The sequence below is a fragment of the Actinokineospora terrae genome, assembly GCF_900111175.1.
GTDB lineage: Bacteria > Actinomycetota > Actinomycetes > Mycobacteriales > Pseudonocardiaceae > Actinokineospora > Actinokineospora terrae.
The window spans coordinates 1-57671 of the sequence record NZ_FOGI01000018.1; the positions used below are offsets into that span (position 1 = coordinate 1).

Genomic DNA, 57671 nt, shown 5'->3' on the forward strand with positions numbered 1-57671 from the left:
GGACTTGTTTTGTGTGGGGTGGCGGCGTCCGTAAGCTCTCCGCGCGGGGGAGGGCCGTCTCTTCAGGCCCCGCCTTTGTGCTCTTCCCAGGACGCCGCAGGGGCCCCGCGCAAAACAAGTTCGCCGCATCGAGCACAGCTCGAAACTCGCGCCCCGGCCAATGCCGAAGGCGAGCCGTCGACGCCGCAGGCGAGACCAAGAGCAGAACATCCAGGCCTACCCTGTCCCCATGAGGGGATGGGCAGTGGTCGTCGTAGCAGCACTCGCAGTGGGATGTTCCGCAGGCGCACCAGGCAGAGACGAGATCATCGGCAGGATCAAGGCCGATCCACGCACAGAGGGAGCACCAGACGCAGTCGCCGGCTGCATCGCCGACTGGTACCTGAAGTACGCGAGCCCCACCGACATCCGAGCATTCGTAGACGGATCGCCCGACGCGCGCTCCGTCGAGCAGATCGCACCTGATCAGGGGGCGTCGGCAGAGATGGTCGAGTGCCTCAAGGGAGCGGCGGGGACCCGGTAAGACCGGCAGGATGGCCTTCCGGGCCTATGGCGGCGCACGGTCAACGGCTTAGTGTGCTAGTCGGTGCGGGTTTAACAAAGACCTGACTCGTTGGGGGTACAGGCCGACCCGCCGTTGATCTTGTGGGGGGATCAGTGCGCGCGCCGTCGCGGTTTGCTGTGCTGTCCAGGTACCTGGTGTTGGCGTTGGTGCTCGCGGTCGTCGCCGTGGGGTTACCCGCGTCGCTGTCCGTCCTCGGCCGCGCGGGAGAACCGCGCGACCAGGCGAAACCAGCCGGTCCGCCGGTCCGGGTGCGGGAGCTGACCGATCTCAGGACGGCCACCTCACGCCGGTTCGAGATGTCCGACGGCATGGTCGAGGCCGAGGTCTCCGCGCAGCCCCAGCACTTCCGCGCCGGTGACGGCGCCTGGCAGCCCATCGACACCACTGTCCGCGAACGGGCCGGTGGCGGTTACGTCTACGCCAACGATACCAACGCGTTCGCCAGTTCGTTCGGCGACACGACCGATCGCCTGGCCCGGTTCGCCTGGAACGGCACCGAGGTCGACCTGGGCGTAGACGGACCGGCGAAACCGGTGCGGCCCGAGGTCGAGCGCGACTCGGTCACCTACCCCGGCGCCTTCGACGGCGCCGACGTCCGGTACCGCGTCACGCCGGACGCGCTGAAGGAAGAGATCGTCCTCACCGCCCCGGCGAAGGAGCCGGTGTACCGGTTCGCCGTGCGGCTCGACGGTGTCGTGCCCCAGCAGCGGCCGGACGGCTCCATCGCGTTCTTCCGCGGCGGTGAGGGCGCGCCGGTCTACACCATGCCCGCGCCGTTCATGGTCGACTCGGCCAAGGACGCCAAGAAGGCGCGCAGCGACAAGGTCTCGCAGACCGTCGAGCAGCGCGACGGCCGGATCACCGTGACCGTGCGGGCCGACGCGGCGTGGCTGGCCGCGCCCGAGCGGCAGTACCCGGTCGTGATCGACCCCACGATCACGATCGAGCCGACCTCGAACACCGGCCAGGACTCCCAGATCTGGTCCGACACCCCCGACCGCAACGACGGCGCGAACTACCAGCTCTCGGTCGGCACGGACAACACCGGCATCGCCCGCAGCCTCGTCAAGTTCGACACCTCGGTGATCCCCGCGGGCGCGAGCCTGGCGTCGGCCAAGCTGCGGATGTACTACGACAGCGAGCTGCACACCGGCGCCAACGCCGTCGCGATGCAGGCGCACCGCGTGACCGCCGGGTGGTCGGAGAACGCGGTGACGTGGAACAACTTCCAGGCCGCGTTCGCCGAGGCCGGTGTCGCGGGCGCGGTCAAGCAGGCCAACGTGACCCAGGTCTGGTCCGAGTGGGACGTCCGCAACATCGCCCAGACCTGGGTGTCGGGCTCCGCGCCGAACCACGGCCTGCTGGTCAAGGCCACCGACGAGGCGCTCAACCGCGGCGGCGCCGTCCACCACGGTGCCGAGTTCGTCTACAACGGCGACATCCCGACCTTCCCCAAGCTGGTCGTCACCTACGGCACCGCGGGCGCGACGCTGCAGCCGATCACCAAGGCCTACGCCACCGGCGCGGAGCTGACCTGGACCCCTTACGCGGGCAACGACATCGTCGACTACCAGGTCCACCGGTCGGTGTCGCAGGTCTACACCCCGTCAGCGTCCACTTTGGTCACCTCGGTCGGCCCGAGCGCGACGAGGTTCGTCGACACGACCGCGCCCGTCACCCCGGACAGCGCACCGGACCTCGGGTGGAACACCTACCACTACATGGTCGTGGTCAAGACCCGCGACGGGCAGCTGATCCCCAGCGGCACGCAGACGACCCGCACGCCCAAGGCCGGGCAGGTGCGGCAGACCTTCCGCGGCGGCAGCGACACCACGTTCTCCGCGACCCAGCCCAACACCAACCTCGACGTGCTGTCCGGGTCCCCGTGGACGCAGGTCGGCAACAACGGCGCCACCTTCGGCAAGACCCGCACGGTCGTGAAGTTCGACGGCCTGAACGCCATCCCACCCGGCACGACCGTCACCGACGCGGACCTCTCGCTGTGGTCGTTCTACTCCAACGGCTCCGGCGCGACCTTCGACGGCCACCCGCTGACCAGGGCATTCGTCGAGAACCAGGCCACCTGGAACCGCGCGTCGACCGCGACCGCGTGGACCACCCCCGGCGGTGACATCGGCGCGCGGGCGGACTTCGTCTCCGGCGTCACCGACAAGCCGAACTGGCTGATCTGGGAGAACGCGGCGATGGTGCAGGGCTGGGTGGACAACCCGGCCACGAACAACGGCTTCCAGGTCAAGCTCCGCGACGAGAACGGCGCCCAGCAACGGATCCTGCTGCTGTCCGACGAGGCGACCGAGCCGGGCCTGCGGCCGACCCTGGAGGTGTCCTACCAGGGCACGCCGCCCGCTCCTCCCGCGGCACCGATCGTCTCCTCCACCGACTACCCGGCCGATGGCCAGCCGCACGGCGGCGCGGGCCAGGCAGGCGTGTTCACGCTCAAGCCGGGCAACTCCGTCGGGATCATCAAGTTCGCCTACCAGCTCGACTCGGACACAAGGCCGACCGAGGTCCCCGCGACCGGCCAGATCACGGTCAACCTGACGCCCGCCGCGTCGGGGACCCGGACGCTGACCGTCCGCGCGCTCACCGCCACCGGCGTGTCGTCGACGCCGACCACTTACACGTTCGTCGTCGGCGAACCGCCACGGCACAAGAAGACCAAGGCCGACTTCAACGGCGACGGCCGCGACGACGTGGTCACGTTCACCCGCGGCACGGGCGCGGACGCCTACGTCGCGTTGTCCGATGGCACCAAGTTCACCGGCGACGGCGTGAAGTGGCACGACTCGATCGCCGCGCAAGACCAGATCCCGCTGACCGGTGACGTCAACGGCGATGGCAAGGCCGACCTGGTCTCCTTCACCCGAGGCGCCGACGCGGACGTGTTCGTCGCGTTGTCCGATGGGACCAAGTTCGCGCCGACACCGGTGAAGTGGCACGACGGCTTCGCGGGCGGCAACGACATCCCGCTGGTCGGTGACTTCAACGGCGACGGCCGAGACGACATCGCCACTGCCACCCGGGGCACCGACGCGTCGGTGTACGTCGCGCTGTCGGACGGCACCCAGTTCGGCCCGACGCAGACCAAGTGGCACGCGAGTTTCGCGGCGGGCACCGCCATGCCCGCCGTTGGCGATGTCAACGGCGACCACAAGGACGACATCGTCGCCTTCACCGGCGGCGAGGCGGCCGACGTGTTCGTGGCGTTGTCCGATGGGACCGCGTTCGGCCAGGCCGCCAAGTGGCACGACACCTTCGCCCCGGACGCCAACCGCGCCGGCGTCGGCGACATCGACGGCGACGACAAGGCCGACGTCCTGGCCTTCTCGGGCGGCCAGGTCACCGCCGCCACCTCGACCGGCACCGCGTTCGGCACGCCCCGGCAGTGGCACGCGGGCTTCGCGCCGGACGACCAGCTGCCGGGCATCGGCGACTTCACCGGCGACGGGAAGCTCGACATCGTCTCGTTCACCCGCGGCTCGACGGCACTGGCCTGGGTCGCGCCGTCCGATGGCGCGCGGTTCGGCACGAGCGCCCAGTGGCACAACCACTTCGCGGCGGGCACCGAGGTGCCGCGGCCGAGCTTGTTCGCCGCGGGCCCGGGCACGCAGGCGCCGGTTCCGCCTGCCGCTCCCCTGGTGTCCTCAGTGGACTACCCGGCCGATGGTCAGCCGCACGGGTCTGCGGGCAGGCCCGGCTCGTTCGTGCTCAAGCCCGGTGACGGTGTGCCGGTCGCGAAGTTCGTCTACCAGCTGGACTCCGACACGCAGCCGACCGAGGTCGTGGCGACGGGCGAGGTCAGCGTCACCGTCACGCCGACGTCTGCGGGCAACCGGACCCTGACGGTCCGCGCCTACACCGCAGGCGGCCTGGCGTCGCCGCCGAAGACGTACGCGTTCGTCGTCGCGGCGCCCGCTCAGCCGCCCGCGGCGCCGCAGGTCTCGTCGACCGACTACCCGGCGGACGGTCAGCCCCACGGCGTGCCGGGGCAGGCGGGCACGTTCACCCTCAAGCCGGGCAGCGCGGTCCTGGTGACCGGCTACCGCTGGCAGCTCGACGACGGCGGGTCCACCGACGTCGCGGGCGCCGGCGACGTGTCGATCACGGCGACCCCGTCCACCCCGGGCCAGCACACGCTGACCGTGCGGGCGCTCGGCACCGAGAACCTGATCTCCCCGCCGACGACCCACACCTTCGTCGTCGGCGACCCGCCCGGTGGGCCGGGTGCCCCGCAGGTGGTCTCGCTGGACTACCCGTCCGGTGGCGCACCGCACGGCGCCCCGGGCAAGGAGGGCTCGTTCACGTTCCGCCCGACCGGGTCGACCGCGGTAGCGGGTTACCGCTGGCAGCTCAACGGCGGACCGATGACGGACGTCCCGGGCACCGGCAAGGTCAACGTCAAGATCACCCCGACCACGGCGGGCACGCAGACGCTGTCCGTGCGGACCTACACCGGCACCGGCGCGTCCTCGGCACCGGCGAACTACGTCTTCGAGGTCGCCCAGCTCACCCCGCCGGACGCACCGGCGGTGTCCTCGTCGGACTACCCCGCCGACGGGCAGCCGCACGGCGACGCGGGCAGGGAGGGCACGTTTACCTTCCGCCCGACCGGCACCACGGCCATCTCCGGCTACCGCTGGAAGCTGGACGAGACCGCCACCGTGGACGTCCCCGGCACCGGTGACGTGCCGGTCCGGATCACCCCGCCGACCGGCGGCACGCACACCCTCGTGGTGTGGGCGATCGGCGTCACGGGCAGCGCGTCCGCGCCGACGACGTACTCGTTCCTGGTCGCGGGCGCCGCGCCGACCCCGGCCACGCCGCTGGTGTCGTCCACCGACTACCCGGCGGACGGCCAACTGCACGGCAGCCTCGGCCAGGCAGGCGCGTTCACCCTCCGGGCGCAGGGCTCCGTCGCGGCCGACGCGTTCCGCTACCAGCTCGACACCGACGCCGCGGCCACCGAGGTCCCGGCGGGGACCGGCTCGGCGACGGTCAGCCTCACCCCGGTCCGGTCCGGCCAGCGGACGCTGACCGTGTGGGCCAAGGTCACCGCCACCGGAGTGCTGTCCACCCCGGCGCGGTACGCCTTCGCGGTCGGTGCTCCGGCCGGGCCCCGTGACTACTTCCACGACGCCGCGGGCCAGCTCGTCGGCGTCACCAACAATTCCGGCGAGGCGGCGGCCTACCGCTACGACGCCGCGGGCAACCTGGAGGCGACCGACCGCTACCGCACCGACGCGGTGTCGATCTTCGCCATCGTCCCGGCGCGGGGCCCGGTCGGCAGCACGGTCGAGATCAGCGGCACCGGGTTCGCCACGGCCGCCTCGGGCAACGCCGTGACCTTCGACGGCGTCGCCGCCCAGGTCACCGCCGCGAGCGCGAACCGGCTCAGCGTCGTGGTGCCCGCGGGCACCGGCGCGGGCGCGGTGAAGGTCGCCGCGGGTGGCAAGTCGGCCGACAGCAGGACGCCGTTCGCGGTCACGCGGGGTGTCCCGGCACCGGCGATCACGGCCGTGTCCACCGACCGCGCCAACCCCGGCGACACGATCACCATCACCGGCAGCGGCTTCGACCCCGACCCGACCCGTGACGTCGTGCTGTTCCACCAGACCACCGCGCGCGTGAAGCAGGCCGGGCCGAACAGCCTGACCGTCGAGGTCCCCGCCGCCGCGTCCTCCGGCCGGATCAGCGTGCGCACACCGGGCGGAACCGCCACGGCCGGTGGCGACTTCCTGATCGCCCCGCGCGGGTTCGTGATGGCCAACCTGGTCAACGGCGGCCGCATCGAGCTGGGCAGGCCGCTCGACCTGCAGATCCCGGCTGGCAAGGCCGCGGTGGTGCTGGTGGACGGCGCCTTCGGCGAGCGCGTCCACCTGGACCTGGAGAACAACACCGTCCCGGTCCGCTCGGCGATGTGGATGTTCACCCCGCACGGCGGCGACTTCGCCCGCCGCACCATGGGCGACCCGCTCGACCTGTGGGCGGGCAGCACCCTGCGCCAGGACATCCCGATGTTCGCCGCGAACGGCACCTACACGATCGTCGTCGCGCCGGACGACAACGCCGCGGGCAGCGTCCGGATCACCGCGTCGCACACGCTGACCGGCGACAAGCTGACCCGCGACGGCACCGGTGTGCCGTTCACCGTGTCGGCGTCCGAGCAGAAGACCGAGATGCCGTTCACCGCGACCGAGGGCGAGTGGCTCAGCCTGGGTCTGACCGACCTGAGCATGCCGCAGCACACGTTCAACGTGACGATCACGCACCCCGACGGGTACTCCAACACCTGGAAGCACTCGCTGAAGATCTACACCCCGACCATGGTGTTCCGGGCGCGCAAGACCGGCACGTACAAGCTGACCGTCACGTTCGGGCCGCAGGAACTCGGCTTCGGCAAGGTGTGGCTCTCGGGCGTGGTCGACGCGGGCAGGCTGGCCATCGACGGGCCGGGCACGCTGATGCGGATCAACCGGCCCGGCCAGTCGGTGCGGATGCCGTTCACCGGCACCGCGAACCAGAACCTCCGCTTCGCCATCACCGAGAACACGCTGCGGGAGAACGGCAGGCCCGGCTACCCGGCGGGCATCCTGGTCGAGCCGGACGAGAACCAGGTCGAGCTGCGCACCGGGACGCAGGAGACCAAGCAGATCCCGGTCCGCAAGAACGGCGAGCACAACCTGTTCATGAGCGGGTGGGAGGCCGTCGGCACCGCGAGGGGCTGGCTGTCCACCGCGGTGGAGGGCGGCGCGTTCCCGGTCGACTCGACCAAGCGGATCACCTTCGACCGCCCCGGCCGCGAGGTCTGGCTGGACTACGACGGCGTGAAGGACCGGCCGCTGCGGCTGGTCGCGCGGGACAAGAGCCTGCCGGGCGCCCTGCGGATGCGGTTGTACCGGCCGAGCGACGGCCAGCAGATCGCGACCACTTACGAGAACAAGCTCGACGTGGAGGCGTTGCCGGAGACCGGCAGGTACCGGCTCTACCTCGCACCCGAGTACGCCACGACCGGCCAGGTCACCATGGCCGCCTCGGTGCCGATCGACCTCGGGCTGGTCTCCCCCGACAGCCCGCCGACCACCCAGCAGATCACCGTGCCGGGGCAGACCGTGACCGCGCGGTTCGCCGGGACGGCGGGGCAGCGGCTGAGCCTCGGCTTCACCTCGCCGACCATCGGCTACCTCAAGTACCGGGTCTCGAAGCCGGACGGCGGCGCGCTCGACCTGGTCGGCCTCGGCTACTCGTTGCCGTACGGCTTCGACCTGACAACGCTGCCGGTCACCGGCGAGTACAAGATCCTGCTCGAACCGATGGACGAGATCAGCAACCCGGCGACCGGCGAGCTGACCGTGGCGTTCTCCGGTGAGGCGGACGGCGGCAAGGCCGAGATCGGCGGCCCCGCCAGGACCATCACCATCGGCAAGATCGCGCAGAACGGCAAGCTGACCTTCGACGGCACCGCCAACGACGTCCTGCAACTGGACATCACGCGGGCGTTCCCGAACAACACCGGCGCGTACTACAGCCTGATCGCCCCGGACGGCACGATCTCGCCGCGGCACTCGTGGATGTCCTACGACCGGTTCAAGCTGTCCGCGCTCAAGGCCACCGGCACGTACACGCTGGTGTTCGACCCCGGCAACAACGTCACGGGATCGATGACCGTGGCCATCTCCAAGCCCGCGGCCGCGCTCGGGGCCGAGCCGGGACCGCGGATCGACCCGGTCGCGCCGAAGACGGCCAAGTGCGTCCCGGCCGACCCGGCACCGCCGGTCGCGAAGCTCTCACCGGGACCGGACGGGTCGCGGCAGGCACAGCCCGCGCCGGAACCCCCGGCCCAGGTGACGCCGCCGTGCGACGCGCCGCCGGGTGGCTGGCAGCCGGACACCGCCAACCTCAACGGCACCGACTGGACCACCCGCTACGACCCGGCCCCGACCCGCACCCGGCCGCTGGAGTTCCCCATCGGGTACACCGGCGTCGTCGGCGAGGTGAAGTCGACCAGCGGTCAGCCGCTGGCGGGTGTGCCGGTCAGCGTCGGCGGCAACCGCGCCACCACCGACGACAAGGGCAAGTTCGCGCTGACCGGGCTGGCGAGCGGGCACGTCTCGCTGCGCGTGGACGGCCGGACGAACGCGCACAACCGCGAGTTCGGCGCGTTCGACATCAGCGTCGACCTCAAGGCCAAGCAGGTGCTCGTCCTGCCCCACACCGTGTTCCTGCCCGAGGTCGACCAGGCGAGCAAGATCAAGGTGCCCAGCCCGACCACGGCCGAGACGGTCCTGACCACCAAGGCCATCCCCGGCCTCGAGGTCCGGCTGCCCGCGGGCACGGTCGTGCGCGACGCCCAGGGCGATGTGGCGACCGAGCTGAGCTTGACGCCGATCCCGATCGACCGGCCGCCGTTCCCGCTGCCGCCGACGAAGGTGCCGGTGTACTTCACCGTCCAACCGGGTGGTGGCTACCTGTTCCCCGAGGGCGCCACGATCGTCTACCCGAACTACACCAAGGAACCGCCCGGGACCCGCACCCAGTTCTGGAACTACGACCCGGACGGCCAGGGCTGGCACATCTACGGCTACGGCACGGTGTCACCGGACGGCAGGCAGATCGTGCCCGACCCCAGTGTCCGGTTCTACCGGCTGACCGGGGCGATGACCGCCGTGCCGGGCATGAACCCGCCGCGCATCGCCCCGCGCCCCAACGGCGCCCGCGTCGGTGACCCGGTGGACCCGTCGACCGGGCTGATGGTCGACGAGGTCGTGGACATGGTCGTCGACGACATCGCGCCGATCGAGATCAAGCGCACCTACCAGCAGGGCGACACCGACATCCGGGCGTTCGGCGTCGGCGCGAGCTTCAACTACGGGGTCTACCCGTGGTCGCCGGGGCAGATCGGCAGCTTCGACTTCCAGGAGTTCGACCTCGTCCAACCGGACGGCAGCAAGATCCACTACCGGCGGACCTCGCCGGGCAAGGACTTCGCGGGCGCGGTGTTCGCGGCCGACCCGACGCCGACCAGGTTCGACGGCTCCACCGTGCGCTGGATCGACAGCGGGTGGGACGTGTTCCTGCGTGACGGCAGCGTGCTGACCATCGGCGAGGAGGCGCCGATCCAGCAGGAGCGGGACAAGTTCGGCAACACCACGACGGTCACGCGGGCCACCGCGCCGCCGGGCACGGACGGCAAGGTCCGCGCCAACGGCCCGATCACCCAGATCACCTCGCCGAGCGGCCGGTGGGTCCGGTTCAGCTACGACGAGTCGAACCCGCCGCGGGTGAAGGCCATCGAGGACAACATCGGCAGGCGGGTGAGCTACACCTACGACGCGACCGGGCACCTGGAGACGGTCACCGACCTGCGCGGCGGGACCACCACCTACACCTGGGACGACAAGGGCCGCCTGAAGACCATCACCGACCCGCGTGGGACGCGGTACCTGCTCAACGAGTACGACGACAAGGGCCGCGTCAAGCAGCAGACCGCGGCCGATGGCGGGCTGACGAAGTTCGACTACGTCGAGTCCGGCGACGCGATCGTCGAGACGCGGATGACCGACGCCCGCGCCGCCGTGCGCCGCTTCACCTTCACCCCGGCGGGCTCGGTGCTGACCGACACCAAGGCGTTCGGCACTCCCCTCGCCCAGACCACGACCTTCGAGTACGAGGCCGATGGTGTGCGGCGCAAGTCGATGACCGACGCGTTGCAGCGCAGGACGACCTACCTCTACTACGCCAACGGCCAGCTCAAGGAGAAGACCGAGCTGGCGGGCACCGCCGAGGCGCGGACCGAGAAGTGGGAGCGCAACGGTCCGAACAGCGAACTGACCAAGCACACCGACGCCTACGGCAAGGACACCGTCTACGCCCTGGACTCGCGTGGTGCCGTCGAATCGGTCACCGACACGGTGAACCGCAAGACGACCTACGTGACCAACAGCAGGGGTCTGATCACCAAGGTCACCAAGCCGAACGGCAAGTTCACCACCACCGACTACGTGGGCACGGACGCTGTCCGCGGCACCGACGAGCTGGGCAGGGCCGAGACCACCGCGTTCGACTCGATCGGCAGGGTGACCCAGGCGACCGACGCGCGCGGCGCCACCACGTCGACGACGTACACGGCGGCCAACGACGTCGCCTCCATCACCGATCCGTTGGGTCGCACCACGTCGTACGACTACGACCCGAACGGCAACCAGAGCAGGGTGACCGATCCGCGCGGCGGCGAGACGGTCCTGGCCTACGACCGGATGGACCGCGTCGAGCGGATCACCGACCCGCTCGGCAACTTCGAGCAGGTGCGGTACGACGAGAACGGCAACGAGAAGCAGCACACCAGCCGCCGCGGCATCATCACCGAGAGCGACTACGACGAGCTGGACCGGCGCAAGGAAAGGCGGTACGGCACCGAGAGCACGACCAAGTTCACCTACGACCTCGCGAACCGGCTCAGGCGGACGGAGGACTCGGCCGCGGGTGTCGCCACGACCGACTACGACGGGTTCGACCGCGTCAAGACCGAGACCACCAAGCACGGCACCGTGTCCTACGACTACAGCCCGACCGTGCGCGATCGGACGATGACGGTGGCGGGCCGACCGGTGGTGCGGCACGTCTACAACGCCGCCGGTGAACTGTCGGAGGTGCAGCAGGGCGGCACCGCGGTGACCACAGTCGGCCGCGACGCGAACGGACGGCCGGAACGGGTCGGCGCACCCGGCACCGGCGTGTCCCAGACCTTCGCCTACGACGACGCCGGACAGGTCAAGTCGATCACCTACCGCTCGGGCAGCACGGTCATCGGCGACCTCGCCTACACCTACGACGCGGCCGGGAACCCGATCAGGACGAGCGGCGCCTACTCGCGGGCGATGCTGCCCGAGCAGTTCGGGCAGGCGAGCTACGACAAGGCGAACCGGGTCCGCGCGGTCGGGGGGACCCCGGTCAGCCACGACCTGGACGGCAACCTCGTCTCCGACGGGGTGACGACCTACCAGTGGAACGCGCGAGGGCAGCTCGCCGGCCAGACCGGGGCGGGTGTGACGGCGAACTTCGCCTACGCGCCGGACGGTCGCAGGCTGGGTCGCACGGTCAACGGCGTCACCACCGACTACCTGTACGACGGCGACAACCCGGTGCAGGAGAAGGTGAACGGCACCGTCACCGCGACGCTCACGTCCTCGGGCACGGACGGGTTCCAACTGCGCGAGGCCGCGGGCGTCACCCGGCGGTACCTGACCGACGCGCAGGGAAGCACGCTCGGCTTGGTGGACAACGCCGGTGCGGGCGCGTCCTACACCTACGAACCGTTCGGCCGGACGTACGTCTCCGGGCCGGACAACGGCAACGCGAACCGGTACACCGGCCGGGAAGACGACGGCACGGGCCTGTACTACAACCGCGCCCGCTACTACAGCCCGGTGCTGCAACGGTTCCTGAGCGAGGACCCGATCGGGTTCGACGGTGGCACGAACCTGTACGGCTATGTCGGCAACAAGCCGACCTCGTACACCGACCCGCAGGGCACCAAACCGGCCAACAACTGCGTCACCAACAGCTTCACGCCCGACGTGCGCGTCCGGATGGCCGATGGGAGCAGCAAGCCGATCGCCGAGGTCGCGGTGGGTGAGCGGGTGCTGGCCACCGACGAGGTCACCGGCCGCACCGAGGAGCGGGTCGTCACCGACACGATCGTCGGCGACGGCAGCAAGGAACTCGCCGACATCACCGTGGACACAGATGGCGACGGCGTGGGCGACAGCTCGATCACCGGCACCGCCGGGCACCCGTTCTGGGTCGCCGGTGAGTGGCGCGACGCCGGGGACCTGAGGGCGGGTGATCTGCTGCGCACGGCGACGGGCACGTTCGTCACGGTCACGGCGGTCAGCGAGCGGACGGCCCAGCAGCGGGTGCACAACCTGACCGTCGACGGCGTGCACACGTTCTACGTGCTCGTCGGCGGGGTGCCGGTCCTGGTCCACAACGGGACCTGCAAGACCGTCACCGAGAACCAGGCCGGTCGCTTCGGCGACCTGGACCCGGGTGTCCCCGGGGACGGGCTCACCCCGCACCACATGCCGCAGGCGGCGCTGGGCCACACGACCCGGCGCAACGGTGGCGCGATCGTGATGAAGCAGGCCGACCACGAGCTGACCCGCACGTACGGGCCGAAGGGGCGGGCGACCAAGCAGGCCGAGAGCGGGCTGCCGTTCCGCGACGTGCTGGCCCGCGACATCATGGACCTGCGCCGGATCGGGCAGCAGGTGTACGGGGATCCCACCTACTACAACCAGGGCATCAAGGACCTGCTCGCCTACTATCGCGGCATCGGCATGCTGTGAGAGGGGATCGGGATGGCCTTGCGGCCGCAAGTCAGGGACCTGGTCGACGCCGGTCCGTTCCCGGACGAGGACGCCGACGAGGAGAGCTTCGAGCGCGTCGAGCGGTTGCTCGACCGGATCACCAAGCCGGTCACCGACGAGGAAGCCCAGGCACTGGCCACGGTCTTCGGCCCGGACGACTGCTACGGGATGTCCTGGACGCTGCTGCACCTCATCGAGACCGCACCGGGCGCGCGCACCGCGCGGTACCCGGCGCACCCGGAGAACCCGTGGCGCGAGCTGCTCAACAACCGCGTCCAGGCCGCCGGGGAGCACTGACGTGGAGAACTGATCGGAGCGGCCCGCGCGCGAGCGCCGGCCGCCACAACTGGGGGGCCTGATCCATGGGATGGCGGTTGTTCGCGACGGGCGTCGCGGTGGTCTGCCTCAGCGGCGTCGCGGTCACGCCCGCTCAGGCGCGACAGGGGCAGGTGCATGCCGCGCCCGGCGCCGAGGTCGTGCCGGGCCAGTACATCGTGATGCTCAAACCGCAGCAGGGCACCGCCGCCACAGCGGTGGTGGACAAGCACGGCGGCAAGATCGGACGCGTCTTCCGCCACGCGCTCAACGGGTTCACCCTGACCGCGACCGAGGAGCAGGCCAAGCGCCTCGCCGCCGATCCCCGCGTCGACAGGGTCGAGGCGGACGCGGTGGTGCGCGACGAGAGCACGCAGACCACGCCGCCGTGGAACCTCGACCGCGTCGACCAGCGCACAACGGTCCTGGACGACAACTACACCTACCAGGACGGTGCGGGCGTCGGGGTGACCGCGTACGTCATGGACACCGGTGTGCGCACCGCGCACGCGGAGTTCGAGGGTCGGGCCAGCGTGGGCTACGACGCGATCAAGGACGGCTGGAACGGCGAGGACTGCAGCACGAGCGGGCACGGCACGCACGTGGCAGGCACGATCGGCGGCGCGACCTACGGCGTGGCCAAGAAGGTCAAGCTGGTGTCGGTCCGGGTGCTCAGCTGCGAGAACACCGGGTCGGTCAGCCAGATCATCGACGGCGTCGACTGGTTGACCGCCAACGCCACCCGCCCGGCCGTGGTCAACATGAGCCTCGGTGGTGGCCGGTCGGTCGCCGAGGAGACGGCCGTCAAGAACTCGATCAACTCGGGCCTGACCTACGTCGTGGCAGCGGGCAACGACAACAAGGACGCGTGCACCGCAAGCCCCGCCGCGCTGCCCGAGGCGATCACGGTCGGCGCGAGCAACCCGGTCGACGAACGGGCCCGCGAGTGGACCGACCCGCCGAGCACGGTGGTGAACGGGTCGAACTGGGGCAAGTGCCTCGACCTGTTCGCGCCGGGCGAGTCGATCAAGTCGGCGCACAACGCGACCAACACGGCCACGGTGGTGCTGCGCGGCACGTCCATGGCCACCCCGCACGTGACGGGCGCGGTGGCGCTGCTGCTGTCCCAGTCGCCGAACCTGACGCCCGCACAGGTGACCAGCACGATCCTTGGCCGCTCGACGGTCGGCGTGCTCAAGGCGAAGGACCTCGGCACGGACTCGCCGAACAAGCTGCTCTACACCGGGGTGCCCGCGCCCGCGGTGTGCGCGTTCTCCGACGACACCCGCCAGCCGATCCCCGACCAGGGCACGCTGACCAGGACCGCGGACGTGACGACCTGCGCGCGCAAGGTCGCCGACACGGCCCGGGTCCGCGTGCGCGCCGAGCACCCGTTCCGCGGCGACCTGTCCGTGACGCTGATCGCGCCCAACGGCGCCGAGCGGGTACTCAGGCAGGCCAACGGCGACGACGCCGCCACCAACCTCGACGAGACCTACCAGCTCACCGGTATGTCCTCAATGGACGCGAACGGCAAGTGGACGTTGGTCGTGCGGGACAACTTCGGCTTCGACGAGGGCGCGCTGCTCGGCTGGACGCTGACACTGGCCGAACCCGCGGTCGCCCAACCGGTGGTCACCTCGGCGGTGTACCCGGCTGATGGCCAGGCGCACGGCGGGGTGGGTGTGGCGGGGTCGTTCACGTTCAAGGCGGGCAGTTCCGTACCGGTCGCGAAGTACTCCTACCGCCTTGACGGGGAAGCGCAACCCCGCGAGGTGACAGCGACCAACAGCGAGGCCACGGTCTCCATCACACCGGCCACGGGCGGGTCGCGGACGTTGACGGTGCGCGCGGTCAACGGTGTCGGCGAGCCTTCCGACGCGGTCGAGCACCTGTTCATCGTCGCCACGTCTCCCCCGCCCGCCGCTCCCGCTGTGTCCTCTTGGGACTATCCGGCGGACGGCCGTCCCAATGGCGGGGTCGGGTTGCCCGGCGTGTTCACCTTCAAGCCAGGCGGCGCGGAGACGGTCACCCAGTACTCCTACCAGCTCGATGGCGACGCGCAGCCGACTGTGGTGTCCGCGGGCGGGGAGGTCTCCGTTGGTGTCACGCCGGGCACTGCCGGGCAGCGGACGCTGACCGTCCGCGCGGTCAACGGTGGCGTCCAGTCGACCCCGACCACGCACACGTTCACCGTGGGAGCCGCGGGTGACGTCGTCGACGGTGCGGCGGTCTCGATCGACGGAACCGCGGTCACCGCGTCCATCCCGGCGGACAAGTCGGTGCGGGTGAGGTTCACGGGCACCGCGGGCGACAAGGTCGGGATCGGGGTGCCGACCAACGCCGTGTCGACCTTCGTGAAGCTGTGGGTGCTCGACCCCGCGGGCAGATCGCTGAGCTTCGACAGGAACGGTGGGCCCGCGTACACGCCGGTGCGTGGTGGACGCAGCATCGCGCTGCCCACGTTGCCGTCGACCGGGCAGTACTCGATCATCCTCGACCCGGACGGCACCGGAGCCGGTGACGCGGGCGTGCAGGTGTCCAGGAACTCCGCCGCCACCACCGACACCAGCGCCACCGGGTCGACGTACAGCACGACACGCTCCGGCCAGTTCCTCGACCTGAGCTTCGACGGCGAGCAGGACACCTGGTACGACGTCGGCCTCACCGACAAGTCGTCGTCGCTGTTGCTCTCCGTGGACGCGATCGATCCGGCGGGCGCGCGGATCGGCGCCACGCAGGTGCCGTACCCGGCGGGCAGGTTCCGGACCTCGGCGGCGGGCCGGTACCGGGTGATCGTCGGCAACTACTTCGGCGAGGCCACCGCAGCCGCGAAGGTGTGGTTGTCCAAGGAAGTCGCGGCGGGCGACATCACCACCGCCGGTGCGGGCAAGGCCGTGACCCTGACCAGGCCGGGACAGCACGCGCGACTGCGGTTCGACGGCACGGCCGGGCAGCGGCTGGGCGTCGGGTACACCGACGTGACGCCCGCCAACACGGTGACCACGTCCGTCGTGGGGCCTGACGGTGCCGTCGCCACTCCGACCACCAGTTCCCGGGAGGCGAGCATCCCGGCGTTGAAGGCCACCGGCAGCCACGACCTGCTCGTGCACCTCGGCACGGCGACCGGCTCGCTCACGGCGTGGCTGGCCGCGGACGTCCTGGCCGGTCCGATCGCCGTGGGTGGTGCGACCAAGCAGGTCAGCGTCTCCCGCGCGGGCCAGCACGCCAGGGTCACCTTCGACGGCGTCGCCGGGCAGCGGGTCAACCTCGGGCTGAACGGGGCGGCGGACCAGTTCGTCCGGCTGGTCAAACCGGACGGCGCGGCGGTGAACTACGGCGACGTCCTCAGCACCGCGGACAGCGTCTCCTACGGCCCGCTGCCGACGACGGGCACCTACGAGGTCGAGGTGAGTTCCGCGACCAACACCTCCGCGACGACGACGCTGACCCTGTCCGCTCCGGCTGACGCGGGCACGATCACCCCAGGCGGTGCGGCGGCTGTGGTCTCGGTGACCAGGTCAGGTCAGGACGGTCAGGTCTCGTTCGCCGGAGTGTCGGGTGACCGGCTGCGGCTGACCTTCAGCGGCAGCACGTTCGCGCTGAAGTCCTTCCTGCTCACGGTGTCCAAGCCGGACGGCAGCAAGCTGGTCGACCGGGTGTACCGCACCGACCAGAGCCCGTACGACCTCCCGCAACTGCCCGCCGGGGGCACCTACCTGGTGACGGTCGACCCGTCGTCAGCGGGAACGGGATCGATCTCGGTCGGCCTCGCCCTGGTGCCGTGACGCGCGTGGACAGGCGCACCTTCCTCGCCGCCATGGCGGTCTCCGGGATCGCGGGTTGCTCTGTCGCGCCCTCGGCGGTGTATCACCAGCACGGTGTGGTGACGCCGGCGGCCGCTTCGACGGAACTGGTGTCCCTGGACGTCACCGCTCGCTCCCGGGACGAGCTCGCGGCGACCCTGCGTGCGGTGTCCTCGCTGGGGACCATCGCGGTGGGGGCGTCTCTGTTCGACGGCCGCTTCGGCATCCCGCGACCGCGTGGGCTGACGCCGATGCCGTCGTTCCGCAGCGACGTGCTCGACCCCGCGTGGTGCCATGGCGACCTGCTCGTCCAGGTCGAGAACGGGTCGTTGACCGAGCAGGTGCCGCACACCCGGCCGCGGTGGCGGATCACCGGTCACCACCAGCCGCGCAACCTGTTCGGCTTCCGCGAGGGGGCGGGCAACCCCGACCCGACCGACGCGGACCTGATGGACCGGCACGTGTGGGTGCGGCCGGGTGCCGGTGAGCCCGCCTGGTGCGCGGGCGGCACGTACCAGGTCGTGCGGCTGATCAGGCTGGCCATGCCCACGTGGGACCGGGAACCCGCGCACGTCCAGGAGAAGGTCTTCGGCCGCCACAAGGACTCCGGCGCTCCCTTGGGCATACCGGGCGAGCTATCGGACCCCGGCTACCCCACCGACCCGGACGGCCACCGCATCGCCCTCGACGCCCACATCCGCCGCGCCAACCCCCGAACCCCCGAGTCCCAGGCCCACCGGATCCTCCGCCGCAGCCACACCTACCGCCACTCCCCCGACGACGCGGGCCAGATCTTCACCTGCTTCCAGAACGACATCGCACAAGGCTTCGCCACGATCCAACACCGCCTCGCAGGCGAGGCCCTGGAGAAATACCTCCTCCCCTACGGCGGCGGCTACTACTTCGTCCTCCCCGCCCCCACCCCCTCCCCCGACGACTTCACCGGCAAGTCCATGCTCACCGCCACCGCCTAGTCGCCGTGGCAGGGCCGTTCACCCGCTGACTGATCTACTTGCCGATGAGCACCTCGCCTTCGAGGCCATCGGGATCGCGGAAGAACACGCTGAGCACGGACCCGAAGTCATTCACGGTTCCGTCGCTGGCCCCGCGGTCGACCAGCCGCTGCCGGATGGTCTCGAAGCTCGCCGCGGACGCCGCTTGGAGCCCGAAGTGGTCGAGCCTGCCACGCCCCCACATCGGGGTCTGGCGGTCCGGCTCCGGGTTGCCCTCGATCGTGACCACGTTGAGCTCGGTGTGCGGCCCGATGCGGATCATCGTCATCGTCTCGCCGTCCTGGTCCCCGTGCGGCTCCGTGGGGCCGACCTGCGCTTCGAACACCTCGCTGTAGAAGGCGCGCAGCCGGTCGATGTCACCGGAAACCAGCGCGATGTGGTTGATCCCGTCCAGCAGCATTGCTCTCGCTCCTCCAGTCGTCGGCGGGACCACGCCCTGCGCGGCACCCCGTGATCACATGCTCACACAACGCCTCCGGAGGCGCATGGGGCGCTGACGCGCCTGTACGCGCACGCTTGACCGTCGGGCCACTGTGGACGGGTGGTTCGCGCGGGGTTCCGGGCGGTGGGTCGCGGGGATAGGCTGTTCGGCCATGGACCTGGAGATCCGGCACTTGCGGGCGGTCTGCACGATCGCCGAGGCGGGGAGCCTGTCCCAGGGGGCAGCGCGGTTGGGGATCTCGCAGCCGTCGTTGTCGACGTTGTTGCAGCGGGTGGAGCGGACGGTCGGCGGGCGGCTGTTCGAGCGCAGTCGGGCCGGGGTGGTGCCGACCGAGCTGGGTGCGGACCTGGTGCGGCGGGCCAGGGTCGTGCTCGCGGAGTTGGACGCGTTCGGCTCCGAGACCGCCCAGGGCGCGGGTGGGCCGATCCGGTTCGGGACGGTGCACATGGAGTGCGTCGCCGCGTTGTTCGAGCGGTTGGAGCTGGCGCTGCCCGGGGCGGAGGTGTCCATGCAGATCGAGCCGTCGAGCACCGCGCTGGCCCGCTCGCTCACCCTCGGGCACCTCGACGTCGCCGTGCTCGGGGTCGCCGAGGACCACGACATCCCGCTGCCCAGGGACATCGGGCAGCGGATCATCGTGCCGTGGGTGCCGGTGTACGTCGCGGTATCCGCCGAGCACCCGCTGGCCAACGCCGCCGACGTGCCGCTGGCCGGGCTCGCGGACGAGGCGTGGATCAGCCCGCCCGGCGCGGACGACGGCTCACTGGCCGCGTTGCGGGCGGCGTGCAGGCAGGCCGGGTTCTCGCCGGACGTCCGGTTCGAGGTGCCCAGCGGCGGCGGGCGGCGGCTCATCGCCACCGGGCGGGCCGTGCAGCTGGTGGAGCCCACCTCCCAGGGTGGACCGGGGATCGCCGTGCGGCCGCTGGCGGGTGAGCCGATGCGGATCCGGCTGCTGCTGGCCTGGCGCAGGCAGCGGCTCGGCTGGGAGCAGGCGAACCGGGTCTACGCCGAGGTGGTGGCCGCGTACTCGGAGCAGGCGATGGCCAGCCCGGTGTTCCGGGGCTGGTGGCAGGAGCACCGCGAAGCCCGCCCCCCGGCCTGAGCCGAGGGGCGGGCACCCTGCGGAGAAGGGTCAGTAGCGGGTCGTCACCACCGCGCCCGCGCAGTCGTTCGCGCCCTTGAGGCTGACGTAGAGGTATCCCGAGGGCGGGCTGGTCACGGTGATCGCTTCCTGGTTGCTCGCGCCGGTCGACCGGTGCGTCGCGGTCGCCGTTGTCGCCCACGAGCTGGTGCTGGCATAGAGGTCGCAGTTGCCCGTGCCGCCCGAGGCGTTGATGGTCAGCTGCGTGGTGCCGGACGGTAGGGACAGGTAGAGGTAGTCGTAGTTGCCGCCGTTGGCCGAGCGGTTGGAGCGCTGGCAGTTCTTGCCCAGGACCCTGGTGTCCGTCCCGGTGCACTCGGGCAGTGCGCTGGAGCCGACCGTCACCGCCTTCGTCGTGGTCGCGGTCGCACCCCGGTCATCGGTGACCGTCAGGCGGACGGTGTAAGAGCCGTCGGCAGCGTAAGTGCGGCTCGGGGAGGTCGCCGTGGAGGTCGTTCCGTCGCCGAAGTCCCAGCGGCGGGACGCGATCGTGCCGTCCGAGTCGGTGGACCGGTCGGTGAAGGTGACCGTGCGGCCGCTGGCCGAGCTGGTGAAGTCCGCGACCGGCGGCTGGTTCGTGGTCCCGCCGCCGCCGCCGCAGCTCCCGGCCGCGCAGGCCGACAGCCAGGTGTACCAGTCGCTGTCGTAGCGGGAGCCGATGGTCGTCTTGAGCAGCGTGCGCGCTGCCGCCCAGTTCCCGGCGCGGTAGTGGCCCAGGACGGCGGTCACGTCGGCGGGATGCGACTGGATCATGTACCGGACGGCGAGGTAGCCCCACCGGTAGATCCGGGTCGTGTCGTGGGAGTAGGTGGTGTCGAACAGCGTGCTGAGCGCGTAAGTCCGCTTGCCCGCCTCGGCGATGGCGGCGTCGTAGGCGACGTTGCGGTACTGGTAGGAGACGTACTCGGCGAAGCCCTCGATCCACCAGATCGTCGGCGTGGTCACGTTCGAGGTGAAGTCACCCGCCATGTCGAAGCGGCCGTCGAGGTAATGGGTGTACTCGTGGTTGAGGTTCCAGATCTGGAAGGTCGGCCGCAGCCATTCCGCCTCGTAGGCGATGAACCGGGCCTGGTTGCCGGACGCGGAGGGATTGCCTTCGAGGTACATGCCACCGTTGTTGGTGTCGATGCCCCACATCACGCCCGCGTACGTCTGGTAGTCGGTGCTGGAGTTGTAGACCACGACCTCCAGCGCGGTGTTGCGGTCACCGGTGACCGGCCCGGGATCGCTGACCACGCGGTGGAAGTACGCGTCCTGGTTGAGCAGGCTCGCGCAGGTCTGGGACAGCTCGGTGGCGGTCATCTCCTGTGCGCGGATCCGCAGGGTCGCGGCACAGGTGTGGTTGATCGGCAGTACCTCGGCCTGGAGCCGGTTCTGCAGGTCACAGGCACCGTAGTAGGCGCAGTTGGCCTTGTCGTAGCCGTCGACCATCTCGGCCACACCGACCCACAGCGGCGCGGTCGCACCCCGGATCGAGGACACGTCGGTCAGGGCCTTCGCCTTCGGCCGGGCCGTGGCCAGGAGCGCCGGGTGCTGCAAGAAGCGGCCCAGCTCCCGTCCGGCGTTGGAGGTCAGGTAGGCGCGGTCGCCCGAGAGCAGGCCCAGGTTGCGGATCGCGAAGGCCCGCAGGGTCTCCAGCACGCTCGGGTCGGCGGTGACCGCGGTGACGAACTCGGGGACCTGGTGGCCGCGGAACAGGACGGTGTAGACGTTGTTGACGGCGTTGAGCATGTGCCAGGACGAGTCGTACGAGGCGTTGTAGCCGTCGAGGAGCCGCTTGACCACGAACAGGTAGCGGGCGTTCTCCTGGGCGCTGTCGATCAGCGTGACCGCCTCGGACAGGCTCTCGCCGTTGGCGTCGCTGACCGTGAACGCGCGCGAGTTGCCGAAGAAGCTGTCCAAACCGGACCGGATGGCACTGCGCATGGCCGATCCGTACGGGCCGACGACGTCCGGGTTGTACCACTGGACGTAATAGCCTGCCCGGAGGTAAAGGACGAGCTGGGCCGTGCCGGTCGTGTTGTTGCCGGGGTAGGTGGACCCGTTGTCGCGCAGGCCGTAAGCGACATAGGTCATCTGGTCTTCGCGGAACGCGCGGGTGGCGTCGGTTCCGGTGAGGGAGAAGAGGCTGTTGACGCAGTCCGTTGTGGAGGAACGGATGAAGTCGACCAGCGCCCAACCGGTGCGGCTGGTGAAACCGCCGGTATCACACGCGGCCAGCGCGGCACGGGGTTGTGCGTCGTAGTCGCGCCGCTGCTGGGTCTTCGACGCGGGAGCCCGTTCCGCGACCGGGATCCGCTCCCGGGCGATGTGGTCGGCTTCCTCGACCGTGCCCGCGGACGGCGGCAGGGTGCCGCGCTGGGCGGGCGCGGATTGCCCGAAAGCGAGTGGGGTTATAACGGCGGCTAACAGGGTGAGGGCGCTGATGAGCACTACCAGCGGCCCGGTTTTTCGGACACGCGAAAGGGACATGGGGTTTCCGTTTCTCGGCACGGCCGCGGTGCGGCCACTCGGCGGAATACGCAGGGAACCGCCTGCTCATGCAGACTCACACAGCCGGAACGGACGTGGTCATGCCACTCGTCTATAGGGGCGGGCTATGGATCCGGTGCGGGTGTCGAGCATCTCGGTTGTCGAGAGTGCGCGAGTTGTCCGGCACCCCGGGAACTAAACGGGTCCTCCGCGCGACCACTGCGTCAGTTCCCACCCTTACCCCGCACGAGGTGCTTGATGTCCGCTCCACCCCTTGACGATGTGCGCCAGCCCAAGGTGGCCGACCGGTGGTCGGTCGTGCCGCTGCTGCGCCGGCTGCACTTCTACGCGGGCGTCTTCGTCGCGCCGTTCTTGATCGTGGCGGCCACGACGGGCCTGCTGTACTCGCTGGCGCCGCAGATCGACTCCGTCCTCTACGGCGACGTGCTCACCGTGCCCGCCGCCACGGGCACGCCCCGGCCGCTGGCCGAGCAAGTCACCGCCGCCCAGGCCGTGCTGCCGGAGGGCACGGTCACCTCGGTCTCGGTGGCCGAGGACCCGGACCTGGCGACGAGGGTGGTGTTCGCGGCGCCGGGGCTGGCGGAGGAGTACTCGAAGGCGGTGTTCGTCGACCCGTACACCGCGCGCGTGCAGGGCCAGCTGACCACCTGGGCGGGGGCGACACCGGCCGTGACCTGGCTCGACCAGCTGCACCGGGACCTGCACCTCGGCGAGACGGGCGCGCTGTACTCGGAGATGGCGGCGAGTTGGCTGTGGGTGATCGCGGTGGGCGGGGTGGTGCTGTGGCTGGCCCGTCAGCGCACCGCTCGTCGCCGCGTCCGCTCGGTGGTGCTGCCGGAGAGCGGTGCCAAGGGCGTGCGTCGGACCCGGTCGTGGCACGCGAGCCTCGGTGTGTGGACGCTCGTGGGCGCGTTGTTCCTATCGGCCACTGGCCTGACGTGGTCCACCTACGCCGGGGAGAACTTCACGGCCGCTCTTACCGCGCTCAACGCCAAGGCACCCGCGCTGGACACGACGTTATCCGGCGGCTCGTCCCCGGCACCGTCCGAGCACGCCGGCCATGGCGGGGCAGTTCAGGCGACAACCGTCGACCCGGCGACCTTCAACCGCGTCCTCACCTCAGCGCGTACCGCCGGTCTGGACGGCCCCCTCGACATCACTGTCGCCGCGGAACCGGGCTCGGCCTGGACGGCGGCCCAAGCGGACAACACCTGGCCCATCCGCCTGGACAAGGTCGCCCTCGACCCGGCCACCGCCACCATCACCGCCCGCGCGAACTGGTCCGACCGCCCGTTCCTGGCCAAGCTGTCGTCACTGGGCATCCAGGCGCACATGGGGGTCCTCTTCGGCCTCGCCAACCAGCTGGCCCTGTTCCTGCTGGCCGCGGCGATCCTCACCCTCGCCATCCTCGGCTACCGGATGTGGTGGCAACGCCGCCCCACCCGCACCGACCGCCGGACCTCGTTCGGCACCCCACCCACCCGCGGCGCCTGGCGGCAGCTCCCGCTGTGGGCGATCGTGCCCGCTCCCCTGCTGCTGATCGCCGTCTGCTGGGCACTGCCGGTACTGGGCGTGAGCCTGCTCGCCTTCCTCGTGGTGGACCTGCTCGTCGGCCTCCGTCGTGAGAGGACGGCTCAACTGCCGACGCGGAGGTAGTGGCCCCAGTAGCCCTGGTAGGGGCCGTACCGGGCGGCGAGTGCGGTGAACTCCGCCTCGCTGACCGGTCGGCCGTAGACCTTGGCGGCGGCGCGGAGGCCTTCCTTGTCGGGGGCCATGCGCTCCATGCGGCCCAGGCCCCGGATGAGGATGAAGGTGGCCGACCAGGGACCGACGCCGGGGAGGCCGAGGAGGCGGTCCCGGACCTGGTCGTAGTCGCCGGTGCGGAGGTAGGTCTCGTCGATGTCCGCCCACTCGCGCAGGCCCCGGTAGAGGTAACTCGCCTTGCGGGCGTTGCCGACGAGGGCGTGCAGGGTGGGCTCGTCGAGCGAGAGCAACTGGTCGAGGTCCGGGAAGGCGGACAGGGGCGAGCCGTCGAGGGTGATCGTGTTCGGGAAGTGCTCGACGAGGGCGAGCTTCATCTTGCGGGCCACCGGCATCGGAACCCGTTGGCACAAGACCGCCCAGCAGAGCATCTCCAACGGCGACGGGAACTTGACCTGGTGGTAGCCCCGCAGGCGCTCGACGACCCGGGCGAACGGCGGGTCCTCGGCGGCGAGCGCGTAGAACTCCGTGAGGTCGTCGTCGAGCCCGAGGTGAAAGGTGACCCGAGCGGCAACCGCAGCGACCGTCTCGTCGCTGAGGGGGCCTTCCGACTCGAGCTCACACGCCAGCCCACCCTCAGCAGCCCTGAGCCGAGCACCGACGACGACCCCGTTCTCCCGCAACGCCTTGGTCAAGACGTCCGCCCGGGCACCCTGCTCCCCGACCATCGCCGGAAACCCCCGGATGAACCGCAAACTCGCCCCGAAGTCGAACGGCGCGGCGGCGGGCAGTGTGGTGCGCACCAGGGTGCGCTCGGCGTTGGTCATCGTCCCTCCAGGGCATAGGTGCCCCAGGATGCCCCGGAGCACCGACAATCGCCCGCGACGAACGGGGCCTCACCAGGTCGGGGGGCGGTTCAGGCCGAGCACCTCCGCCAGGCCGGTGAGCTCCAGGGGGCGGATCACGGTCGGGTGGTCGGCGATCAAGCGCAGGGTGAAGCCCTCCTCGGCGCAGGTGCGGCGGGCTCGGTCCATGACGCGCATGCCCGCGGCGCCCAGGAAGGACACCGGGCGCAGGTCCAGGACGATCCCGACGGCGTCGGGGACCTGGCGGAGGTCGAAGTGCGCGCGGGCGAGGGTGTCGGCCAAGGCGGGCGCGGTGGCCGCGTCCAGGTCGCCGGTGACCTGGACGCACAGCTCCACACCCCGCTCCCCGCCCTCCCAGCTGATGGCCAGGCGCAGCAACGGGCTGCCGCGGAAGGCCCCTACCGTGGGCGCTACCCGTGCCGACCTGGCGGATCGCGCGCGGCCGGTGCCCAGTCCAATGGCGAAGATGTTCGACTCCACGATCGGCTCTTTGCCGTCCGGTCGCCGAACTGGGGCGAGCGGAGGTGGATGGGATCGTCGCAAGCGCGGGATCTGGGCACGTCCCGACGAAGTGATCCAATGGTAGCCCTGATCCTGCCGCGCGCCAGGTTCACCGACGCGGGCAACGGGCTACTACCCGGGTGACAATGGGCGACGCTGAGTGGCACGCCCGCGACCAGGCCGCGGCACCGACACCGGCGGTCACCAGGAGGCACTCATGCCGGACACCTCGGACACCACGGACGTGGCGACCCGCGAACGGCGGATCTCCCGCACGTTCGTCGCGCTCGCCGACACACTGGTGGACGACTTCGACATCGCGGAGTTCCTCGACCTGCTCACCACCCGGACGGTCGAACTGCTCTCGGTCGCCGCCGCCGGGGTCATCCTGCTCGCACCGGACGGCAAACTGGAGGTGCTGTCGAGCACCTCGCGCAATGCCGACCTGCTCGAGCAGTTCGCGGTCGAGGTCGACAGCGGTCCGTGCATCGAGTGCGTCCGCACCGGGACACCGGTGACATACGCCGACCTCGAGACCGGCGCCCGGCGGTGGCCCCGGTTCGCCGCCGCGGCGGCCGAGTGCGGGTTCCGCGGCGCGCACGCGGTGCCGATGCGGCTGCGCGGGCAGACCATCGGCGCGCTGAGCCTGCTCGGCGCCGAGCCGGGCGCGCTCGACGGCGACCAGGTGGGGCTGGGCCAGGCGCTGGCCGACGTGGCCACCATCGCCATCCTGCAGCAGCGCAGCATCGAGGTGAACGACCGGCTCACCACCCAGCTGCAGACCGCCCTCGACAGCCGCGTCGTGATCGAACAGGCCAAGGGGGTCCTCGCCGAGCGCGGCGGGTTGACCATGGACGAGGCGTTCTCCGCGCTGCGCGGACAAGCCCGCGCCCAACGGCAACGCCTCGTGGACCTGGCCCGCGCCGTCGTGACCGGCGCAGCCGACTTCGACGCGGTTCTCGCCCGCGCCCACGGTCCCGGTCACTGAGCCTGCCTGGTTTGGCACCCCGGTCCCAGGGGAACCACTACCCGAGTCGACGACCAGTCGCCCCAGCCCCCCGCTGACCGGGACGTCGCTCCTCCCGAATCGCCGAGATCGTGACCGCGCGTTGTCGACGCGCGGCCGCGGTCAGCACGCGGGCTGATCACAGCGAGCCCCGCTCGGCGCGGGTTCCGCATCCCCAAGTGCCGCTTGGGCTCAAGTCACCCCGAGGTCAACAGTGCCCAGCAGCAACAACACGGTCATCCGCTCGATGCACGACGTGGGCCTCAGCGCCTGGTTCGGTGGTGCCCTGATGGGCGCCATCGGCGTCAACGGCGCGGCCGCCGAGGTCGACAAGCCCACCGAACGCGCCACGATCGCGTCAACCGGGTGGGCGCGGTGGTCGCCGGTGGCAGCAGGCGCCATCGCCACGCACCTGATCGGTGGCGCGGGCCTGCTCATCTCGCAGCGCAGGCGGGTCCGCTCCCAGCCGGGCGCCAAGGCGAACACGATCGCCAAGACCGCCATCACCGGCGCCGCCCTCGCCGCGACCGCCTACAGCGGCGTCCTCGGCGCCAAGATCGCGGCATCCGGCGACGTCCCCGTCGAGGGCGCCACCGAACCGGCACCGACGACCACCCCGGGCGTCTCCTCCGCGCAACAGCAACTCCGCCTGCTGCAATGGGCCATCCCGCTGCTGACCGGCGCCCTCATCGTGCTCGGCGCGCAGCAGGGCGAGCAGCAGCGACCCCTGCACGGCCTGCGCTCGGTCGCGCGGACCGCGGGGAAGCGGGGCCTCGGCCTGATCCAGGCCTGATCACGACGACGCGGAGGCCGAGTGCCACCGCACCCCGCCAAGAACCTGGAGTGCCATGATCTCCCTCAGTTCCCCGACCGCGCTGGCCGCGGTCGACTTCGGCGGCGGCGTCTCCGACGCGTGGCGGTCGATCGCCACGTTCGTGCCGAAGCTGGTGGCCTTCCTGCTGATCCTCGTGATCGGCTACCTGATCGCCAAGGTGGTGGCCAAGGCGGTCGACGCGCTGCTCACCAGGGTCGGCTTCGACCGGGTGGTCGAACGCGGCGGCATCAAGACCGCCCTGGCGAAGTCCAAGTACGACGCCTCCGACATCATCGCCAAGCTGCTCTACTACGCGATCCTGCTGGTCACCCTGCAGTTCGCCTTCGGCGTGTGGGGACCCAACCCGGTCTCCGACCTGCTGACCGACGTCGTCGCCTGGCTGCCGAGGGCAGCGGTCGCGATCGTCATCGTCGTGGTCGCCGCCGCCATCGCCAGGGCGGCCAAGGACTTCATCACCAACACCATGGGTGGGCTGTCCTACGGCAGGGTGCTGGCGGGAATCGCGTCGGTGTTCATCCTCGCGCTCGGCATCATCGCCGCGCTCAACCAGATCGGCGTCGCCACGACCGTCACCACGCCGGTGCTGATCACGGTCCTCGCCACGGTCGGCGGGATCCTGGTGATCGGCGTCGGCGGCGGCCTGGTCCGTCCCATGCAGCAGCGGTGGGAGACCTGGCTGGCCAAGGCGGAGGACGAGATCCCCCGCGCCAAGGCCCACGTCGCGGCGCAGAACGCCGGGCAGGACACCGCTGCCCATCGGATCCCGCCCCGCACCACGGGGTGACCCCTGCACAAGTCGGCGATCGGTCCTCTCCCGCGCGGGAGAGGACCGATCGCCGACTTGTGGCGTGCTATCCGAGGTCCACTGTCGTGTCGAGGCGGAGGGCCAGCAGGTCGGCGAGGTCGAGGGACGAGTCGAGGCCGAGGGCGGTGAGCAGGTCCGGGTTGGGGGTGTGGCCGCGGATCAGGTCGATGTCGATGGCGAGGGTGGTCCTGGGGACGGGGTTGGTGGGCAGGGTCGTGCCCAGGGTGTCGTCGATGGCGGCGGCGAAGGCCGGGTCGAGGGTGACGCCGCTGGTGGCGAGGTCGAGGGTGATCGCGGTCGAGCCGACGGGCTTGGTGGCGCGGGCGGTCCCCGGTGCGGTGATAGCGCCGAGGCGGATGCCCGGGCGGAGACCGACCTTGGCGGTGATCACGCCAGTCTTGAGGTCGGCGGACATACCGGACACGAGGAGCGTCTCGGTGCCCTTGGCGAGCCGCAGACCTCCGAGCAGCAGGACCCGACCACCGCGGATCTGGCGGTCGTAGGAGATCGCGCTCCCCTTGGCCACCTTGAAGTTCACATCATCATCGATGTGCCCCGACCCGCCGATCGTGGCCGCACTGACCCCCTGACCGCCGAGATCCAGCGCCCCCTCGACGTCGATCACCAACCCAGCCCCGGCAATCGGCGAACTCCCCAAGACCGTGACTTCAGCCCGAGTCGGTGGCGCGGCGTCGGCCACCGACCCCGGCGCCGCCAGACATACCGCCAACAGCCCGGGCACAGCTCTACGGATCCACTGAGAACCAGTCATCCCCCGTTGCTACCAGCCCCAGCCCCCAACCCACGACCGCTCTCACACGATCGCGTGCACGCGTGACGACCCCGCGATCGCCGGTCCACGCGCCTACGCGGCCCCCGTCGGCGGTAGATCCTCCACGTCACAAGGATCCGGCACACAACTCAGTGCCCACTGTGGACATCGCGATGCCTGCTGGCACCTCGGGCACTCATACGCTCTCCTGGATCGACGCGCGTGCGGTGGGTTCACGGTGCTCGGACGGTCCGGGCAAGTTCTCGACATGCGCCAACAGGCTGTGGCTGTTCGCATCGCGGAAGGCGGCGGCGGCCTCCGTCCAACAGCGGCGGGCCTCGTCACCGCGGCGACCCTGCCACAGGTCCAGGCCCAGGTTCACCCAGGCGACGCCTTCGCGAGAGCGGTCCCCCAGCCAACGGCAGCAGGCGACTGCTTGTCGGTGGGCGGTGATGGCGGCGTTGACCTTGCCCACCCGGCGCAAGGCCGCGCCGAGGTTGTTGGCAGCGGTCGCCTCCCCATGGCGGTCCCCGACCTCGCGGTAAAGGCGAGCGGCCGCGCGGTGGGCGACCTCGGCACGGGAGGGTTCGCCCGCTTCGCGCAAGGCCAAGCCCAGGTTGTCGTACGCGGTCGCCAAACCCCGGCGATCGCGGAGCCGGGCCATCAGGCTCACCGCCCGGTGGTGCACTCCCACGGCCTCCGTGGATCTGCCCGATTCGCGGAGGGCCAGACCGAGGTTGTTGCAGGCGATGGCCTCTCCGTGGCGATCGCCAGAGGTCTCGGCCAAGGCGCGTGCTTCTTCCTGGGCGCTGATGGCCGCGATCGGGCTCCCCAGGCGCACGAGCGTCACGCCGAGGCTGCTCCACACCATGCCCTCCCGCCACACCTCCCCCATCGCCTGGTAGGCGCCCATGGCGACGTGGTGCGCCTCGTACGCCTCGGGCAGTTGGTCGTTGTGCTGCAACGCCAAGCCGAGCACGTCCCACGCGTGTGCCCATACCCCCATGTCCTCCTCGTCCCTCGTGGCACGGGCGGCGGTAGTCGCCACCCGCACCCAGTCAGCGACGTATCGGCGCCAGGACAGGTACGTGGTCATCGCCTGCGCGAGGCGCGCGCCCAGCGACACGGTGCCGAGGTCCACGCCCCGGCCGACGGCGCTCACCAGGTTGGCGTGCTCGGCGTCGAACCAGGCCAGGGCCTCGGCGCGATCGGCGAACCGGTGTGGCACGTCGTGGCCGCTCCAGGCGCGCAGGTGCGCGTCGGCGGCGAGCGCGGTGGCGGTGTAGTGGGCCAGCAGTCGGACGGTCGCAACGGGTTCTGGGTGCGGGCGGGTGCGCGCGTGTTTGCGGATGAGGTCGTGGGCGCGCCAGCGGCGGTTGACCCTGGCCAGCAGGTGTGCCTGCGTCAGCGTGCGCAGCCGAGCCGTGGCGGTGGTGACCGCGACACCCGCCAGCGCGGCGCACGCCTCGGTGGAGATGTCCGGGCCAGGTTCGGCGCACAGCATCAGCAGCAACCGCGCGGCTGCCGGGTCCCGGACTGCCAACCGGTCGACGGAGGCCGCGAACACCGCGGTCAACGCGGTCTCACCGTGGGCGAACGAGGTCGCATCAGCCGTCGTCAACTCGGCCGCGAGTTCGGCGGCGGTGAGGTCCGGGTCATCGGCGAGCAACCCTGTGGCGATCCTGATGGCCAGCGGCAGGCCCGCGCAGACCCGGGCCAGGTCGACGATCCCGCAGTCGGCCGCCCGTCCGTGTTCGCGCAGGGTCCGGTGGAGCATCTCGACCGCCGCGTCGATATCGAGGACGTCGAGGGTGAGGAGATGGGCGCCGGGCAGCGACAGCGTGTCGCGGGTGGTCACCACCACACGGTGCGCGCTCGTCCCCGGTGCCGGGATCAGATCGCGGACCTGCTCGCTGCTGCCTGCGTTGTCCAGCACCAGGAGCACCGATCGGCCCTGGCGCTCCCCGTCGTGCAGAACTTGGTGGTACACGGTGGCCTGCTCGTCAGCACCCCCAGGGATCTGGTCATCGTGGACACCGAGCCCACGCAGCAGCGGTGCGAACACCGACTCCGGCCGCACCGCCTCGTCCGCGCTGTAGCCGCGGAGATCGACGAATAGCACCCCGCCGGGAAACCAGCCGCGCCCTGCGGCGACTGCCGCGACCTGCCGGGCCAGAGCCGTCTTCCCGATGCCGCCCATGCCTGCGACGGCCGAGAGCACCACCGGCCCGGACGGGGATCGCGGGTTCACCAGATCGAGGAGCCGCCGGACCTCGTCGTCCCGACCGATCAGTCCATCGGTGGCCTCTGCCGCGCGGATCGCGGTGACGACCGCGACGCCGCCTGCGCGAACACCGTGAACGCCGCCGGTGATCACGCCTGCCTGCACCAAGACCCCGTTCACCACACCAAGAGCGAGGTTGACGACCGCATCGGACACCACACCATGATCCCCCGTCCGCGAGGCGGGAGGGGATCACGGTGGTGATCATCAGGCCTCGGCGAGGATGGTGTCGATCTGGGCCATGGCCAGGCGCATGCCCTCTTCCATGCCCATCTCGGCGAGCTTCTGGAGTTCGGCGAGCGAGGAGAAGTGGGTCACCGAGGTCATCCTGGTGCCGGTGCCGGTGGGTTCGAGGGTGATCACGGTGTTGGTGGTGGGCATGGTGTCGACGGGGTTGCCGTCGTTGTCGGCGAAGCCGTCCTCGAACTCGAGGCGGGTCGGGGCGTCGACGGCGGTGACGCGCCACCAGCCGCCCGCCTTCTCGCCCTCGGGGCCGCTCATGTAGTACGCGGAGCGGCCGCCCACGGTCAGCTCGTGCTCGGTGAAGGTCGCGGGCCAGGTCGGCGGGCCCCACCAGCGCTCCAGCTGACGCGGGTCCTCCCACACCTGCCACACCCGCTTGACGGGCGCGCCGAACTCCGCGACGAAGGTCAACGTCAACGCCTCGGTGTCCTTGTGGGTGCTGATCACGGTCATCGTCAGGTCCTCTCAGGAGTGTCGTCTTCGGCCAGGATGTCCTCGATGGCCCGGGCGCGGTGCCGCCAGATCTGCTCGTAGGACTCGAGCAGCCTGGCCACCGTGCGCAGGATGTCCGGGTTTCCCCGCACGAGTTGCTCCCTTCCCCGCCGCTGCTTGGTCACCAGTCCGGCCCGCTCAAGCACCGCCACGTGCTTCTGCACGGCGGCGAAGCTCATCGCGTACCGCCGAGCCAGCGCCGAGACCGACTGCGGTTCCCGCAGCACCCGCTCCACGATGTCCCGCCGAGTCGCGTCCGCCAACCCGTGAAACACCCGGTCCGCGTCGGCGTCGCCGAACTGATTTACAACCACACGGTTGTACGTTAGCCGTGACACTCCTGAAGCGCAACCCCCTGGTTGTAGGTTCTCCCGACCCCACCCCCCACCCCTGAACAACGTCGGCCAACCACACACCCCCAAACAACGTTGGCCAAACAACGCTCCTCGGAGTCGCTGGTGCCAAACTGCTCGATGGGGCGGACTTGTTTTGTGTGGGGGGACGGCACCCGTAGCGTCGCTCACCGTGGCAGGGCCTGCTTGTGGGCCCCTGCTTTGCGGTTCTGCCCGGGTGTCGTAGGGGCCCCGCGCAGAACAAGTTCGCCCCATCGAGCAAAGCTCGAAACTCGCGCCCGAACGCAATGCCGAAGGCGAGCCGTTGATCGTCGACGCCGCAGGCGAGCACGAGAGCCGCCACCCCCAGCTCAAGATCAAACATGCCCGCCTTACACAGCAGCGCAGCCCCCCAGGTCGGCGAGCACCACCGACACACCGATCAGATCGTCACCACCACCTTCCCGCGAACCCGACCGTCCTGCATGTACTGGATGGCGTCGGCGGTCTGTTCCAACGGAAACGTGCGGTCGATCGCGGCGGTGATGGCGCCCGACGCCGCCAGGTCGGCGAGTTCCCGCAGATCCGCCTGTCGCTCCGAACTCACCAGCGACGTAAGGCGCTGGCTGACAAACGGGGACATCAGCGGCGCCCACAACCCCCGTTGGAAGCCACCCAGGATGCGGCCGCCGGTCTCGCTGCCGACGATCACCACGCAGCCGCGCGGGGTCAGTGCCCGGCGGAGGCGGCGCACGGTGCGGTGGCCGCCGGTGTCGATGATGACGTCGTAGCGGTGGCCGCCGTCGGCGATGTCCTGCTTGGTGTAGTCGAGGACGTCATCCGCACCCAGTTCACGAACCAGGTCGACCTTGCCAGTACCGCAGACACCCGTCACCCGCGCGCCGCGCGCCTTGGCGATCTGCACGGCGAAGCTGCCCACGCCACCGGACGCGCCGATCACCAGCACGCTCTGGCCGGCCTGGACCTTGGCGTTGTCCCGTAAGGCCTGCAGCGCGGTCAGCGCGGACACCGTGGTCGCGGCGGCCTGGACCGGGGTCACGTTCTCCGGGCGCGCGACGAGCTTGGCGGCCTTGGCCGGGGCGAACTCGGCGAACGCGCCCTCGCAGATGCCGAACACCTCGTCCCCGGGGTGCACGGTCGTCACCGCCGCGCCCACCGACTCGACCCGCCCCGCGACCTCCCGGCCGCGCACCGGCGTCTTCGGTCTGCGCAGCCCCGTGGCCAGCCGGGCCGGGTACGGCACCCCGGCCATGAGGTGCCAGACGCCGCGGTCCACCCCCGCCGCGTGGACCCGCAGCAGCACCTCGTCGGCGCCGATGGTGGGCGGGTCGATCTCGGCGACGCGCAGGACGTCGTGCGCCTCGCCGTACTCGTCCTGGACGACCGCTCGCATGGTTGGCTCCCTTACGTTGTAAACTTACTTTGTAAGAATGAGGCTTACGACGTAAGGTGTCAAGTGTGGTGGAGAAACGGACCAGACTCAGCCGGGACCAGGTGCTCGCGGCGGGCGTCGAGTTGGCGGACGCGGTGGGCATCGAGGCCTTGACCATGCGCAAGCTCGGCGAGGCGCTCGACGTCAAGGCCATGTCGCTCTACCACCACGTGGCCAACAAGGAGCAACTGCTCGACGGCATGACCGACCTGGTGTTCGCCGAGATCGACCTCCCCGACGACACCGACTGGCGCACCTCGATGCGGGTCCGCGCCTTCTCCGCGCGCACGGCCATGGGCCGCCACCCGTGGGCGCTGAGGCTGATGGGCTCGCGCACCACCCCCGGCGAGGCCACAGTGCGCCACCACAACGCCGTCCTCGGTGTCTTACGCCGCGCGGGGTTCCCCCTGGCGCTCGCCGCGCACGCGTTCTCGGTGCTGGATGCCTACATCTACGGCTTCGCCGTGCAGGAACAGAGCCTGCCCTTCGACACCGAGGAGGCGCCGACCGAGTTGGCCCAGGCGATCCTCGCCCAGTTCCCCACCGACAGGTACCCGTACCTGGCCGAGTTGACCGCGCGCTACGTGGAGAGCCATGACTACAACTACGCCCAGGAGTTCACCTTCGGCCTGGACCTGATCCTCGACGGTCTTGAGAGAGCCCTGACTGTCGGTGCGGCTGCCTATACTCCCGCCCGCGAGTGAGGGAGTGGGGATGGCTGGGCGGCGTAAGAAGACCCTGGGTGTCCAGGACGAGGAGTTCTTCGAGATCGTGGGCGCGTTAGCGGAGGTGACCAGGGCGGAGGGGTCGACTCATAGCTCGTTCAGCGTGAGCGGCCGCAAGTTCGGTTACCACTGGCCGCGCACGCAGACCGTGGGGCTCAAGCAGACCTTGTCCGAGCAGCTGGCCCTGGTCGCCGAGCGGCCCGACGTGTTCGAGGTCCAGTTCACCTCGGGCGGGTTCGGGTGGGTGGTGGTCCAGCTCGCCGGGATCGACCGCGACGAGCTGACCGAGCTGGTGTTCGAGGCGTGGCGGCTCACCGCGCCCGAGGACCTGGTGGCAGCGGCTGCCGATCCGGCGTCGCGGCGCGGCTGAAGGTCATCTCCCGGGTGATCGGCGTGCGGCGCAGCGTCAGGGTGTCCAGCACGTAGTTCATGGTCGGCCGCCACGGCAGCCGTGAACCCTGCCTGGGCAGTTCGGCCAACCCGCGCTGCACATAACCCGCGGTCAGGTTCACGAACGGCTCCTCGGTGACCCCGGGGGGCGGCGCGGACGGCGTGGCGACGTCGTAGGCGTGGTCGGACATGTGGCGCAGCAGCCGGTCGAGGTAGCCGGCGACGAGGTCGAGCTTCAGCGTCCAGGTGGCGTTGGTGTAGCCGAGCACGTAGACCATGTTCGGCACCCCGGCCAGCATCATGCCCAGGTAGGTCATGGTGTCGGTGGTGCGCACCGGCCTGCCGTCGACCGACAGCTCGGCCCCGCCGAACAGGCCCAGGTTGAACCCGGTCGCGGTGACCAGGATGTCGGCGAGGACCACCTTGCCCGAGGTCAGCCGCACGGCGCCGTGGTCGAACCCGGCGATCGTGTCGGTCGCCACGGTGGCCCGGCCCGAGCCGAGCGCCGTGAAGAAGTCGCCGTCCGGGACCATGCACATCCGCTGGTCCCACGGCCCGTAGCGCGGGTTGAAGTGCTCGTCGACCGGATAGCCCGCGGGCAGCGCGGCCACCGCCGCCTTGCGCAGCATCCGCCGCACGAGCTCGGGTCGGCGCTGGCTGAGCTGGTAGAACGCCATCGCCGTGGCGATGTTGCGCCACCGGACCACCCGGTGGCCCAGCCCGCCGGGCAGCAGCCGGGCCAGCCTGGGCGCGAGCGTGTCCGCGGACGGCAAGGACAGGACGTAGCTGGGCGAGCGCTGCACCATCGTCACGTGCGCGGCGTCGCGGGCCAGCGCGGGCACCAGGGTCACCGCGGTCGCACCGCTGCCGAGCACGACCACGCGCTTGCCCGCGTAGTCGAGGTCCTCTGGCCACGCCTGCGGGTGCACGACCTGGCCGCCGAACTCGGCGATCCCGGGCAGGTCGGGTTTGAAGCCGCCGTCGTTTCGGTAGTAGCCGCCGCACATGAGCAGGAACGAGCAGGTCAGCGCGACTTCGGCGCCGTCGTGGTCGATCCGAAGCTCCCACCGCGCCCGCTCGGAGTCCCAGTTCGCGGCGACCAGCCGGTGCCGCAGCCGGACCTCGTCGAGCACCCGGTACTCGCGGGCGGTCTCGCGCACGTAGTCCAGGATCTCCGCTCCCCCGGGCATCGTCTCCGCGCGCGCCCACGGCCGGAACCGGTACCCCAGGGTGTGCATGTCCGAGTCCGACCGCACACCGGGGTAGCGGAACAGGCTCCACGTGCCGCCGGTCTCGTCCCGCGCCTCCAGCAGGGTGAACGTCGTCCCCGGTCGCTTGGTCCGCAGGTGACACGCCATCCCGATCCCCGACAGCCCAGCGCCGACGATCACCACATCCAGGTGCTCCACGGCGGTGTAGCTTGCCCGCACCGGCCGCCGCGGGCCAATCAAGTCCAGTGTGGACATGCGGGGCCTTGGTCCTGAGCGCACCCTTGTTGTCCGCGGCCGCACGAGGACGCACGGGGGCGTTCTGCGCGGGTCGCGGTGCCCGAACACTGGCGGGACCCCGACCGCTGTCCACCAGGAGTGCGCACCTTGGCCGCTGACCTGATCCTCACCAACGCCACCGTCCACACGGTGGACGCCGACCGGCCGAGGACGACCTCGCTGGCCATCGCCTGCGGCCGCGTGGTGGGTTACGACGACGTCGAGCGCGGACCGGACACCGAGGTCAGGGACCTGGGCGGCGCGTTCGTCATGCCGGGTCTGGTCGACGTGCACAACCACCACGCCCTGGCCGGGCGCGCCGAGCTGTTCGAGCTGACCTTCGGCGGCGAGCTGGGGTTCGAGGCCATCCTGGACGCGGTCCGCCGCTGGTCGCGGGGGCTGGAGCCGGACGAGTGGGTGGTCGGCGGGGCGTGGGCGTCGACGCTGGTGGAGACGCTGTCGCGGGAGTCGGCGCGGCGCGCGCTGGACGAGGCCGCTGGCGGGCGCCCGGTGGCGTTGACCGACGACAGCAGGCACAACCGGTGGGTGAGCAGCCGGGCGCTGGAGCTGGCAGGCGTGACGGCGGCGACGGCCGACCCGGCGGGCGGGGTGATCGTCCGCGACCCGTCGACCGGCGAGCCGACCGGGGTGCTGCTGGAGGCCGCCGGGGTGCTCATCGAGCACGCGATGCGCGACACCCGGACGTTGACCGCCGAGCAGCACGCGCGCGCCTCGCGGCACGCCATCGAGGTCCTGCACTCCTTCGGGATCACCGCGTTCCAGGACGCCGGCGTGTCGGTGGACATCCTCGGCGCGCTGAAGTCGCTGGACGAGGCCGGGCGGCTCGACGCGTGGGTGGTGTCGTCGCTGCTGATCAACGACCCGATCTTCGGCTTCGACCCGATCGGCCTGCCGCTGATCGAACTCGGCTCCCGCTACCGCACCGAGCACCACCGCCCCGACTTCGTCAAGATCTTCCTCGACGGCGTCCCGCCGACCCGCACCGCCGCGTTCCTGGAGCCCTACCTCCCGGACGAGGTGCACGGCGCCTGCTTCCACGGCGCGACGACCATGCCCCCCGCGGAACTGGAGGGCTGGCTGCGCACCGCTGCCCAGGCCGGGCTGTCCGCGAAGATCCACTGCACCGGTGACGCCGCCGTGCGTGCCACGCTCGACGCCGTCGCAACGTTGCGCGCCGAGGGGTACGACACGGTGAAGTACCAGGTCGCGCACGGGCAGTTCGTCCACGCGGACGACCTGGCGCGATTCGCCGAGCTGGGTGTCTCGGCCGACATCTCGCCGTTCCTGTGGGTCCCCGGCGTCATCCCGACCGCGATCGCGAACGTGCTCCCCGCCGAGCGCGCGTCCCGGATGCAGCCCAACCGCTCGTTGCTCGACACCGGCGCCCTGGTCGCGGGCGGCTCCGACTGGCCGGTGAGCGAGTCCCCCAACGCCTGGGAAGGCATCCAGGGCCTGGTGACCCGCCAAGACCCGAACGGCGTCTTCGGCGGCTCCCTGTGGGCCGAGCAGGCCATCTCCCTGGGCGAGGCCATCGAGGCGTTCACCCTCTCCGGCGCTCGCGCCATGGGCCTGGACGACGTGACCGGCTCTCTTACCCCGGGCAAGTCCGCGGACTTCATCGTCCTAGACCGCGACCCGTTCACCCGCCCCATCGCCGAGGTGGCCACCACCACCGTCACCGAAACCTGGTTCGCGGGCCGCCAGGTCTTCCAGCGCTAGTCAGCCACCGCTGGCGTCGCCCTGGCGATCACCCTGCGGACGACGCCGGTTCTCCCCACCGTCCGCCGCACCGGGCGGGGTGTCCCCGTTCGCCTCGGGTCGCTTGTCCTGCCGCTGGCCCTGGTCGTCCCCGCGCTCCTGGTGCGAGGCCGACATCCCAGGACCGTGGTCGGCAGCCCCGTATCCGAGGGCGAACCCCGCCGCACCCCCGACAACCACCATCCCAGCGGCAACAGCGGCCACGACCGCCCGCCCAACCCGCCACTTGGCCTTGCTGGTCGGCACCTGCGGAGCCGCGTAGGTGGGGACGTGCTGCTCGGCCCCCTGAACGACCTCGGCAACAGGGACGGTCTGCTCATCGCGCTGATCCGGCGTCTGCGACATGGTGGTGATTCCTCTCGACTCGGGCTGACACCCAGGAGCGTCGACCGCTCCGCCTGCCGAACCAGATGAGCCCGCTGTGCGTTGCCTGTGCGCTTCCTGAGCGACGCCTCGCACGATTGGTCGTGGGCGAAGGTGCCGCCACCGTGGCGGCCTGGACCGCGGTGGACAGGTTGATGGATCCGCCGGCGATGTCAGGCGCGCGTCACCTTCTGCTCGTCCGAGCCGCGGATCGGGCGCAGGCCAGTGAGTCCGAACAGGCGAGTCGGTCCTCCGCGAACCGCATGTCCCCGCAGCGCCGAGGCGGGCAGCGCTCGGGTCGCAAGGGTCCTAAGGTCCGACGAGGTACCGGCTGTGCGGCGAGGCGAAGCGGCGCGGTGTGCAGGGGCGGTCCAAGATGACCAAGAAGTAGTTGGTGAACGCACTGGGGAGAAGCGCTCAGCTCCCTGAGTCCGGCCTGGTCACCAGGCGGACACAGGGAGAAAGAGCTTCTGCGATGAGCGCGTACCCCGCGGGCGAGGGGTGGAAGCGATCGGCGGAGAACAGTGCCGGGTCTGACCGGAACCGGTCGAACAGGTCCGGGCCGAGTGCGGCGACAGTGCCCCCGGCTCGGGTGGCGGCATCGGACTGGGCTTCGGCATAGAGACGACTGGCTTGGCGGACGAGGTCGCGGTAGGCCGGGGGGACGTGGGAGACGATGCTGAGGTCGGGCGCGGTGGCGACGACCACCGCGGCACCCGCGCCGACCAGGTGGGCGACGGCGTCCTGCACGAGGCGTGCCCCGACCGCGGGCGCGGTGAAGGAGGTGAGGTCGTTGGCGCCGATGACCACCAGAGCCAGGTCGACCCCCGCCGCGGCCGAGGCGTGGACTTGGCGGGCCAGGTCCGTCGAGCGCGCACCGGAGACCGCGTGCACGCTCAGGTCGATGCGGTGACCGTCCCCTCGCAGCACCGTGGCCAGCCGATGGCCGATGGTCTGCTCCGGCGAGGTGCAGCCGACACCGACCGCGAGCGAGTCGCCGAGGACGTGGAACCGGATTGTGCTCATCACCAGGACAAACGCGCGGGCGGGCGGGTGCTCTCCGCTCCCAGGCGTGTCCTGCCCCACGTCACCTCGACTCTGTTCGTCCCATACGGACGCCCCCGGCGTAATCGCCCCCAGGTTCGACCTCGTCGTCGCGGTCGACGACGAGGCTCTATTGGATGATCGTGTCCGGCTCGTCCACCGGAATGGGCGTCGACGCTGTCTGGGTGGTGTCGTCGATTTGCTCCGCGGCGGGCTCGGGGTGGAGGTCGATGAGTCGGGTACGGCGGGGGTTGGCGATACCGGTGTAGGACATGCCCTGGTAGTACCAAGGTCGGCACCACCGGCAAACCTTGACGTGGATCACCCTCGACTCGAGCAGGAACCACTCCACTCACAGGGCCGCCACGGTCCATCGCGCCTAGCCTGGGAGTGGAGGTGGTGGCATGGAGTCGGTCTTGAGCCCTCGGCGGTTGCGGAGACTCGCGGGCGAGCAGTTGTTCGCGCGAGTCGCCGGACCCGATGGCCAGGCGGTGCGGGCGCGGATCCACGACACCCCCGGCGAGCGGTGGTTCGGCCCGGACCGGCCGATCCAGGCGGTGCACGGGGACGCGTCGATGTTCGTCGGCGGGTTGCGGGCGCTGCTGCTGCAATCGCTGCACCCGCTGGCGATGGCGGCCGTCGCGGCGCACTCCGGCTACCGCGGCGACCCCTGGGGACGGCTGCAGCGCACCAGCACCTTCCTGGCCACCACCACCTTCGGCACCGCCGCCGACGCCCAGTCCGCCGTGAACCACGTCCGCGGCATCCACGAGCGAGTACGCGGCACAACCGACCGCGGCGACGCTTACCACGCCGCCGACCCGCACCTGCTGGCCTGGGTCCACGTCGCCGAGGTCGACAGCTTCCTGCGAGCCCACAAGCGGTTCGGAGCCCACCCCCTCGACCACGCGGGCTACGACGGCTACGTCGCCGACACCGCCCGCATCGCCTCGGCGCTGGGCATCACCGACCCACCCCGCGACCAAGCGGACCTGGCCGCACGCCTGGAGGCCTACCGCCCCGAACTGCGCCCCATACCACAAGCCCGCGACACCGCCCGATTCCTCCTGCTCAACCCACCACTACCGTGGATCGCCCGGGTCCCGTACGCCGCCCTGGCAGCCAACGCCGTCGCCACACTCCCACCCTGGGCACGGGCACAACTGCGGCTGCCCAGCCTCGGTGGCCCGCTCGTGCGCGTCTCCGGCCACTGCCTGGTCCGCTCCATCCGCTGGGCCATGGCGGGCTGACCGGCCCGACGTGCCGACAGCGACGGCGTAGGCGCCGCGGCGGGAGTGGCCGGTGCGTGAATCCGCGGCAGGGAACACAGTCGTGCCCACTGGGGGATGTCGGTGAGGGTCAGCGTGGTGCGTGGGCGTCGATGAGGAAGCGGTGCGCGAGGGTGCGGAACGAGCCTTCCGCGCGGATGTGCTTGTCCAGCAGGGCAAGGTGTTCGCGGTAGGGGTCGACGGCGAAGTCGGGGACGAACCAGACGATCTTGCGCAATAGGTAGACCACCGCGCCGATGTCGCCGAACTCCACCTGTAGACCTACCTTGCGCAGGTCTCGCACCCGCAATCCGGCTGCTCGCGCCGCGTCGGCTTCCCGCTCGGCCAGGCCGTCCTCGACTTCCTGGGCGCCGAGCATGGCCTCGACCAGTTCCCGTCCCGACCCGGACCCGACGTGCTGGCCCAGGTAGGCGCCACCCGGTGCCAGGACCCGGGCGACCTCGGACCAGTTCGTGGACCCGATCCTGGGATGCCTGCTGACGACCAGGTCGAAAGCGCCGTCGCGGAACGGGAGCACCCCGTCTTCCGCCTCGACGACCGCGGCGCCCCACGGTGCCAGCGCGCGCCGCGCGGACTCGAGCAGATCCGGCCTGTTGTCGGTCACCGCCAACACCTCGGGCCGGATCCTCAGCGCCCCGGCCAGGATCTGCCCATCACCGCCTTGGGCGTCCAACACCCGACGCGCCCGCGACGCCCGTTGCCCGACCAGGCGGGCATACCCCCACGGTGGACGTTCCTCGCCTGCCCGTCCCTCCAACCAGGAGTAGTCCGATCCGGACACCGGCACCGCCGCGGCCTCTTGGACCAGTTCGTCGAACGAGCGCACCGCCCCAGTATTCCAGCACGGCGTAGGGAACGCTGGTCAGGCAGCGAAACGGAGTGCCTTCCCCCGACATGTCGTCGTGATCCATCACCGCTCCCGCCTGTTGTCGGACCCACTAGTGCGCTCATTCCGCCTGACCGCAAGCCGATTCCAGCCGTCATCTTCCCCATCTTCGACTCGTCGGGCTCGGCTGACCTTTCCGCGGCAGTCGCACATCTGATTCCCCTCGGTCCCCTTCGTGTTCATGTCGAGGCTTCCTCACCAATCGCGAACCACGTGGTCCGGGTGTGCGAAGAGCCAAGCACCGCCGGCGGGGCGGTCGGGTGAACTCTCGTTCCTGCATAGCTACCCAAGCGGTAGACGCCCCCACGAATGCTGGGCCATCGAGGTGACATGGTGGTCGTGGTCGGGGTGAGCGGTGTCGCGCTTATGGCTCTTCGGAACCGGCGGTGATACTCCAACGGGCCGGGTGTCGCACATTCACCGGCCATCCGCAACCGCTGTCGCACTTCAGAGAGGAAGGCGCACGTGGTTCGACACGCTCAGCCCCAACGAAACAGATGGGCCGCACTCGGTCTCGGCGCGGCGATCGTCGCCACCGCGTTGACCGTGTTCACCAGCGCGACCGCCCAGGCCGCGGCGCCAGGCACGCTCTACGTGGCCAACCAACGGGCCAACACGGTCTCGGTCGTCAACGCGGCGACCGGCACCATCACCGCGACGATCCCGGTCGGATCGGACCCAGCGGGGAGGCGATCAGCGCGGACGGTTCTCGGGTCTATGTCGCCAGTTCCGGCAACGGCATCAGCAACGGCACGGTCTCGGTGATCGACACCAGCACCAACACCGTCACGGCCACCATCGGGGTCGGCGGCACCGTGTCGGTCATCGACACCGCCACCAACACCGAGACCGGCACCATCACCGGCCACCCGGTCCCGGGCCAGACGATCACCTTCACCGTCGGCTCGACCACCGTGTGCACGGCCGCCACCAACGCCAGTGGTGTGGCCACCTGCCACGGCCCGTGCCCGGTCCTGGTGGCCCTGCTCGCGGGCCACTACACGGCCACCTTCGCCGGTAGCGCCACCCTCGCTCCCGCCACCGCACGCGGCAACCTCATCCAGCACCACTGACCGCGTCCAGAACCGCTGCGTGCGACCGAGCCGGCCTCCCACAGCGGATCCGCGAGGTCGGCGGCGCCCTGTCGGCACAAGCCCACGCCTCCATCACCGCCCACGTCCACTCCCCGCCAAGCGAAAGTGAGCCACCATGCCCATCGGCACCACCAGACCGCGCGCCGCGATCGGGCGACGAGTACGAACCCTGACCTGCGCGGTGATCATGGCCGCGGCGTTGCCGGTGGTCGTCGGTCCCCCGGCACAAGCCACGTTCCCCGGAATCAACGGCAAGATCTACTTCGACCAGGACGACGAGGTCTACTCGATCAACCCGGACGGCACCGGACTGACCCAGCTCACCGACTCCGACGACCTGTCCAAGGATCCGCGGGTCAACGCCGACGGGAGCAAAGTCGCCTTCCTGCGGTACTCGTTTTCCCAGGGCTCCAACCAGGTCTGGGTGATGAACCCGGACGGCACCGGCGCCACCCAGCTCACCAGCGCCATCAGCGCCGACTCCGGCTCGCTGGCCTGGTCACCCGCCGGGGACAAGCTCGTCTACAGCCCCGACCTGCTGACGGTCATCGACGCCGACGGGACCGACCCGTTCTCGCTGGGCGTGTCCGGCGGCGCCCCCACGTGGTCCCCGGACGGCACCAGGATCGCCTACACCGCGAGCGGTGGCATCCGCGCCATCAACCCCGACGGCACCGGGCAGACCACCATCAAGAACCGACCCAGCCCCCCGGAGTTCCTCAGCGGCCCGAGCTGGTCCCCGGACGGCACCAAGATCGCGGCCTCGACCTACGACTTCTCCACCGGGCAGGGCGGGGTCTTCACGATCAACGCGGACGGCACCGGCTACACCAACATCTCCGGCACCAACACCGACGACGGAGCCGCGGTGTGGTCCCCCGACGGCACCAAGATCTCCTTCCACGACGGCACCGGCCTCGCGGTGATGAACACCAACGGCACCGGCCGGACCGCGCTGCACTCCGGCTTCCTCAACAACGGTGACTGGGCCGCGGTCCCCGCCGGGGCCGACGTGTCGGTGTCGGTCACCGACTCGGCCGACCCGGTGTCCCTCGGTGGTAGTCCGTACACCTACACCGTGAGCGTGGCCAACGCCGGGCCGGCCGGAGCAACCGGGGTGTCGGTGTCGACCACCTTGTCGGGTGCCAACCGGACGATCAACTCGGCCACCTCCTCACAGGGCTCGTGCACGGTGTCCGCGCCGACCGTGTCCTGCGCCCTCGGAGCGGTCGCGGCATCGGGCTCAGCGACCGTGACCATCTCCGTCACCCCATCGGCCACCGGCACGATCACCGCGACCTCGACGGTGTCGGCCACCGAGACCGATCCCTTGTCCGGCAACAACACCGCGGCGCAGTCCACCACCGTGAACAACGCGTTGGGCTGCGCCATCACCGGCACTCCCGGCAACGACACCCTCAACGGCGGCAACGGCAACGACGTCATCTGCGGCCTGGGCGGCAATGACGTCATCAACGGCGGCAACAACAACGACACCATCTACGCCGGTGCGGGCGACGACACGATCGACGGCGGCAACAGCGACGACACCATCCACGCCGGTGACGGCGACGACGTCATCGGTGGCGGCAACAGCGCCGACTACCTCTACGGCGAGGCGGGCAACGACACCAACTACGGCGAAACCTTCCTCGGATCCCTGCTCTACCTGTTCGACAACGGCAACGACCACATCTACGGCGGCCCCGGCAACGACGACCTCGACGGCCAGAACGGCAACGACACCATCGTCGACCACGACGGCACCGACATCATGAGCGGCTCCAACGGAAACGACACCATCGACGTCCTGGACGGCGTCGGCGGCGACACCGCCAACGGTGGCCTCGGCTCCGACACGTGCGCAGTCGACGGCGGCGATACCGCCACTGGCTGCTGACCACAGTGGACAGGTGTGCCCGCCGGTCGCGGGCACACCTGTCCACCTCCACGACCAGAAGATGACGGCGCAACGCCCCCAACCAGGAACCGGCCGCGACAACCCCGTGAACAGCTCCACGAACGGAGACAACGATGAGGACCCACACCGGTCGACGCGGGGTAGCAGCCCGATCTTGGCGCCGAGCAGGCGCGGTCGCGGTACTGGTCGCCGTATCCACTCTGCTCCCCGCACCGGCCGCGCACGCCGCGATCGGCTCGGTCACCTGCACCGGTAGCAGCCACGTCACCTACTCCCCCGGCCTCACCCTCACCCCGCAGACCGTCACCGTCCAGGAAACCGACACCATCCCGTCCTGCACCTCCACCGACCCCACCCTGACCAGCATCACCACCGGCGGCACCTACTCCTACCCCGCCCCAGGCGCCGCCTGCAACGCCATCGAACTCAACCCGGCCTGCGGCACCCTCGCCATCCACTGGAACAACGGCCAGACCTCCACCCTCACCGGCATCGTCGGCACCCTGACCGCCACCGGCGGCATCGTCCAGAACACCGCCACCGGAACCGTCACCTCCGGCGAGTTCACCGGCGCCAGCGCCACCATCTCCTGGATCTACGCCCTCGTGAACCCACTGCTGTGCCTGATGCCCGGCGGCCTGACCACCCAGGACGGCACCATCCTGGTCCAGATCGCCGGAATCTGACCGCCTTGAGCCACAACACCTCACCGGGCGTAACCCCACCAGCGGGATCGGACGGCCGTCTCAGTGAGAGGGCTGCGTCGCCTCCTTCTCCGAAGAGCGAGGCAGCAGACCTAGGCGGGATGGCGGATCCAGAGGGAGCCGTAGGGAGCGACGGTGAGCTTGCCGTTGTGGAAGGGGATCGGGGTTCGGGTGAGGAGGTCGTGGTGGGGGCCGTCGGGGATGGGGAGGGCTGTGGTGGCTTCGAGGTTGGTGAAGTTGTGGATGGCGGTGATGGCGGTGCCGTCGGCTGTGCAGGTGTGGGCGAAGAGGGCGTCGTCGTCGGTGGGGTGGGAGGTGCAGTCGCCCCACGCTAGTTCGGGGTATTCGCGGTAGCGCTCGATCAGGAGGCGGATCCAGGACAAGAGGGAGTCGGGGTCATGGCGTTGGTCGGCGACGTTGATCTCGGAGGGGCCGTAGGTGCCCGCAGGGGGTGGCGCGGGGAAGGTCGACGGGTCGGCGTCGGAGAAGCCCGCGCCGACGCCGGGTTCCCACTGCATCGGGGTGCGGACGGCGGAGCGGCCCTCGACGGCGAGGTTCTCCCCCATCCCGATTTCCTCGCCGTAGAACAGGACGGGGGTGCCGGGCAGGGAGAACAGCAGGCTGTAGACCATCTTGATCCGGCGTTGGTCGCCGTCGAGCATCGGGGGCAGGCGTCGGCGGAGGCCGCGGTCGTAGAGCTGCATGTCCGGTGACGGGCCGAATGTGGCGAAGACCTCGGCACGCTCGGCGTCGGTGAGCTTGTCCAGGGTCAGCTCGTCGTGGTTGCGCACGAACGTCGCCCAGTGCGCGTCCCGGGGCGGCTCCGGGCGTTCGGCCAGCGCCTGGACCAGTGGTGCCGCCGAGCCGCGCGCCAGGCCCAGGTACATCTTCTGCATGCCGACGAAGTCGAAGCACATCGTCAACTGGTCGCCGACGCCCGCGCCGAAGTACTCCATGGTGTCCTCGTAGGGCAGGTTCACCTCGCCCAGCAGCACCGCGTCACTCGCGCGGCGGGAGATGAACGCGCGCAGGTCGACCAGGTAGTCGTGCGGGTCGGGCAGGGTGGACGCGTCCAGGCTGCCCTCGGTCTCCAGGAGGAACGGCACCGCGTCCACCCGGAAGCCGGACAGGCCCAGCTCCAGCCAGAACCCCATGATCCGCGCCATCTCGTCGCGCACCGCCGGGTTGGCGACGTCGAGGTCGGGCTGGTGCTTGTAGAACCGGTCCAGGTAGTACTGCTCGGTCTTCTTGTCGTACTCCCACAGGCTGGTTTCCTTGTCCGGGAACACCACGCCCTTCGGCCCGTCCGAAGGCGGCTCGTCGCGCCACACATACCAGTCGCGGTAGGGTGAGTCCCGGCTCTCCCGCGCCGACTTGAACCACGGGTGCTGGTCGGAGGTGTGGTTGACGACCAGGTCGGCGATGACCCGAATCCCGCGATCACGGGCTGTGCGCACGAACTCCACGAAGTCGCCCAGCGTGCCCAGGCGCGGGTCGACCGAGTAGTAGTCGGTGATGTCGTAGCCGTCGTCGCGGTCCGGCGAGGGCAGGAACGGCATGAGCCAGAGGCAGGTCACGCCCAGCCGCTCGAAGTGGTCGATCCGTTGCGTCAGGCCGCGGAAGTCACCGCAGCCGTCGTCGTTGCCGTCCTGGAAGGTCTCCACGTCCAGGCAGTAGACGACCGCGTTCTTCCACCACAGGTCCGAGGTCTTGGTCAGTCTCACAGCTGCCCCAGCACCTTCGCGCCGAACGCGTCGATGAACGCGTCCTGCTGTGTGCCGACGTGGTGCAGTTGGATCAGCTCGAAGCCGAGGTCGGCGTACTCACCTAGCCAGGCAGCGTGCTGACCGAGGTCGGCGGAGACGTTGACCGAGGCGCGAACCTGGTCGGGGGTGACGAACTTGGCGATCTCGTCGAAGTGGGCCGGGAGCAGGTCCCAGCAGACCGGCGGCGGGAACACGTTGCCGCGCCACTGCTCGTGCGCGACGGCCAACGCCTCGTCCTCCGACGGCGCCCAACTCAGGTGCACCTGCAACGCGAGCTGTCCGCGCCCGCCCGCGTCGCGGTAAGCGTCCACCATGGACCGGAGGTGCTCGACCGGTGCGTTGACGGTGATCAGCCCGTCCGCCCATTCCGCGCACCAGCGCGCGGTCTCGACGCTGACCGCCGCGCCGTACAGCTTCGGCGGAGTCTCAGGCAGCGTCCACAGCCGGGCCCGGTCGACGGTCACCAGGCCGTCGTGCGAGACCTCCTCGCCCGCGAACAGTGCCCGGATGACGTCCACGCTCTCCCGCAACCGCGCCGACCGCACATCTTTGCGCGGCCACACCTCGCCGGTGATGTGCTCGTTGGACGCCTCACCGGTGCCCAGCGCCGCCCACAGCCTGCCCGGGTACATCGCGCTGAGCGTGGCCATGGCCTGGGCGGTGATCGCCGGGTGGTAGCGCTGGCCGGGAGCCGTCACCACACCGAAGCCCAGCGAGGTCGCCTGCAGCGCGGCACCCAGCCACGACCAGGCAAACCCCGATTCTCCCTGCGCCGACGTCCACGGCGCGAAGTGGTCGGAGCACATCGCCGCGCCGAACCCGGCGGCCTCCGCCCTGCGCACCGCGTCCAGCAGCCGCGCCGGGTGGACCTGCTCATGGGACGCGTGTAAGCCGTAGACCGCCATGCGCGGTACCTACCCGCCCCGGGCAAATCCGACACGGCGCGGACGGGCTGGGTCCCTGTCAGGGGGTGAAGACGACCTTGACGGCGCCGTTCTCCTTGCGCTGGAACATGCCGTAGGCCTCGGGGGCATCGGTGAGGGCGATCTTGTGGGTGGCGAAGGTGTCGACGCCGAGGGGGTCGTCGTCGGTGAGCAGCGGGAGCAAGTCGGGGACCCAGCGGTGGACGTTGGCTTGGCCCATGCGCAGCTGGATCTGCTTGTCGAACAGGGTGAGCATCGGCAGGGGGTCGGTCATGCCGCCGTAGACGCCGACCAGGGAGATGGTGCCGCCGCGGCGGACGATGTCGATGGCCAGGCGGAGGGCTTCGAGGCGGTCGACGCCGACCTTGCGCATCATCTTCTCGGCCGCGGCGTCGGGCAGCAGGCCGACCGCGCGTTGGGCGAGTGAGGCGACGGGGGCGCCGTGCGCTTCCATGCCGACCGCGTCGATGACGGAGTCGGCGCCGCGGCCGTTGGTGAGTTCGCGGACCGCGTCGGCGAGGTTGGCACCGTGTTCGCGCAGGTCGAGGGTGTGCACGCCACGGGAGGCGGCGCGGGTGAGGCGTTCGTCGACCAGGTCGATGCCGATGACCTTCTCGACACCGCGGTGCTGGGCGACGCGGGCGCACATGTCGCCGATCGGGCCGAGGCCGATCACCGCGAGGGTGCCGCCGGGCGGGACCGCGGCGTACTCGACGCCCTGCCACGCGGTGGGCAGCACGTCGGACAGGAAGAGGAACCGATCGTCGGCCGGACCCTTGGGGACCTTGATCGGCAGCTTGTCGGCGAAGGGCACCCGCAGGTACTCGGCCTGACCGCCGGGGACGCCGCCGTAGAGCTTGGTGTAGCCGAACAGCGACGCGCCCATCCCCTGCTCGCGCACCTGGGTCGTCTCGCACTGGGAGTGCAGCCCCTGCCCGCACATGAAGCAGTCGCCGCAGGAGATGTTGAACGGGATGACGACCCGGTCGCCGACCTCGAGGTCGGTCACCGCGCTGCCGATCTCCTCGACGATGCCCATGGGTTCGTGGCCGAGGATGTCGCCCTCGGTGAGGAACGGGCCGAGGACCTCGTAGAGGTGCAGGTCGGAGCCGCACAGCCCGGTCGAGGTGACCTTGATGATGGTGTCGGTCGGGTCCTTGATGATCGGGTCCGGGTGGGTGTCGACGCGGACGTCGCGCTTGCCGTGCCAGGTGAGGGCCTTCACGTCGTTCTCCTCGGTCAGGGGTGCAGAGCGGGGCTTGCGGCGACGCCCGCGCGGTCGGCGAGACCGGCGACGAGGTCGCGCAAGGTGTCGTGGGCGTCGGTGGTCGGTGTCCAGCCGAGGTCGGACCTGGCTCTATCGGTGCGCAGCACCGGCACGGACAGCGCGAGGTCGAGCCAGCCGGGTGAGGTCGGGAGCAGCCTGATCCGCCACCCGGCCGCGACCGCTGCCCGGACTACCGGTGCGGGTAGTTCGACCACGCGGCCACCGAGCACGGCGGAGAGATCAGCCGAGTCCAACACCGGCTCGGCGGCCAGGTTCAGCGCCCCTCGGTAGCTTTGTTCCGCGGCGGCGATGGCGGCGGTCGCGACATCGGTGGAGTGCACGAACTGGAGCACCAACCCGCGCGGCAGCGGAAGAACAGGCAGCTTCCCGTTGCTCGCCAGGTTCCACAGTGGACGTGGGACCAGGGCGCCGAGGAAGTAGCGGCGGATCTCGCTCGCGGCGTCCCGTTGCAGGATCAGGCCCGGCCGCAGGCGAGCCACGGCCACATCGGGGTGGGTCACCTCGAAGGTGTCGAGAAAGGACTCGACTTCCACCTTGTGCAGGCTGTAGGAAGAAGTCCGCACCCCGGTCCGGGCGTGGTTCTCGTCCACCGGGGTCAGCGACTGGCGAGGCGCGTACGTGCCGACGGACGAGAGGTAGACCAAGCGGGGAACCCCAGCCCGGGCGACCGCTTCGAACACAGCTCGGCTGCCATCGACGTTCACCGACCGCAGGTAGCCCTGATCGTGACTGGGCTGGATCGCCCACCCGGCGTGGACGACCGCGTCCGCGCCGCCGAAGATCGGGCGGAGCCGCGTCGTCGAATCGGAGCAGGCAATGTCGATCGACTCCCACCGCACGCCATCATAAGGTTCCGCCTGCTGGGGAACCCGCCGGGAAACACCGACCACGGTGTGCCCCGCGGTGCGGGCGGCCCGGAGGACGGCCGTTCCCACGTTGCCGCTTGCTCCGACAATCACGATGCGCATGTCTGGGCATACCCGACCCGGGCAATGCTAAGCGTGCTGGGCCGGGGGCAGGCCTGCCCCCGGCCCAGCACAACCGATCAGCCGGCGGGTACGGCGAACCGCTCCCACGAACGGTGACCCGCGAGGAGGTCCAGCACCTCGGTGAACACCTCCGCCGAGTCCTCTCCCACGACCACACCGATGTCATCGGTGCCGATGCCCGCCTCGGTCAGCGCCGTGGCCGCGCCACTCCAGGCGCCGATGGCCTTGGCGTGCCGGTGGGTTTCCTGGATCATGACCACGACCCTGGGGTCGACAGCGGCCAGGCGCGGGATCGCGTCGGGCGCGGGCGGTGGGGCCGCGGCCAGCAGCAGGGCGTCGAACTCGACCGAGCGGGCGGTGAGGAACGTGCGCTGCACGATCAGCCCGTCCGCGAGTTCACCACCGCGAGCGGCGATGACCAGCGGTGTCATGCCCGCGTCGGTGATCGCCTGCCTGAGGGTGTCCACACCGGCCAGGCTCGCGTCGTCGTCCGCGTCGACGACGATGCCGATCACCCTGCCGTCGGTGGGCCACCGCTTGCCCAGCTGGGACAGCGCCGCACTCGGGGTCACCTCCGGCAGCGGCACGGTCGACCCCGGCGCGGGCAGCCCGAGGCCCGCGGCGACCGCGGCGCACAGCTCGGTGTCCACATTGGCCAGTACCTGGAGCTGCCGCTCCTTGATGACCTTCTCGTAGCACTTCCCCAGTTCGAAGGTGAACGCCGCGATGACGTGCTGGCGCTCGACCGGGCTCAGGCTCCGGTAGAACAGGCGCGGCTGGCTGAAGTGGTCCTCGAACGACGCCGGGGACTTGCGTTCCTTCACAGCGGCGGCCACTGGTGCGGCGACCTCCACGTACGCGCCCATGTCGGCGCCCGCCTGGAACGGGCAGCCGCCGTCGAGGGTGTTGGGCTTGTACGGCGCCACTCCGGCGTGCACGGCGTGCTGGTGCGCCCCGTCGCGGAGCAGGTCGTTGACCGGGGCGTGCGGGCGGTTGACCGGGATCTGGTTGAAGTTCGGGCCACCCAGGCGGCTGAGCTGGGTGTCGATGTAGGAGAACAGCCGGGCGTGCAGCAGCGGGTCGTCGGTGACGTCGATGCCCGGCACCAGGTGTCCGACGTGGAAGGCGACCTGCTCGGTCTCGGCGAAGTAGTTGGTGGTGTTGCGGTTGAGCGTCAGCACGCCGACCGGCTGCACCGGGGCCAGTTCCTCCGGCACGATCTTCGTCGGGTCGAGCAGGTCCACGCCCTCGAAGATCTGCTCCGGGGTGTCCGGGAACACCTGGATGCCCAGCTCCCACTGCGGGAAGGCACCCGCCTCGATCGCGTCGAACAGGTCGCGCCGGTGGAAGTCCGGGTCGACACCGCTGAGCAGCTGCGCCTCCTCCCACGCCAACGAGTGCACGCCCAGCCGCGGCTTCCAGTGGAACTTCACCAAAGACGTCTCACCCTCGACGTTGACCAGCCGGAAGGTGTGGACGCCGAAGCCCTCCATCATCCGGTACGAGCGCGGTACGGCCCGGTCGGACATGCTCCACAGGACGTGGTGGGTGGCCTCGGTGTGCAGCGAGACGAAGTCCCAGAACGTGTCGTGCGCGCTCTGCGCCTGCGGGATCTCCCGGTCGGGGTGCGGCTTCGCGGCGTGGATGATGTCGGGGAACTTGATGCCGTCCTGGATGAAGAACACCGGGATGTTGTTGCCCACCAGGTCGAAGTTGCCCTCGGTGGTGTAGAACTTCGCGGCGAACCCCCGGGTGTCGCGCACGGTGTCGGCCGATCCGCGCGAGCCCACGACCGTGGAGAACCGCACGAACACCGGCGTGGTCTCGCCCTCGCGCAGGAACGCCGACTTGCACACCGGCCCGGCGGTGCCGTAGCCGACGAACACCCCGTGCACACCGGCGCCCCGCGCGTGAACCACCCGTTCGGGGATGCGCTCGTGGTCGAAGTGGGTGATCTTCTCCCGCAGGTGGTGGTCCTGCAGCAGGGTGGGACCACGCGCACCGGCCTTGAGGGAGTGGTCCGTGTCGTGCAATCTGGTACCGCTTGACGTGGTCAGATAAGCGCCTTGCTGCTCACGGGCCTCGTGCCCCGCGCCGGTCTCGGCCCCGGTGGCCGTCCTGGTGTCCGGCGACGCCTGATCCGCCTTGCGCGGCAACGGCTCCTGCGGCTCGGTCGGTTCGGCCACGGCCGGTGGCGCGCTTCCCGGCGCTCCCGGGATCGGCGGCGTGACGAGGTCCGTGACCTTGTCCACGGCCCTCTCCAGCGCTTCTTTCACAATGCGGGCGGGTTTGATCGACTCCACAGCGTCCTCCTAGGCACTCCCGCCCCGGCTACCCGCCTCAGCCGTATCTAAGCGACTACCGGTGACCCAGACGCGCGGTGAGCACCGTCCTGCCCTGAGCGTGGGCGAGGTCGACGGTCTGGCAGAGCGACCTGATCAACGGGAGCCCCCAGCCGTGGTCGACACCGATCCCACCCTGCGCAGGCAGCCACTCACCGTCATCGGTCACCGTCAGAACCACCGCCGTGTCGACCACCCGTACCGACACCGCCACCACGCCGCCGGTGTCGTCGCGGTAGCCGTGCTGGATCGCGTTGGTCACCGCCTCGCTCGCGCAGAGGACAACGTCGTCGAGCAGCCCATCGGCCACGCCGTTACCCACCAACCAGACCCGCAGGTCTCGTCGCGTGACCGCCACGCTCGCCGGGACCCCCGGCACTGAGAGCGTGAACAGCCGCGCGGGTACGGGAGCAGCCACTACACGTTCACCGGCCCGCACACCCGACCACGACGTCCTCCTCGTCTGCCCCGCGATCACCAATCCGGTGCGGGCGCAGGCGGTGATACCCGGGACGCTCGGGCGGCACACTCGGGGCATCGTCGGATTCGATGATTGCCCCGATTCGTCGAACGGTGATCCAGAAGCATCGGTACCGCTCGAACACCTCGTCGTACCCGACCCGCGCTGCGGGTCGCCCGTGAGTCGCGAGCCGAGCGGGTCGCCATCGCGTCTGGGTTGAACACGTGTTCGATAGCCGGGTATGCTCCCGGCGTTCCGCCCGCTCGGCCGATGGGGAAGATCGACCGAGCGGGCGGGACGTCCCCTTGGGCGCGCGCCGCCACCACCGAACTCGACGGTGAACTCCATCCGGTCCTGCGGGGTCTCGCCGAGGCCCTGCGCGGAGGGCGACCCCGAGACACGCAGGGGTTGATGCGCTCAGCCCGAGCGGCTCGTCCGGGTCGGGTGTGCCGAGCAGGTCAACGGCTTGGCCGAGTGCGTCGAGGATGGTGCGGCCGAGGTAGTCGCGGTCGTCGGCCACGACCAGAGAAGATCGCCGCTGTTGTGCACCGAGGTCCGCACGAGGTTCCCCTGGGACCAGGTGGACCGGCAAGCCGACGACGTCACCAGGTGACGGTCAGTCGAGCACCCCCGGTGGGAGTCCACGTACGACCTACCCACACAAACGCCTCACAAGCTACCGCGCCACTTCGTAGGTCCGGCCCGATCACGTCCAGTCGATCGGGCCTGGCCTCAGTGTCCGGCCGATGGTCAAGCACCCCACGAGGACCAGCACGACGAGGCTCACCCAGGCCGCCGTGTCCAGCGAGCCCTGGAACAGGACCGAGTTGAGGTAGAAGATCGGGGCCGCGGTGGCGAGGGTCAGCCCGCCCACGAACCGGCGGAGCACGTTTGCCGTGGCCGGGCTCGCCGCGAGCACGACCGAGCCAAGCGCGACCCCCACCAGCAGCACCAGGACGAGCAGCGCCTCGAAGCCGATGGTGTCCACCATGCCCCACAGAGTGAAGGGCTTGTCGGTAGAACTCTCACGCCAGGTGGCGCAGGTAAGGGCGAGCAGGGCGCCGGACAGCGCGGTGACCAGAAGCGTTCCCCGCTGGCGCGTGACGGCTTCGCCCCGCTGGACTTCCAGGCGTTCCACCTGATCCCGCAGGGTGTTCAGCCTTGCCTCGATGAGGTCGAGATCGGTCACCAGCTCCTCCTTGGCCCTGTCGTGCACACGATGATCACCATAGGGGCGGTGCGCGCTGTTCGAGATCCGTTCGAGCACACTCGCTCCCCATGGCCTCGCCAGGTGCGTCTTCGAAGGTCTGACAACCCGGGTACTACACGGAGGCACACCGGCAGTCCGGTGGCGGTGACCTCGGCGTTTAGGGCAATCTCCGAGCCGCGGTCCCATGTCAACGAGCGTTTCAGCGACGCCGGGAGCGCTCCGGCGGCGGAGATGATCGTCTCGGTGACGGTCAGGGAATCGCGGCCGGTCAGGGGGACCAGGATGAGGAACCGGCTGGTCCGCTCCACCAGGGTCGCCACCGCGGTCTTGCCTGCCTTGCCGATGACCAGGTCGCCCTCCCAATGGCCGACCGCAGCCACGCGCAATCTCCTCCCGATCCGCCAACGTCAACATCCTCCGCACGACAGGGATCCTTCTCCACCGAACACCAGCTGCTCCCACCGCCTGAACTCGCCCCATCCGCCATCCCGCTGGCCAATCCGCCCCGGCGCACTCGCGCGTGTTGATCATTTCTGGCGCGTGGTATCGCCCTTGTTGCCGACGATTGCCCAGCCGGTCATGAGGAGCGCGATCCCGCCGGTCCAGCTGCGCCAGGTGGGGTCTGCGCCGCCGACGATCGTGAGGATCAGGGAGGTGCAGAGCAGTATGGCGGCGATGATTCCCAGTACCCACCCCACCGCGACTCCCGGATCACGCCGTGCACTCAATGGTCGCTGCTTGAAGTAGTCGGAGAACGGGTTGGAAGCACTCGTTCAGGTCCTCGCCCTCGTCCGCTCCTATCCACCCAGGATTTCACATCGAACCCGGGCGCGAACCGGGCAGTTCTCGTTCCTGCCCTTCGGTTCCGGCTCGGGCAGGTACTCAGTGATCACCCGGCAGGTTCTCCGAGTCAGTCCCCTCGATCGTCCGTCCCTGGACGCCGACATCCCCTAGACGCCAGCCAAGCCCTGAAGCGAGAGCAGGCGGCATCAGGTACTTCCACCGATGCCGCCGGGCTAACCGAGACGTTCACGCCGACTGGAGGTGGTTCTCCGCGCGGTATCCGCTCTACCGCGCTCGTCGGTTCCGGCACGCCCTCCGCCGCGACCAGGCGACGATCGTGACGGCCGCTCCTAGACCCATCAAGGTGTAGGCGATGATCCTCACCGGGGTACCGGATTGCGGATACACCGCCAGCAGAACGAAGACGGCCGCGTAGATGACGGCGATCGCAACAGCGAGGACGACCACGCGTCGAGTGCGGCTAGTGGGGGTCACGGTGTTCGGAACTCCTTGTCAGCATCGGCGATGGCGTTGATCCCAGCCCGGAACGACGCCAACGCGATGCCGCACCCCAGCCCCAATGTCCGAGCACAGGTGGCGACACCTCCCGCCGCCGCGACAGCAGCTCCTGCGGCCACGAACAGCTGCCCGATGCCTTTAAGAACGCTGTCGCCACGCGTAGTCCGTCTCGCCGAAGCTGCGCCGTACGCCTTTCCGTCTACGGTGGACGATCATGCGGTAGATGAGGCGAGATCGCTGCCCGGGCTTGACGCACACCAGACCGGCGATCGAGATCCGCCCGGATCCAGATCCACGCATCGCGCTGCGCCGCTGCGGACAGACCGCCACCATCCGGGTATCTCACCCCTCCGGCCTACAAACCCGTCAAACGCCGACACGCCGTCCTGACATCGATCAACCCAGCCATTCAAGATCTGCAGCCGGCGTCAGATCGCGTTCTTCGAGCCTCCCATCGTGTCGAGGTCGCGGACGGCGAAGCTGTGGTGTGCCCACTCCTCGTTGAGGATGACCCGCAGGCACGCGGAGGCGGCACGAGGGGCAGGCGAAGGCCAGCCGGACGGCACCTCCGGCTCGCGGACCCGGTCCAGGTCCTCCTGGGTGGCGGTGGCGAGGAACTCCCGCACCTCGGCCACACGGCCTGCCCGGACCGCCGCCACGTCGGCGAGGCTCGGCTCGGCAGCCAGGTCCATGCCGAGGTCCGCGCCGTTGGTGATGAACGCCGCAGGCAGCCCGAGCGGGTGGTACGGCCGGTCCCGCCCCAGCACCGCCTGGCCGAACCACAGGTCGGTGACCATCACCAGGTGCCGCAGCGTCTGCACGAACGACCACTCCCCGTCCACCGACCGGTGAACGTCCTGCTCCGGCATCGATCCCACCCGCGCCATCGTCGGCGCCCAGAACGCCTCGACCGTCTCCCACGCGATCCGCATACCATCCGGTGTGGACGGACGCAGTCGCGTGCGCTCCGGGTGCAGGCGGTCCAGCTCGGCCTCGACCAGCGGTGCGACCTCGACGCCGTTGACCCGCAGCCCGTCGATCACCCCGTCGAGGTCGGCGCCGTTGAGCAGGGCACCGCGGATCCGGACACCGCTCAGATCCACCTCGCGAAACACGCTGCCCGCGAAGTTCGTCTCGATGAACTCGGTGCCGCTCAGGTCATCCGGTCCGCTATAGGTTGCCATCGCCGGATCCTAGGGCACGTCCTACAGATCTTGCCGGCCGTCCTCGGCATCGGACAGCTCCAGGCGATCACCAACAGCGCCTCAAGCGCACCCAGTACCGACCCGACCTGATTGACGGAATCCTCGCCCACACCGAGCTAACCCTCGAACCCGGCTCAACCTAGCCATTCAAGATCTGCAGGTGCGCCGGTTTCGCCATCCGCACGACCCCACACCCCCGCGAAACCCTTGGTAGCAAGACGATCAACGGTGCACCCACCCCCGGCGGGTCGTTGCTCTCCGGGAGGTCGAAGTTCGCCCGCGCTCGTGCCCCACCACTGCCTCGGTCCAGCCGTACCACGGCTGTACACCTCGGCGGCCCCTGTCAGTAGGCCAGGTTGCGCCAGCCCGGCCCGCGCGGGCGGAAAGCCGCGAGGCCTACGTGTGCAGGTGGCGGATGAACTCGCGGGCCCGCTCGATCCCCATCCGGTGGTTGGTCAGGCGCTGAGCGCGCGGGTCGGTCTCGGGGACCTTCGTCTCCCACTCCGCGTCGTCGTTCAGCTCTTCCAGGTCGAGGTGGACGAGGTAGGCCAAGAGCTCGGGTCGAGTGGTGGGATCCGCGGTGAGCCGCTCGCGGATGGCTGTTGTGAAGCCGCTGCGGTAGCGGGCGCCGTGGTATTCGTCGACGATGCCGAGGAAGATCGTGTCGAGGCTGGGGAACGCCGAGCGCTCGATGACCTCTGGGGGTAAGGGGGTGTGGCGTGCGCTCCGGTTCGAGCAGTCCTGTTCCAGGTCGAGTTCGAGCAGCGACCGCGCGGCCCCGGAGACGGCGAGCGCCCTCAGCCCGTCGTCGTCGATGGCCGTGTCGTGCAGGGACAGCTCCCACAGTTGGGGCAGCAGTGGCCACTGGGCGAGCGCCGCACCGGACCCCACGCTGTTGTAGTCCAATAGGACGCTGCGGAGTTCAGGGGCTTCGGCGGTCAGTACGAGGGCGCTGATCTCTTCTCCGTCGAAGCCGGTCCCGGTGAGGTCGAGGGTGCGCAGCGTGCGCCAGACCGGAGCGTCACGCAGGGCGGCAGGCCATCCGCTGCACAG

At 70.3% G+C, this 57671-nt stretch carries 41 protein-coding genes and 2 pseudogenes (1 of these 43 running past the window's edge); 18 read left to right on the forward strand and 25 right to left on the reverse strand.

Translation table 11 applies throughout. From position 1 onward, the window contains the following. Positions 1 to 681: 681 nt before the first annotated feature. From BMY07_RS31205 to BMY07_RS31220, 4 genes are all read left to right on the forward strand, one after another. Positions 682 to 12930, forward strand: coding sequence for a DNRLRE domain-containing protein (locus tag BMY07_RS31205; protein WP_092786527.1), 12249 nt, complete (start codon positions 682 to 684; stop codon positions 12928 to 12930). 12 nt (positions 12931 to 12942) lie between these two features. Next, positions 12943 to 13248, forward strand: coding sequence for a hypothetical protein (locus BMY07_RS31210; RefSeq protein ID WP_092786529.1), 306 nt, complete (start codon positions 12943 to 12945; stop codon positions 13246 to 13248). Between the two features lie 65 nt (positions 13249 to 13313). Continuing rightward, complete coding sequence (locus tag BMY07_RS31215) at positions 13314 to 17054, forward strand: S8 family peptidase (RefSeq protein WP_092786531.1); 3741 nt, start codon at positions 13314 to 13316, stop codon at positions 17052 to 17054. Further along, positions 17051 to 18046 carry a Dyp-type peroxidase gene (locus tag BMY07_RS31220; protein WP_218150849.1) on the forward strand — a complete coding sequence of 332 codons (996 nt, stop codon included), beginning with the start codon at positions 17051 to 17053 and terminating at the stop codon, positions 18044 to 18046. Before BMY07_RS31215 ends, BMY07_RS31220 begins: the two co-directional genes overlap by 4 nt. Positions 18047 to 18080: 34 nt before the next feature. Here BMY07_RS31220 and BMY07_RS31225 read toward each other — a convergent pair whose 3' ends face one another. Then, positions 18081 to 18485 carry a VOC family protein gene (locus BMY07_RS31225; protein ID WP_092786533.1) on the reverse strand — a complete coding sequence of 135 codons (405 nt, stop codon included), beginning with the start codon at positions 18483 to 18485 and terminating at the stop codon, positions 18081 to 18083. A gap of 193 nt (positions 18486 to 18678) precedes the next feature. Here BMY07_RS31225 and BMY07_RS31230 point away from each other — a divergent pair, with 193 nt between their 5' ends. Further along, positions 18679 to 19629, forward strand: a complete 951-nt coding sequence (locus tag BMY07_RS31230) for a LysR family transcriptional regulator (RefSeq protein ID WP_092786535.1) — start codon at positions 18679 to 18681, stop codon at positions 19627 to 19629. A gap of 30 nt (positions 19630 to 19659) precedes the next feature. On the opposite strand, the gene BMY07_RS31235 is transcribed toward BMY07_RS31230, so the two are convergent. Continuing rightward, positions 19660 to 22140: a collagenase gene (locus BMY07_RS31235; RefSeq protein WP_092786537.1), complete on the reverse strand. Its 2481-nt coding sequence runs from the start codon at positions 22138 to 22140 to the stop codon at positions 19660 to 19662. Positions 22141 to 22398: 258 nt separating this feature from the next. Between BMY07_RS31235 and BMY07_RS31240 the strand changes: the two genes are divergently transcribed. Continuing rightward, on the forward strand, positions 22399 to 23817 hold the full coding sequence (locus BMY07_RS31240; RefSeq protein ID WP_092786539.1) for a PepSY-associated TM helix domain-containing protein: 1419 nt from the start codon (positions 22399 to 22401) through the stop codon (positions 23815 to 23817). On the opposite strand, the gene BMY07_RS31245 is transcribed toward BMY07_RS31240, so the two are convergent. Next, positions 23796 to 24689, reverse strand: a complete 894-nt coding sequence (locus BMY07_RS31245) for a DNA-3-methyladenine glycosylase family protein (RefSeq protein ID WP_092786541.1) — start codon at positions 24687 to 24689, stop codon at positions 23796 to 23798. The two genes, BMY07_RS31240 and BMY07_RS31245, sit on opposite strands and share 22 nt — an antisense overlap. 69 nt (positions 24690 to 24758) lie before the next feature. After that, the gene (locus tag BMY07_RS31250) at positions 24759 to 25208 is read right to left on the reverse strand and encodes an STAS domain-containing protein (protein ID WP_177215901.1); all 450 of its coding nucleotides are present in this window, start codon (positions 25206 to 25208) and stop codon (positions 24759 to 24761) included. A 238-nt stretch (positions 25209 to 25446) separates the two neighbouring features. On the opposite strand from BMY07_RS31250, the gene BMY07_RS31255 reads away from it, so the two are divergent. The 3 genes from BMY07_RS31255 to BMY07_RS31265 all read left to right on the forward strand — a co-directional run bounded on the left by BMY07_RS31255 (position 25447) and on the right by BMY07_RS31265 (position 27854). Further along, positions 25447 to 26217, forward strand: coding sequence for a GAF and ANTAR domain-containing protein (locus tag BMY07_RS31255; protein ID WP_092786545.1), 771 nt, complete (start codon positions 25447 to 25449; stop codon positions 26215 to 26217). Positions 26218 to 26449: 232 nt separating this feature from the next. Beyond that, on the forward strand, positions 26450 to 27028 hold the full coding sequence (locus tag BMY07_RS31260; RefSeq protein WP_245782766.1) for a hypothetical protein: 579 nt from the start codon (positions 26450 to 26452) through the stop codon (positions 27026 to 27028). 55 nt (positions 27029 to 27083) lie between these two features. Continuing rightward, positions 27084 to 27854 carry a mechanosensitive ion channel family protein gene (locus BMY07_RS31265; RefSeq protein WP_092786547.1) on the forward strand — a complete coding sequence of 257 codons (771 nt, stop codon included), beginning with the start codon at positions 27084 to 27086 and terminating at the stop codon, positions 27852 to 27854. 67 nt (positions 27855 to 27921) lie between these two features. On the opposite strand, the gene BMY07_RS31270 is transcribed toward BMY07_RS31265, so the two are convergent. The 5 genes from BMY07_RS31270 to BMY07_RS31290 all read right to left on the reverse strand — a co-directional run bounded on the left by BMY07_RS31270 (position 27922) and on the right by BMY07_RS31290 (position 33412). Then, a complete protein-coding gene (locus BMY07_RS31270) occupies positions 27922 to 28500 on the reverse strand; it encodes a hypothetical protein (protein WP_092786549.1) in 579 nt (192 codons plus the stop codon). A 343-nt stretch (positions 28501 to 28843) separates the two neighbouring features. Beyond that, on the reverse strand, positions 28844 to 31087 hold the full coding sequence (locus tag BMY07_RS31275) for a tetratricopeptide repeat protein (RefSeq protein WP_177215902.1): 2244 nt from the start codon (positions 31085 to 31087) through the stop codon (positions 28844 to 28846). Positions 31088 to 31138: 51 nt separating this feature from the next. Continuing rightward, entirely contained in the window at positions 31139 to 31627 is a 489-nt protein-coding gene (locus BMY07_RS31280; RefSeq protein WP_092786553.1) for an SRPBCC family protein, read from the reverse strand. A gap of 2 nt (positions 31628 to 31629) precedes the next feature. Further along, on the reverse strand, positions 31630 to 31980 hold the full coding sequence (locus BMY07_RS35740; RefSeq protein WP_092786555.1) for an ArsR/SmtB family transcription factor: 351 nt from the start codon (positions 31978 to 31980) through the stop codon (positions 31630 to 31632). 460 nt (positions 31981 to 32440) lie between these two features. Continuing rightward, positions 32441 to 33412 (reverse strand): NAD(P)-dependent alcohol dehydrogenase, encoded by a 972-nt coding sequence (locus BMY07_RS31290; RefSeq protein WP_092786557.1) that lies wholly within the window; start codon positions 33410 to 33412, stop codon positions 32441 to 32443. 68 nt (positions 33413 to 33480) lie between these two features. On the opposite strand from BMY07_RS31290, the gene BMY07_RS31295 reads away from it, so the two are divergent. Both BMY07_RS31295 and BMY07_RS31300 read left to right on the forward strand, forming a co-directional pair. Next, the gene (locus tag BMY07_RS31295) at positions 33481 to 34155 is read left to right on the forward strand and encodes a TetR/AcrR family transcriptional regulator (RefSeq protein WP_092786652.1); all 675 of its coding nucleotides are present in this window, start codon (positions 33481 to 33483) and stop codon (positions 34153 to 34155) included. Between the two features lie 10 nt (positions 34156 to 34165). After that, the gene (locus BMY07_RS31300; RefSeq protein ID WP_177215903.1) at positions 34166 to 34546 is read left to right on the forward strand and encodes an MmcQ/YjbR family DNA-binding protein; all 381 of its coding nucleotides are present in this window, start codon (positions 34166 to 34168) and stop codon (positions 34544 to 34546) included. Here BMY07_RS31300 and BMY07_RS31305 read toward each other — a convergent pair. Next, on the reverse strand, positions 34488 to 36032 hold the full coding sequence (locus BMY07_RS31305; RefSeq protein ID WP_092786559.1) for a flavin-containing monooxygenase: 1545 nt from the start codon (positions 36030 to 36032) through the stop codon (positions 34488 to 34490). The two genes, BMY07_RS31300 and BMY07_RS31305, sit on opposite strands and share 59 nt — an antisense overlap. Before the next feature lie 129 nt (positions 36033 to 36161). Here BMY07_RS31305 and BMY07_RS31310 point away from each other — a divergent pair, with 129 nt between their 5' ends. After that, positions 36162 to 37793, forward strand: coding sequence for an amidohydrolase (locus BMY07_RS31310; protein WP_092786656.1), 1632 nt, complete (start codon positions 36162 to 36164; stop codon positions 37791 to 37793). Here the strand turns inward: BMY07_RS31310 and BMY07_RS31315 are convergent, their stop codons facing one another. The 3 genes from BMY07_RS31315 to BMY07_RS34685 form a co-directional block, all read right to left on the reverse strand. Continuing rightward, positions 37794 to 38177: a hypothetical protein gene (locus BMY07_RS31315; protein ID WP_092786561.1), complete on the reverse strand. Its 384-nt coding sequence runs from the start codon at positions 38175 to 38177 to the stop codon at positions 37794 to 37796. It abuts the gene before it with no gap. 435 nt (positions 38178 to 38612) lie between these two features. Continuing rightward, positions 38613 to 39221, reverse strand: coding sequence for an SGNH/GDSL hydrolase family protein (locus BMY07_RS31320; RefSeq protein ID WP_092786563.1), 609 nt, complete (start codon positions 39219 to 39221; stop codon positions 38613 to 38615). A 148-nt stretch (positions 39222 to 39369) separates the two neighbouring features. Continuing rightward, complete coding sequence (locus BMY07_RS34685) at positions 39370 to 39513, reverse strand: hypothetical protein (protein ID WP_177215904.1); 144 nt, start codon at positions 39511 to 39513, stop codon at positions 39370 to 39372. A 130-nt stretch (positions 39514 to 39643) separates the two neighbouring features. Between BMY07_RS34685 and BMY07_RS31330 the strand changes: the two genes are divergently transcribed. Continuing rightward, positions 39644 to 40489 (forward strand): oxygenase MpaB family protein, encoded by an 846-nt coding sequence (locus BMY07_RS31330; protein WP_092786567.1) that lies wholly within the window; start codon positions 39644 to 39646, stop codon positions 40487 to 40489. Positions 40490 to 40598: 109 nt separating this feature from the next. Here BMY07_RS31330 and BMY07_RS31335 read toward each other — a convergent pair whose 3' ends face one another. After that, positions 40599 to 41354, reverse strand: a complete 756-nt coding sequence (locus BMY07_RS31335; protein WP_092786569.1) for a methyltransferase domain-containing protein — start codon at positions 41352 to 41354, stop codon at positions 40599 to 40601. Between the two features lie 654 nt (positions 41355 to 42008). Between BMY07_RS31335 and BMY07_RS36320 the strand changes: the two are divergent. The 4 genes and pseudogenes from BMY07_RS36320 to BMY07_RS31350 form a co-directional block, all read left to right on the forward strand. Continuing rightward, positions 42009 to 42089 (forward strand): annotated as a pseudogene (locus tag BMY07_RS36320) (hypothetical protein); the annotation flags it as partial. 140 nt (positions 42090 to 42229) lie between these two features. Beyond that, on the forward strand, positions 42230 to 42487 hold the full coding sequence (locus BMY07_RS35070; RefSeq protein WP_218150855.1) for a hypothetical protein: 258 nt from the start codon (positions 42230 to 42232) through the stop codon (positions 42485 to 42487). 136 nt (positions 42488 to 42623) lie between these two features. Next, the gene (locus BMY07_RS31345) at positions 42624 to 44408 is read left to right on the forward strand and encodes a DUF11 domain-containing protein (RefSeq protein WP_092786571.1); all 1785 of its coding nucleotides are present in this window, start codon (positions 42624 to 42626) and stop codon (positions 44406 to 44408) included. Positions 44409 to 44542: 134 nt separating this feature from the next. Then, positions 44543 to 45115, forward strand: coding sequence for a hypothetical protein (locus BMY07_RS31350; protein WP_092786573.1), 573 nt, complete (start codon positions 44543 to 44545; stop codon positions 45113 to 45115). Between the two features lie 110 nt (positions 45116 to 45225). Here the strand turns inward: BMY07_RS31350 and BMY07_RS31355 are convergent, their stop codons facing one another. The 6 genes from BMY07_RS31355 to BMY07_RS34690 all read right to left on the reverse strand — a co-directional run bounded on the left by BMY07_RS31355 (position 45226) and on the right by BMY07_RS34690 (position 52859). Continuing rightward, positions 45226 to 46857: an alpha-amylase family protein gene (locus tag BMY07_RS31355; RefSeq protein WP_092786575.1), complete on the reverse strand. Its 1632-nt coding sequence runs from the start codon at positions 46855 to 46857 to the stop codon at positions 45226 to 45228. Continuing rightward, entirely contained in the window at positions 46854 to 47804 is a 951-nt protein-coding gene (locus tag BMY07_RS31360; RefSeq protein ID WP_092786577.1) for a TIGR03885 family FMN-dependent LLM class oxidoreductase, read from the reverse strand. Before BMY07_RS31360 ends, BMY07_RS31355 begins: the two co-directional genes overlap by 4 nt. Positions 47805 to 47862: 58 nt before the next feature. Then, a complete protein-coding gene (locus tag BMY07_RS31365; RefSeq protein ID WP_092786579.1) occupies positions 47863 to 49047 on the reverse strand; it encodes an alcohol dehydrogenase catalytic domain-containing protein in 1185 nt (394 codons plus the stop codon). 14 nt (positions 49048 to 49061) lie between these two features. Next, entirely contained in the window at positions 49062 to 50078 is a 1017-nt protein-coding gene (locus tag BMY07_RS31370) for an NAD-dependent epimerase/dehydratase family protein (protein ID WP_092786581.1), read from the reverse strand. 77 nt (positions 50079 to 50155) lie between these two features. Further along, entirely contained in the window at positions 50156 to 52351 is a 2196-nt protein-coding gene (locus BMY07_RS31375) for a catalase (protein WP_425426380.1), read from the reverse strand. Positions 52352 to 52457: 106 nt separating this feature from the next. Next, complete coding sequence (locus BMY07_RS34690) at positions 52458 to 52859, reverse strand: ATP-binding protein (RefSeq protein WP_177215905.1); 402 nt, start codon at positions 52857 to 52859, stop codon at positions 52458 to 52460. Between the two features lie 508 nt (positions 52860 to 53367). Here BMY07_RS34690 and BMY07_RS34695 point away from each other — a divergent pair. Continuing rightward, positions 53368 to 53514: a hypothetical protein gene (locus tag BMY07_RS34695; RefSeq protein WP_177215906.1), complete on the forward strand. Its 147-nt coding sequence runs from the start codon at positions 53368 to 53370 to the stop codon at positions 53512 to 53514. A gap of 93 nt (positions 53515 to 53607) precedes the next feature. On the opposite strand, the gene BMY07_RS31385 is transcribed toward BMY07_RS34695, so the two are convergent. From BMY07_RS31385 to BMY07_RS31410, 5 genes and pseudogenes are all read right to left on the reverse strand, one after another. Further along, positions 53608 to 54090 (reverse strand): hypothetical protein, encoded by a 483-nt coding sequence (locus BMY07_RS31385; RefSeq protein ID WP_143073734.1) that lies wholly within the window; start codon positions 54088 to 54090, stop codon positions 53608 to 53610. A gap of 146 nt (positions 54091 to 54236) precedes the next feature. Further along, positions 54237 to 54488, reverse strand: a pseudogene (locus BMY07_RS36325) (transposase); the annotation flags it as partial. A 150-nt stretch (positions 54489 to 54638) separates the two neighbouring features. Next, complete coding sequence (locus tag BMY07_RS34700) at positions 54639 to 54809, reverse strand: hypothetical protein (protein WP_177215907.1); 171 nt, start codon at positions 54807 to 54809, stop codon at positions 54639 to 54641. A gap of 1032 nt (positions 54810 to 55841) precedes the next feature. Beyond that, entirely contained in the window at positions 55842 to 56597 is a 756-nt protein-coding gene (locus BMY07_RS31405) for a DinB family protein (RefSeq protein WP_092786593.1), read from the reverse strand. Positions 56598 to 57014: 417 nt separating this feature from the next. Beyond that, on the reverse strand, positions 57015 to 57671 hold the end of the coding sequence (locus BMY07_RS31410) for a hypothetical protein (RefSeq protein ID WP_092786596.1). It continues 1155 nt past the right edge of the window; the window shows 657 of its 1812 coding nt (coding positions 1156-1812); the start codon falls outside the window, past its right edge — the gene reads right to left on this strand; its stop codon occupies positions 57015 to 57017.

What these genes read in the sequence shown, in the direction of transcription:
- BMY07_RS31210 (WP_092786529.1), top strand. Translation starts at nt 12,943, where the DNA reads ATGGCCTTGCGGCCGCAAGTCAGGGACCTGGTCGACGCCGGTCCGTTC.
- BMY07_RS31215 (WP_092786531.1), top strand. Translation starts at nt 13,314, where the DNA reads ATGGGATGGCGGTTGTTCGCGACGGGCGTCGCGGTGGTCTGCCTCAGC.
- BMY07_RS31225 (WP_092786533.1), bottom strand. Translation starts at nt 18,485, where the DNA reads ATGCTGCTGGACGGGATCAACCACATCGCGCTGGTTTCCGGTGACATC.
- BMY07_RS31230 (WP_092786535.1), top strand. Translation starts at nt 18,679, where the DNA reads ATGGACCTGGAGATCCGGCACTTGCGGGCGGTCTGCACGATCGCCGAG.
- BMY07_RS31235 (WP_092786537.1), bottom strand. Translation starts at nt 22,140, where the DNA reads ATGTCCCTTTCGCGTGTCCGAAAAACCGGGCCGCTGGTAGTGCTCATC.
- BMY07_RS31240 (WP_092786539.1), top strand. Translation starts at nt 22,399, where the DNA reads ATGTCCGCTCCACCCCTTGACGATGTGCGCCAGCCCAAGGTGGCCGAC.
- BMY07_RS31245 (WP_092786541.1), bottom strand. Translation starts at nt 24,689, where the DNA reads ATGACCAACGCCGAGCGCACCCTGGTGCGCACCACACTGCCCGCCGCC.
- BMY07_RS31255 (WP_092786545.1), top strand. Translation starts at nt 25,447, where the DNA reads ATGCCGGACACCTCGGACACCACGGACGTGGCGACCCGCGAACGGCGG.
- BMY07_RS31265 (WP_092786547.1), top strand. Translation starts at nt 27,084, where the DNA reads ATGATCTCCCTCAGTTCCCCGACCGCGCTGGCCGCGGTCGACTTCGGC.
- BMY07_RS31280 (WP_092786553.1), bottom strand. Translation starts at nt 31,627, where the DNA reads ATGACCGTGATCAGCACCCACAAGGACACCGAGGCGTTGACGTTGACC.
- BMY07_RS31290 (WP_092786557.1), bottom strand. Translation starts at nt 33,412, where the DNA reads ATGCGAGCGGTCGTCCAGGACGAGTACGGCGAGGCGCACGACGTCCTG.
- BMY07_RS31300 (WP_177215903.1), top strand. Translation starts at nt 34,166, where the DNA reads ATGGCTGGGCGGCGTAAGAAGACCCTGGGTGTCCAGGACGAGGAGTTC.
- BMY07_RS31305 (WP_092786559.1), bottom strand. Translation starts at nt 36,032, where the DNA reads ATGTCCACACTGGACTTGATTGGCCCGCGGCGGCCGGTGCGGGCAAGC.
- BMY07_RS31315 (WP_092786561.1), bottom strand. Translation starts at nt 38,177, where the DNA reads ATGTCGCAGACGCCGGATCAGCGCGATGAGCAGACCGTCCCTGTTGCC.
- BMY07_RS31320 (WP_092786563.1), bottom strand. Translation starts at nt 39,221, where the DNA reads ATGAGCACAATCCGGTTCCACGTCCTCGGCGACTCGCTCGCGGTCGGT.
- BMY07_RS34685 (WP_177215904.1), bottom strand. Translation starts at nt 39,513, where the DNA reads ATGTCCTACACCGGTATCGCCAACCCCCGCCGTACCCGACTCATCGAC.
- BMY07_RS31330 (WP_092786567.1), top strand. Translation starts at nt 39,644, where the DNA reads ATGGAGTCGGTCTTGAGCCCTCGGCGGTTGCGGAGACTCGCGGGCGAG.
- BMY07_RS31345 (WP_092786571.1), top strand. Translation starts at nt 42,624, where the DNA reads ATGCCCATCGGCACCACCAGACCGCGCGCCGCGATCGGGCGACGAGTA.
- BMY07_RS31350 (WP_092786573.1), top strand. Translation starts at nt 44,543, where the DNA reads ATGAGGACCCACACCGGTCGACGCGGGGTAGCAGCCCGATCTTGGCGC.
- BMY07_RS31360 (WP_092786577.1), bottom strand. Translation starts at nt 47,804, where the DNA reads ATGGCGGTCTACGGCTTACACGCGTCCCATGAGCAGGTCCACCCGGCG.
- BMY07_RS31370 (WP_092786581.1), bottom strand. Translation starts at nt 50,078, where the DNA reads ATGCGCATCGTGATTGTCGGAGCAAGCGGCAACGTGGGAACGGCCGTC.
- BMY07_RS31405 (WP_092786593.1), bottom strand. Translation starts at nt 56,597, where the DNA reads ATGGCAACCTATAGCGGACCGGATGACCTGAGCGGCACCGAGTTCATC.